This window comes from Acidovorax sp. ST3 (genome assembly GCF_003231145.1).
Taxonomy (GTDB): Bacteria; Pseudomonadota; Gammaproteobacteria; order Burkholderiales; family Burkholderiaceae_C; genus Acidovorax.
The window spans coordinates 222,885-263,309 of the sequence record NZ_QKVP01000007.1 but is presented as its reverse complement, the minus strand read 5'-3'; the positions used below and the strand labels follow the sequence as shown (position 1 = coordinate 263,309).

The window sequence follows — 40,425 nt, the reverse complement described above, 5'->3', positions numbered from 1 at the left end:
CAAACTTTCTTCGCAAACCTTCCGAGCCATCTGCAGCAGCACCGAAGCACCAGCACAACCCACCCACAGAACCTGACCGCTTTTGCAGTCAGGCCTCAGCAGCGAAGCCCTCGACTATAGCACGCCTCGCACCACAGAGCAGGGAAAATCCGCAAATCGCACCAAAAAGTCAGCGTAGCCCACAAACTCATCAACCAGCAACAGACTCCACCGCGTCTTTTTACCAAGGCGGCGTTCTTTCGGCGGGCGATCCCAGGCGCTGCATCAGTCGCCGCCTACCGAACGTCGCGTAAGCTGCTCTAGCTACAACCCATGCGAGCCGCTATTTCATCGACACCCACCATGACGGATTACACAAAGGCGGCACTAGAGCTCGCCCATGAAGCTCTCTACAGGACATCCCCCAACCCGCGCGTGGGTTGCGTACTCGTCGGCGAGGACGGCGCCATCATCGGCCAAGGGTCCACCCAACGCGCCGGGGGGCCTCATGCCGAGGTGATGGCGCTGCGGGACGCAGAGCAACGAGGCCACTCTCCTCAAGGCGCCACAGCTTACGTCACGCTAGAACCTTGCTCACACCACGGGCGCACAGGTCCTTGCTGCGATGCGCTCATTCAGGCGGATGTCGCCAAGGTCGTCGCATCGATTGCCGACCCTAACCCCGCAGTGGCAGGCAACGGGTTCGCCCGCCTGCGTGCTGCGGGGGTAGCTGTAGAGGTGGGTCCAGGAGCGGAAGCATCCCGAGAGCTGAACCTGGGTTTTTTCAGCCGGATGATTCGAAAGACGCCTTGGGTACGCATGAAGGCGGCCGCCTCGCTCGACGGAGTGACCGCCTTGCACAATGGAGCGAGCCAATGGATCACCGGCCCCGCTGCCCGAGCCGATGGACATGCCTGGCGCGCAAGGGCCTGCGCGGTACTGACGGGCATCGGCACCGTACTCGCCGACAACCCGCGACTGGATGTTCGGGATGTTCCTACCGAGCGACAACCTGCCCTTGTGCTGGTCGACAGCGCATTGGCGGTCCCCCTGGACGCCTTGCTTTTTGGGGCAAGCCGGCGGACCTATATCTATACAGCGGTTGCCAACGAAGAGAGGCGCAGCGCGCTGGAAGCCTTGGGCGCGACTGTGATGACCATGCCGAACAAAGCCGGCAAGGTGGATTTGCCCGCGATGCTGAAAGACCTGGGACGCCGGGAGATCAATGAACTGCACGTGGAGGCGGGATACAAGCTCAATGGCTCATTGCTACGCGAAGGGTTGATTGATGAGTTACTGGTCTATCTGGCACCCAAGCTGATGGGGGAAGGCATGGGATTAGCTCAGATGTCTCCTCTGACGTCACTGGCCGAGGCACATGCCCTCAGCTTCCATTCGGTGGAGCGGATCGGGGACGACTTGCGCATCCTTGCTCGCCTGCAGGGGCGCGACCGCTTCTAACGAAAGCTCCACCCAGTTTTTGATTTCAGAACTGGCCTGGTATTGCAGTCCAAACCGTCCAGTGATTAAGCCGTCACAGCCTGGTGTGCCTCCCCGCTGAGGCGCGGCACGGATAATCCGGCCCTATGGCACTTATCACCTTACTGGACGCCCAACTCGCATTTGGGCATGTTGCACTGCTGGATCACGCCGGCTTTTCCCTGGAGACCGCTGAGCGGGTCGGACTGATTGGCCGCAATGGCGCAGGGAAGTCTTCCCTTCTCAAAATACTGGGAGGGCTTGCCAAACCGGACGATGGCTCGCTGCAAGTTCAACAGGGGGTACGCATTGCCTTCGTCGCACAAGAGCCAACGCTGGACCCAAGTGCCACCATTTTCAAAGCAGCCTCTGAAGGGCTGCAGCGCGTGATTGCCATACGCGATCAATATCTATCTGGAGCGGATGGCCTGGATCTGGACGCTTTGCAATCAGAGATCGAGGCCTACGATGCCTGGAACTGGGAGCAGCGCGTAGAAGAGACCCTGCAGAGACTGCACCTAGACCCTGAAGCCGTGGTGGGCACACTATCTGGCGGCACCAAAAAGCGCGTGGCGCTGGCACAGGCGTTGGTGGCACGCCCTGACGTGTTGCTGCTGGACGAGCCCACCAACCACCTGGATCTGGATTCCATCGAGTGGCTGGAAGACCTGTTGCTGGATTTCCCGGGCAGCGTCGTGACCATCACCCACGACCGGTCGTTCCTTGACCGTGTAGCCACCCGCATCGTGGAGCTGGACCGCGGTCAGCTGCGCTCCTACCCGGGTAACTTTGCCCAGTACCAGATCCAGAAAGAGGAGCAATTGGCGCAGGAGGCGGTGATCGCCGCCAAGGCCGACAAGCTGCTGGCACAAGAAGAAGTGTGGATTCGGCGCGGTGTGGAAGCGCGCCGTACCCGCAGCCAGAGCCGCATCAGCCGCCTGGAGCAGTTGCGCGCCCGACGGGAGGCCCGCCGCGAAGTCGTGGGCAGTGTCCGCATGGATGTCGCGACCGGTAGTTCCAACGGGTACCAGGGCAAGATCGTGGCAGAACTGCAAGGGGTGAGCAAAGCCTTTGGGGACAAAACCATCGTCCACAACTTTTCCGGGACGATCCTGCGCGGAGACAAGGTAGGCCTGATCGGCCCAAACGGCGCGGGCAAAACCACACTGCTCAAGATGATCCTGGGCGAGCTGCAGGCCGACAAAGGCACTATCCGGCAAGGAGCCAACCTGCAGGTCGCTTATTTTGACCAGATGCGCCATGCCGTGAACCTCGACGCCACGCTGGAGGACTTCATCAGCCCGGGCAGCGAATGGATCGAGATCGGCAACCAGCGCAAGCACGTCAAGAGCTATCTGAGCGACTTTCTGTTCTCCCCAGCGCGCGCCCACTCGCCGGTGCGATCACTGTCCGGCGGGGAACGCAACCGTCTGCTGCTCGCTCGGCTGTTCGCCCGGCCTGCCAATGTGCTGGTGCTGGATGAACCCACGAACGATCTGGACATCGACACCCTGGACCTGCTGGAAGAACTGCTCGCCAACTACGAAGGCACGGTGTTCTTGGTCAGCCATGACCGCACCTTCCTGGACAACGTGGTGACCAGCACCCTCGCCTTTGAAGGCAACGGCCTGTGGCGCGAGTACGAAGGCGGCGTGCAAGACTGGCTGCTGCAATCCAAGCGCAGCCGGACACTTCAAACCGGTACCGCGGCGCCTGCCAAACCGTCCACTCCGGAAATTTCAGACAAAAACCCACTGGAGTGCACATCGAATAAGCCTGCGCAGCTATCAAAAAAGAAGCTTAGCTACAAGGAGCAGCGCGAACTGGAGCAACTGCCCGACTTGATCAGTGCGCTGGAGGCTGAGCAGAAAACCCTCCATGACGCACTGGCCGACGGGTCACTCTTTGGCACGGATCCGGCGCGTGCAGCCGCCATGACCAGCCGCGCTGCCGCCATCGACGAAGAGCTGATGACGGCGCTGGAGCGCTGGACAGCACTCTCTGAATAGTGACGACTCTGCCCCTCCAACACTAGGTAACAGGGGGCAGACATTGCACAGCCCCCGCCAAAAGCGGGCAATAGTCCTCAGATGCGATGGTGCAAACGGTCCGTTGTTCCGCGCAACCGGGCGATCAAGGCCGGAGCGATCTGCCCCAGCGGCAAAACCTCATCGGCAGCGCCATGGGCAATAGCCTCGCGCGGCATGCCAAACACGATGCAGGTTGCTTCGTCTTGCACGTAGTTGTAGCTGCCCGCATCTTTCATCTCCCGCATGGCCACCGCGCCGTCATTGCCCATGCCCGTGAGCATGATGCCAAACGCGTTGCGTCCCACCACTGCCGCAGCGGACTTGAAGAGCACCTCGACCGAGGGCTTGTGGCGATTGACCGGCGGGCCATCGTCCACCACCGCCACATAGTTGGCGCCACTGCGGGCCACATGGAACTGGGTGCCTCCCGGCGCGATGTAGGCGTGGCCCGGCAGAATGCGCTCGCCATTCACCGCCTCCTTGACGGTGATCTGACACAACCCGTTCAAACGGGCCGCAAAACTGGTGGTGAACCCGGGGGGCATGTGTTGGGTGATGACGATCGCGGGTGAATCCGCAGGCATCTGGACGAGCACCTCCTTGATGGCCTCCGTGCCGCCGGTGGATGCGCCGATGCAGATGAGCTTTTCGGTGGAAAGGCGCCCCAGCAGACCCGCAGCCGGTGCGGCATGAGCGACTGCTGCGCTTCCCGCCGAACCTGCTGCTGGGGCAACATCACGCGCCGGGGCGCGGCGCACCTGCGCCACGGCAGCAACGCGGATCTTGTCCACAATCTGCGCCGCCAAATCATTGAGCCCGCTGGCGAGCCCCACGCGCGGTTTGGCCACAAAGTCCACAGCGCCCAACTCCAGCGCTTTCATGGTGACCTCCGCGCCACGCTCAGTGAGTGTGGAGATCATCACCACCGGCGTGGGCCGCAGGCGCATGAGTCGCCCCAGAAAATCGATGCCATCCATGCGCGGCATCTCGACATCCAGGGTGATGACATCCGGATCCAGTTCGCGAATCATCTCGCGCGCCACCAGGGGGTCATTGGCGGTGCCAATGCACTCCATGTCCCGCTGGCGATTGATGATCTCTGACAGCAGACTACGGACCAGCGCCGAATCGTCCACCACGATCACCCGGATTTTCCTGCTCATTCACTCCAACCTTTATCAAAACAGATCCACAGAACCACCCGATGTGGTCTTGGCCACGGTGGCCGCATTGCCTCGGACTTCCTGGGCCACGAGTGCTTCGGGATGGGCATGTGCCAGCCGCTTCACCATCGCCTTGCCGGTCACCGGAAAGAAAACCACCTTGCGCGGGTAGATGTCCAGCACGTCCTCGGAAACGATGGGAATGCGCTCGGTGTGCAGATAGTTCAACACAAAATTCGTATTGCGCTCACCCACGTTCATGGTGGTGAAGTTGTGCATCACCTGGGCACCGCCAAAGATCTTGGCCTGCATGGTCTCGCGGCGGGCCCCCAGCTTGAGCATTTCGTTGATCAACAACTCCATCGCATAGGAGCCATAACGCCCCGATGCATCCGCCAGGTCGCCGTCTGGCAGCATGAAATGGTTCATCCCTCCCACGCGCGCGCGACTGTCCCAGAGGCAGGCGGCGATGCAGGAACCAAGCACGGTCATGATGACCATGTTCTCATCCGACACGAAGTACTCGCCCGGAAGCACTTTCACAGCGTTGTGCTGGAAGTGGTGATCGAGATAGAAAAACGAGGCCTCTCCCGGCTTGCGGCTGCGGGCCTTGAGTTCCTGTAGCGACGACTCCCTTGCGGGCCCATTGCCTGACGCGTAGATGTCCGCGCTCAGCGGCGCGATGCGCGGAGCGCGGCGCCTTTCAGCCGTACCGGGCACCGCTGGAGCACTGGAAAGGGATGAACCTGTGGGAATGTTGGTCATGGGTGCAATGTGCAGGACAACATGGACAGGTCAGCGGCGCTCGTACACCGTCTTGCCACGCAGGGTGAACAGATCTTTGGACTCGCTGAAGTTCTCCGCGTGCCCCACAAACAGCATGCCACCCGGCTTGAGCACGCGGTGGATTCTTTCGAGCACGCGCCGCTGCGTGGGTGAATCAAAGTAAATCATCACGTTACGGCAGAACACCACGTCAAAAGGCTCCTTGAACGGCCAATCGTCGCGGATGAGGTTCACACTCATGAAGTCGATGGCGCGCCGCAACTCCGGCTTGGCGCGGACCATGCCCGCGTTGCCGCCTTTGCCTTTGAGAAAGAATTTCTGCAGACGCTCCGGACTCAAACCCTTGACGCTGTCGAGCCGGTATACGCCCTGCGCCGCAGTGGCCAGCACACGCGAATCAATATCACTGGCTGTCAACTTGAAAGAGGGGTTGGCACCCAGCGCCTCCAACGCAGTGATCACGATGGAATACGGCTCTTCGCCCGTGGAGGCTGCGTTGCACCAGACCCGCCAGTTGGCGGATGGCTTGGAGCGCAGATGCGACGCAAAAATCTCGAAATGATGCTGCTCGCGAAAGAATGCCGTGAGGTTGGTGGTCAGCGCATTCACGAACTCCTGCCACTCTGGCCCGTCGTGGGTCTCCAGCCAGCTCAGGTAGTCATGAAAGCTGGTGTGCCCCGTATCGCGCAGCCGCCGCGACAGGCGGCTGTAGACCATTGCGTGCTTGCCATCGTGCAAGCTGATGCCAGCGCGCTGATAGATCAGCGCCTGCACACGGGCAAAGTCTGCATTGGTCCAGACAAATTCACGCCCCTGGGCCAAAGGGCCAGAGGGCGCCGCCCCTGCGGCATATGCAGGATCTACCCTGGCTGGGCCTGACCGGACTGACGCCGAAGCACTGGTGGTTTGGGCCATATTGATCGTCCGAGGGGAAGTCCTGTTCGCTCCAAAAGGTCTGCAAGCCTTGCTCACAGCCTAAGGTACGCCTGCGCCACCACTGGCACTGCGGCGCCTTACTCGTTGGCTGTGACCAGACCCATGTCCACGCTGGACATGAGCTTTTCAATATCCAGCAAGATCAGCATGCGCTCGCCCACGGACCCCAGGCCCAGGATGCAGCTATTGTCGATCGCGCTCTCGATATCGGGGGCCGACCGGATGCTCTCTGGCGTCAACTCCATCACATCGCTCACCGAGTCCACCACAATGCCCACCACACGGTTGCGCAGGTTGAGGATGATGACCACAGTGAAACTGTTGTAGTCCGCCTGCGCACAGTTGAACTTGATGCGCATGTCCACGATGGGAACAATCGTGCCGCGCAAATTGACCACGCCCTTGATGAAGTCTGGCGCGTTCGCAATGCGGGTGGGAGGTTCGTAGCCCCGGATTTCCTGCACCTTCAGGATGTCGATGCCGTACTCTTCCTGGTCGAGGCGGAACGTCAGATATTCACGAGCACCCGTTGGTGCAGCGTCTGCAGTTTTACCGATCACACTCATGGTGCATTCTCCTTTCATGGCGGCGCAGCGCCCCCGGGGGCGCCCGCACCTGTATCTAGTGGCGCGCCCGACGCACCAAGCCACCCGTGTCCAAAATCAAGGCCACGGTGCCGTCACCCAAAATGGTGGCGCCCGACACATTGGGCACCTTGCGATAGTTCGACTCCAGGTTCTTGACGACGACCTGGTGCTGGCCCAGCAACTCATCCACCAGCAAGGCCACACGGCTGCCGTCCGCCTCAACCACCACCATGATGTTGCTGGATTTGTTGAGGTCAAAGCGCGGAACCTGGAAGATCTTCTCCAGCGCGATGACAGGCATGTATTCGTCGCGCACCTTGACCAGCTGCGAGCCTTGCGCCACTGTGCTGACATCGTCCGCATTGACCTGGAACGATTCCACCACCGACGACAGGGGAAGGATGTACACCTCTTCGCCCACGCCCACCGACATGCCATCCATGATGGCAAGCGTCAGCGGGAGGCGCACGGACACCTTCATGCCGTAGCCCTCTGCCGAATCAATCTCCACCGAGCCATTGAGCGCTGCAATATTGCGTTTGACCACGTCCATGCCGACACCACGACCGGACACATCCGTCACCTCGTCGGCCGTGGAAAAGCCTGGAGCAAAAATCAGCTGCCAGACGTCGGCGTCGCTCATCTGATCAGACACCTCGATGCCGCGCTCCTGGGCCTTGCTGAGAATCTTCTCGCGCGACAGGCCACGGCCATCGTCACGCACCTCGATCACGATCGACCCTCCTTGGTGTGACGCCGACAAGGTGATGGTGCCGTGCTCGGATTTGCCCTTGGCAAGACGATCGGCCGGCATTTCGATGCCGTGATCACAGCTGTTGCGCACCAGGTGGGTCAGCGGGTCGGTGATCTTTTCGACCAGGCCCTTGTCCAATTCGGTGGCTTCACCCAGGGTCACCAATTCCACCTTCTTGCCCAGCTTGTTCGCCAGATCGCGCAGCATGCGTGGAAAGCGGCTGAAAACGATGGACATTGGAATCATGCGGATCGACATCACCGACTCTTGCAAGTCGCGTGTGTTGCGATCCAGATCGGCCAGCCCGGCCAGTAATTGCTGATAGGCCCCAGCATCGAGGCCCCGGCTGTTCTGCGCCAGCATGGCCTGCGTGATCACCAGTTCACCCACCAGGTTGATCAGTTGATCGACCTTCTTCACATCTACGCGGATGGTGGTGGACTCCATCTGCGCCTGCATCGCCACCTTGGGCTCGGCGCTCGCTTTGGGAGCAGCTTTGGGAGCTTGTGCGACAGGCGCGTGAGCAGCCGCTGCAGCCTCACCGTGGGGTGCGCCGGGCGCGCCATTGAAGAATCCGTAAGGCGCTTCGCCCCCGGAGGTATCTACGGCAACCACCGGCTCGTCGTCTGCCTCTGCGGCGGCAGCCTCGCCAAAGGCGGCTGCGTCACGAATCAGTACCTGCTCTTTGGCAACATGGAACGCAAACAGGTCCAGCAAATCGTCGTTGGTGGACGTAGTTTCGACCGCAAAGACCCGTGTATTCGCTTGGCTGCCGGGAACATCGCGGATTGCGCCCAAACCAGGGATATCTCTGAACAACTCTTTGATCGCATCGGCCTGCTCGGGGCGGTCCAGTGGACCGATCTGGATTTCCAGCTGCCGCGCCTGCCCTGGCACAGCAGGTGCAGAAGCCTTGGGTGCGGGAGCCGGGGCGACCGCGACAGGCGCGGGCGCAGGAGGAGGCGGAGGGGCAGCCACAGGCGCGGCGTCGTCGGGGACCAAACCCGCAGCCAGATCACTGATGCGACGCACCAAGGAGGTGGTGGAAACCGCCTCACCCTGCCCACCCGCCTGATGCCGTGCCAGCAGGCTGCGCGAAGCATCCGCAGATTCCAGCAAAACATCCACCATCTGAGGGATGGGTTGCAATTCATGACGGCGCAGACGATCGAGCAGAGACTCCATCTGATGGGTCAGTTCGGCCACATCCGAGAATCCGAAAGTGGCGGAGCCGCCTTTGATCGAGTGAGCGCAGCGGAAGATGCCGTTGAGCTCTTCGTCGTTGGCACTGCTCAGGTCCAGATTCAGGAGCATCTGCTCCATCTGATCGAGGTTCTCACCCGCTTCCTCGAAAAAGATCTGATAGAACTGGCTGAGGTCGAAGTCAGCGCCTGCACCTGATCCTTCTTGGTAGGTTTCCGCCATGGTGGGCTCCTGTGTACTAAATGATCTGAGTCAACCCGGCTCAGCGGATCACTTTCTGGATGACTTCGATCAGGCGATTCGGATCAAAAGGTTTCACCAGCCATCCGGTGGCGCCCGCCGTGCGGCCCGCCTGCTTCATCTGATCGCTCGACTCTGTCGTCAGGATCAGGATGGGAATGGTCTTGAATTTAGGGTGCTCGCGCAATTTGCGGGTCAACCCGATGCCATCCAGGCGCGGCATGTTCTGGTCAGCCAGCACCAAGTCGATGTTGTGCGTCTCAGCCTTTTCGAGGGCATCTTGCCCATCCACTGCCTCCACGACGTGGTAGCCGGCACCAGTCAGTGTGAACGACACCATTTTGCGCATGGAAGGTGAATCATCAACGGCAAGGATCGATTGCATGTATGGCTCCAACTGACTTGAATATATAAGGTAACCAGTGATGTGAACGTCAGAACAGGTCCACCGAACCTGCATCCATCTCGCTTTGGGTGACAGGGTTCGGCCTGTCGGGCGCCATCTCCGCAAAGGGCGCGGCATCTTCACCTTCTTCGTGCCCCATGGCTTCCGAGGCCAGGCGGAAGGCACAGCCTTGTAACACCTTGGTGGTGTGCCATATCAGCTGGGAGGCCATGTCCTGGAACTGCAGTTCGGTCACCGCACTGCGCAGCGCTGTCCGCGCAGCCACGAGCTCAGGCGAATCGGCCACCACGGCATCTGTCAACATGGCATTTGCCTCACCAAACCGCTCCAGCAGATTGTCGGTGGCATGGTTCAGCAAGCCTTCCAGGCGGTGCAAGTCATGCATCACGACCAGCAAGGAGTCCTGCAGCTCTGCCGCCACCATGACGGGAACCTGGACAGCAGGTCCTCCAGGCGTTGTTAGCGTAGATTGCATCGTTTCTCCATCGCAGCACGTAGCAGCAAAACACGCAAATACACAGGACTACGATAAATGCATCAGTAACCTGCCAAGGCCTCCGTGCAAACCGGAGCATCCGCGACCATTGGACGCTGACGCCCCAACCCTCCCAACCGGACAAACACCCTTGTTTGTTCCAATTTGTATCCTATGATAGCGCTCCTATGGGCCTTGCAGCATCAGACCAGACCCTTGAAATCCTGCATCTTGAAGATTCACCGGCCGATCACGAATTGGCGGCACGTGCTTTGCGTCGGTCCGGGCTTCAATGCCACCTCCAGCGGGTGGACACCCTCTCAGAATTCCAAAGACTGACGGATACCCTTCACTTTGACATCATCCTGGCAGATTACCGTCTGCCCGGCTTCACCGCATTGGATGCGTGGGCCCATGTGGCGCAAAAACCGCAGCATCCGCCTTTTGTACTGCTTTCGGGAGCCATCGGCGAACCTGCTGCGGTGGACGCAATGCGGCTCGGGGTAGCGGACTATGTGCTCAAAGACGATATTCAGCGCCTATCCCACGTCATTGGCCGGACTCTGGAGGTGCACCAAGCTCGCAACGCACGCGAGCAAGCCATTGCCGAACTGGCAAGGTCACAGCGCCGCCTGGCCGAACTGGCCGAGCACTTGCAGACGTCCATCGAACAAGAGCGCGCCGCCATCGCCCGCGAGATCCACGACGACATTGGTGGTGCATTGGCCGCCGTGCGCTTTGACATGGCATGGATTGGGCGCCACAGCACCGACCCGGTCATGCAAGAACATGCCACATCGGCGGCAGACATGTTGCAACACGCCATTGGTGCCAGCCAGCGCATCATGATGAACCTGCGCCCGCCCATCCTGGAACAAGGGCTGGTGGCGGCTGTCCAGTGGCTGGCTTCGGGCTTTGAGCGCAGGACCGGTATCCCTACGCGATTGCAGAGCAGCAGCGACACCATCGACACCCCGCCCGAGATTCAGCTGGTGGCTTATCGCACGGCCCAAGAGGCATTGACCAATGTCACCAAACACGCACAGCCCAGCAAAGTAGACATTGAGCTGTCTGACAAGGAAGGCGTTCTGACCCTGGAAGTCGCGGACAACGGCCGTGGCATGGATGCCACAGTTCGCGACAAACCCAAGGCCTTCGGTCTCAAGGGCCTCCAGGAGCGCGCACGTACCGTCGGGGGTTGGCTGGATATCAGCAGTCGCCCGGGTCAGGGCACGTCGGTCATCCTCTCCGTCCCGCTACCATCTCCAGATACACCCGCATCAGGAGACGCTCAGTGATTCATGTCGTCTTGTGCGACGACCATGCCGTTTTGCGGCGTGGCATTCGCGACACGCTTGCCGAAGCACCGGACATTCAGGTGACCGGCGAAGCAGGCGGGTACTCCGAGCTGCGGGAAGTTCTGCGCACAGCCGCCTGCGATGTTCTGCTGCTGGACCTGAACATGCCTGGCCGCAGTGGGCTGGAAGTATTGGCCAGCCTGCGCGAAACCCATTCCACCATCAAAGTGCTGGTGGTGTCGATGTACCCCGAGGATCAATACGCATTGCGCTGCCTCAAGGCAGGCGCCCAAGGCTACGCCAACAAGGCTGGCGACCCGGTGGAGCTGATTGCGGCTGTACGCACGGTGATGCAAGGGCGCAAGTACCTCACCGCCGAAGTGGCCCAGATGCTGGCCGACAGCCTGGCCCAGCCCACGCCCGAGGCTCCCCACGCGGCACTGTCAGAACGCGAATTGCAGACCCTGGTCAAGATTGCCTCCGGTCGGCGCTTGTCGGACATTGCCGAAGAATTGATGCTGAGCCCCAAAACGGTGAGCGTGTACCGATCACGGGTTCTCGAAAAATTGAAGCTCTCGAACAACGCGGAACTGACGGTCTACGCAATCCGTAACCAGCTGGTGTAGCTGGATTGACTACCTGTCAGCAGAAAACAGATCCACAGCTTGTTGCATCAACGCCAATACCGGTTGCTCAAGCATCGGCAGTGTTGCTGCAATACCCAGCATCCCCACCGTGAGCGTGACGGGGAAGCCCACTGCGTAGATATTCATTTGCGGCGCTACGCGCGAAATGATGCCCATGGTCAGGTTGACGAACAGTAGCAGCGCGATCATGGGCATGGCAATCCAGAGAGCGCTGGAAAACAGAGAAGCGCCCAGTTCATGCAAGCGCATCTGCCCGAGCGCCTGTAAAAAATTGCCATCCACAGGAAAGCGGTCAAAACTCTTGACCACGGCCATGAGGATCAACAGGTGGCCATTGATGACAATAAACAGCAGCATGGACATATGACCAAAAAAACGCGCCACAGCACTGATCTGTCCATTGGAGGTAGGGTCAAAGAATGAAGCGAAGTTGAGCCCCATCTGCAGCCCAATGATTTCCCCAGCCAGTTCGACCGCCGTGAACACGAGGCGGACCGAAAAGCCAATCGCTAGCCCCACGGCCACCTGCTGCGCCACCGTGCCCAGCGCCTCACGACCGTTCACGCTGATGACAGGCTGCTCACCCAGAACACCTTGCGCGCAGAGCGCCACCAAGAACGCCAAGCCAATCTTCACCCGCATGGGGACGACGCGCATGGAGAACACCGGCGCCACAGAGAACAACGCGAGCACGCGTAAAAAGGGCCACAGGATGGGAGACAGCCACGCCATGATCTGCCCTTCGGAGAAGGTAATCACGCTCCTCCTCCCATGATTTGGCTACGGCGCTTTGCAGACCCGGTTGCCTCCGCCCTACACGTCGAACTCAGACCCAAGCCGTCCGCCGTCATCCACAGACAAGCTGGTGCCCCAGTTGCCATGGCGCTATCCGATCATGGACGGGATCGATTCGATCGTCCTGCGAATGAAGTCCACCAGGGTACTGAGCATCCAGGGCCCCGCAATGGCAAACACCACCATCGCCGCAATCAGCTTCGGCACAAAGGCCAGCGTTGCCTCATGGATCTGCGTGACCGCCTGAAAAATACTGACCAGCAAGCCCACCGCCATGACCACGCCCAGCACAGGCATGGAAATCATCAGCAGCAAGGTGAGGGCATCGCGCCCAATCGTCAGCACCATTTGTGAAGTCATGGCGAAATCCCTCAGGTGACAAAGCTGGCGGCCAACGAGCCAATCAGCAGATTCCAGCCATCCGCCAGAACAAACAGCATGAGCTTGAACGGCAATGCCACCAGCACCGGCGACAACATCATCATGCCCAGTGACATAAGGATGCTGGACACCACCATGTCGATGACGAGAAACGGGATGAAGATCATGAAACCGATCTGAAATGCCGACTTGAGCTCACTGGTCACAAAGGCCGGCACCAACACACGAATAGGCGCAGTCTCTGCCGTCACCTTTGGGTCCAGGCGCGCGAGCCTGGAAAACAGCGCAAAGTCCGATTGCCGCGTCTGCTTGAGCATGAAGCTGCGCATGGGCGCCTCCGCCCTGTCCAACGCCTGCTCAAAGCTGATGGTGTTGTTGGTGTAGGGAACGTAGGCGTCCTGGTACACACGATCAAGCGTCGGCCCCATCACAAAAAAGGTGAGGAACAGTGACAAGCCAATGATGACCTGATTGGGCGGTGCCGACTGCGTTCCCAAGGCCTGGCGCAGCAGGGACAACACAATCACGATCCGGGTAAAACCCGTCATCATCAGCAATACGGCCGGCAAAAAAGACAGTGCCGTAAAAAACAGCAGGGTCTGGATGGGCACCGAGTAACTTGTTCCAGAAGGCCCATTACCGACCACCAGCGGCAACGCGCCGGCATTTTGAGCCCACACGGAGCTTTGCGCCATCAAGCCCACCGCAGCGACTGCCCATGGACCTAGCCGCCGAGCTTCGCGCCCTATCTGTATAGTGACCTGCTCAGACATGGGCGGACTTCCCTACGTCAGCAGACGCAACTCGCATCTCCTTAGCAAACGAGGGGCTTTCCGGCAGTGACACTCCCCTCGCGTCCTCGGCCGCCTTGCCAGCCATGGGCAGCACATGAAGGCAGCTGACCTGCTGTGCAGTCACCCCCAGGATCAGCCAGGTTCGCGCGTTTTCAGGCCCCACCTCCACCGTCACGACCCGCTGCTGGGGTCCGACGGCCACCGCGGATACCACGCGTGATGCCCCTCCGGCCGCCAGCGCTCCCGAGGACTGGCGTTGCTGAAGCCGGCGCACCGCCCAGGGAAGCAAAGCCATGGCCCCCACAAACAGCACTACGACCAACAGCGTCTGGGTCATGCTCCCACTATCCACGGCTCACCCGACGCAAACGTTCCGAAGGTGTGACCACATCAGTCAGGCGGATACCGAATTTGTCGTTGACCACCACCACTTCGCCTTGGGCGATGAGGTAGCCATTGACCAGCACGTCCATGGGCTCCCCAGCCAGCGCATCCAGTTCTACCACCGAGCCTTGCGCCAGTTGGAGGATGTACTTGATAGGCACCTTGGTGCGCCCTAGTTCCACAGACAGCTGGACAGGGATGTCCAGCACCATGTTGATGTCGTTGACCGTGTCGCCACCCGTGGCGCCGGAAAACGGCCGTACAGGCTCGCCAGACAGCGGACCACCTTGCTCTGCATCGGCAGGCTTTTCATCCGTGCGCTTCTGCTCTTCCAGCGCCTCGGCCCAACCCGCAAACGGGTCGTCCGCACCAGCATCCTTGTTGTCTTCTTCAGTTGCCATTTTTCTCTCCCAGCCAGCTCATGTCCGACGTACGCAGGCACTCTTCAATGCGGATGGCGTACTTGGAATTGTGGGTTCCATACTGGCATTCAAAAATTGGAACCCCTCCGATGGACGCACGGATGCGGGGCTCACGATCCAGCTCGATGAAGTCACCAGGCTTCATCGCAAGCAATTGCTCTACGGTGGCATCGGCCTTGGCCAGCTCCGCCACCAACGTGACCTCTGCAGACTGGATTTCGCGCTTGAGCACGTTCACCCAGCGACGATCCACCTCGATGGAATCACCCTGTGTGGACGAATACAGCACATCGCGGATCGGCTCCAGCGTGGCATAAGGCATGCAGACATGGATCGCACCAGAGAGATCTCCGATTTCCAGCTGGAACGCCGTGGACACCACAATTTCGCTGGGTGTAGCGATGTTGGCAAACTGGGGCTGCATTTCCGAGCGCTGGTACTCCAGCTCCAGCGGGTAGATGCCCTGCCATGCCTTCTTGTACTCAGCACAAATCACATCAACCAGCCGGTTGATGACCCGTTGTTCCGTGGGGGAAAAATCACGCCCCTCGATCCGGGTCTGGAACTTGCCGACACCCCCATACAGCGTGTCGATGATGCCGAACACCAGCGATGGCTCACACACGATGAGCCCGCTGCCACGCAGGGGGCGGATGGCCACGATGTTGAAATTGGTAGGGACCGCCAGCTCGCGCAGAAACGCGCTGTAGCGCTGAACGGACACGGTGCCCACCGATATTTCCGGGCTGCGCCGGATGAAGTTGAACAGGCCGATGCGGAAGTTGCGCGCAAACCGCTCGTTGACGATTTCCATCGTCGGCATGCGGCCCCGAACGATGCGCTCCTGGCTGGAAATATCGTAGTTGCGGACGGCCCCTGCCTCCGCCACTTCCTCCACGGACTTCTGGCTCTCGCCGGTGACCCCTTCCAGAAGGGCATCGACCTCTTCCTGCGAAAGAAATGAATCACTCATGGCTGGTCCTTAACCCGTGGGCTCATTGGATGATGAAACTCGAAAAGAGCACCCTGCGCACAGGATTGCGCTCGGCACGCTTGCGAGCTGCGGGGCGCTCCTCGGCATCTCCGTCCTGTTCAGCAGCCGCTGCCGCCTTGGCACGCTCGCGCTCCGACGGAACGGAGTAGCCCAAAGGTCGAGAGACCTCACGCAATATATCGTTTGCCAGCTTCTCTTTGCCCTCGCGCTGTAGCAGCTCCGAGGAAGTGCGCTGGGACACCAGCATCAAAATGCCGCTGCGAATCGAAGGCAGGTACTGCTTGACCTGCTCTGCAGTTTTGGCGTCATCCACCTCCAAGGTGATGCCAATCTGCGCAAAACGATCCCCCCCGGGGTCCGCCAGATTGACCACCATGTTTTCCATGGGCAGGAAGGTGGGTGCGACTTTGGGCGACTCCTTGTGCGCTGCAGGTGCTCCACCGCCCTCTTCGTCCTCAGCGGCGTGGGACCGGCTGGAGATGAACCATGCGGCCGCCCCCCCTCCAATCACCAGCACAGCCACCACCACACCGATGATGATCAACAGCATCTTCTTGCTCTTGGCGGGTGCTGCTGCGGGAGTATTGGCTGACACGATGGAATTCCTTGCGGTATGGAGCAGGTGCTACGGGCACTATCAATGTGCGAGCATGACCGGGTAGCCCATTATTGGTCGGGGGTGTAACCAATAATAGCCAGAATAAAAGCCCAAAACCATGGCTTTCACCGAGCTCATCGCCTGTGCGAATGGCGAAGGGGTCTGCTCCCGCAAATCAAACGAAGATGTCCACCGCGCGGTCCAAAGCCCCACCACCACGTGCCAGAGAGGTGGCACCTGCTGGAACAGCAGACACCACCTGCGCCTGACGCCCTCCTTCGCGGGGACGCTGCTGCCCCGTCTCACCACCACCTTCACTGCCATGTGCCGAAGTGCCCACCGACATGCCAGACAGTACCAAACCCTCGCTGCGCAACAGATCACTCAGCTGCGCCATGCTTTGGTCCAGCAGTTCCCGCGTCTGTTGCTGATCGCTGCGGAACGACACATGCGCTTCGTTGCCCGACAGGGACACCGACACCTCCACGGGGTGGCCATCTCGCTGCAGCGTCAACTCGGCGTTTTGCGTCTTCTGGTTAACCCAGTAGGCCACCTGCTCGGCCACCTGCTCCTCCGCCCCCAAAGCATTAAGGTCAGCCAACGCTGTGGCATCGGCGAAGCTACCAGCGTCCGAAGGTGATGGCCCTGACACGCCTTCAGACCAGGCGCTGGCAGTTCCTGCGCCCTCTCCGTTTCCATGAGAACGCGCGCCGGCTGGCGACTCCGCTGCCTGAGCAGATCCAACCATCGCAACCACGCTGTCGGCGAGCGGTGCTGCCACCTCCATGCCGACGACAGAACTTGACTGAGCAACACCCGAACGTTCCATCGTGGCTCCAGCAGGTACACCCATCAAAGCCCGCTCTCCGGTGGAGGCCAAGAGTGCAGAAGACGATCCATGCACCGCATTAGCCCGCCCGATCGCTTCCCTCGATGCGACTGCTCCTGAGGAGACCTCCGCTGCCCCCATACCACTGACTCGTTGAGCGTTAGCAGCCTGCATGCGCGAGAAAGCACGTCCGAACCCACCCAACGAGCCTTGGGAAGGTTGCTCCTTCAGGTCTGCAGACGTATCCAATTTCGCAGTCTCTGCAACCAAACCTTGGGGAATCCCACCCAGCAACAGATCATTGAGCGCATTGCCCGGGGAAACTGCAAGTCCTTGAGTCCCGTTGAGCGCATTGCCCGGAGAAACCGTCAGTCCTTGAGTGCAGGACTGCGATACCGCAGCGATGCTCCCCGAGAACGAGTTAGCAGAGTTAGCAGAGTTAGCAGCTTGAGGCGCCACCAACGCAGACTGTCCATAGACCGCACCAGGTTCGGTCTGGTTTTGCGTGGGATCAAGCAGTCCTTGCCATGCTGCCGCGGCCGCCGCGCCAGCAGCCGCCGATGAGACGACATCCACGCTATTTTCCGAAGAAGACAAGGGAGCGTCACCCGAGCCTTCACCAAGCGTATTGCCATCCACCCCGTCCCCCAACGCCGCCAGCAGCGCCAAAAAGCCACCGACCGCTGCGAGATCGCCAGCCTCCGCGGTTGCGGGATGAGACGACGATTTCGTGCGGGCGGCGTGGGCGGGCTGGGTGCCCTGCGAGGAAGCTACTTTGGTCGGTTCCATGTTCAATTCTCCTGGCCCGCATTGCGATACTGCAACGCGGCGCGCTCGTCGGTTTGTTTCTGATCCCTGCGCTGCTGCTGCAGAGCAAAGTCGTTGCGCCTCTTCTCCACCACCTTGCGCAGGCTGGCCAAGCGAAGCTCGGCATCCAGCAGCGCTCGCTGCGCGGCTTGCACCCGAGCGGATTGGTCACCCACCACGCCGTTCTGAATGCTGGCCGCATGGCCCAGCCTGTTCATGAACTGGTAGTGGTGGTACATCACTTCGGGCTGCATGGCCGTATCGGCCTTCATGCCCCAGCGTGACTCAGTCTCGCGGGCGTAATCTTCCAGCTGATCGAGCTGGGCACGCGCCGCCTGCTCGGCAGCCAGCGTGTCCTGCAAAACCTTGCGGGCATCGTCCCGTTTGCGGGAAGCCACTTCGACCGCGACGGAGAGGGCGTTGAGACTGGACATGGCGGGTTACCCTGTTCGTCGTCAATGCTCCAGCACCGCGGCCATGGCGCCTACGCTCTGGTCCATGGACGCTGCCTCAAACATGTCCTGCTGCAGAAAGCCCGCCATCTGTGGCTGCAGGCGAATGGCCTCGTCCAACGCGGGATCGGAGCCGCTCATGTAAGCGCCCACCTGCACCAGATCCCGGCTTTTCTGGTAGCGCGAATACACCGCACGGAACCGCCGCGCCAGGTCAAAATGCCCGCGAGACACCACGTTGTGCATCACCCGCGACGCCGATTGCTCGATGTCGATCGCCGGGAAATGTCCGGTCTCCGCCAAGGCCCGCGACAGCACAATGTGCCCGTCCAGAATGGCACGCGCCGCATCCGCGATGGGGTCCTGCTGGTCATCACCTTCCGACAGCACCGTATAGAACGCCGTGATGGAGCCGACGCCATGCAGGCCGTTGCCACTGCGCTCGACCAGCTGGGGCAGCTTGGCAAAGCAGGACGGGGGATATCCCTTGGTGGCAGGCGGTTCGCCAATCGCCAGGGCAATTTCTCGCTGCGCCATTGCGTAGCGGGTGAGTGAATCCATCAGCAGCAGCACGTGCTGGCCCTTGTCGCGAAAATGTTCTGCCACTGCCGTGGCGTAAGCGGCGCCCTGCATGCGCAACAAAGGGGGTGCATCGGCAGGGGCCGCCACCACCACCGATCGCGCACGGCCTTCCTCGCCCAGGATGTCTTCCACAAACTCCTTGACCTCGCGGCCCCGCTCCCCGATGAGTCCGACCACGATCACATCGGCCCGGGTGTAGCGGGCCATCATGCCCAGCAACACACTCTTGCCCACCCCAGAGCCTGCAAACAGCCCCAGGCGCTGACCTCGCCCTACGGTCAGCAGGGCATTGATGGCGCGCACACCAGTATCCAGAGGCTCACGCACCGGGTCCCGGTCCATGGCATTGATCTGCCGCCGCCCCATGGGCTCCGACACGACATCCTGCACAGGCCCGCCGTGATCGAGAGGCAGGCCTTGGGCATCCACTACGCGCCCCAGCAATCCATCGCCCATGGGCAGACGCAGCACCCCGGCGCGCTGCACAGGCCGGGGGGGCTCGCCCAAGCGGGGCATGGGGATGTACGGTGCGGCCGGCACCACACTGGCGCCACTGGACAGCCCATGGATGTCGCCCGCAGGCATCAGAAATGCGCGGTCGGCAGAAAACCCGACCACCTCCGCCAAAACCGGCGCATGCCCCGGCATTTGCACCATGCACTGCGAGCCCACGGGCACACGTATGCCCACGGCCTCCAGCACCAGCCCCGTCAACCGCGTGAGTGTGCCGCGCGTCTCCAGCGGCGCACCTTCGGCCACGCGCGCTCGCGCGTCGTCCATGAACCGAGTCCAGGCCGAGGGTGTGTCAATGGTCATCGCCATCCCCACGCGCTTCGTCATCCCAAGGCGACTGCAGCCCCAAGGACGCAATGGCACGCTGCCAACGCTTGTCAATGCTGCCATCGACGACGGTGCCCGCAGACTCCACCAGGCAGCCCCCTGCGGGTACGGCGGCATCCGCCATCCATTGCACACCCGGTGCATTGACCTCTTCGCGCAAGGGCTCGGCCATGGCCTCCATGTCCACCGGATTGAGCCGCACCGTGGCAGGGCGCCCCTCGGTCACGAGCATGCCAACAGCCTCTCGCACCACGGGCAACAAGGCATTGGGGTTAACCGACAGTTCCTGGCGTACCACCTGGCGCGCGATGTCGCACGCAAGCTCCAGCACCTGCTGCGCCATCTGTTGCTGCATGTCGATCAGGCTCGCATCGAGCGTTTGCAGCACGCTCTGCAAACGCTGCGCCGCCTCCTGCCCCTGCTGGGCAATGTATTCATCCATGCGGCGCTGCCATTCGAGCGCCGTCTGCGCTTGTCCCTGGGCGAAGCCCTCTGCATACGCATCGTCACAGGCTTGCTGAACGAGGGCCTGCTGCGCCGCTTCATCCAGTTCTGCGGGCAGCTCCGCAACCGGCTCCGGTTCGGGCTCAGGCTCCACCAGGTCGGAGCCATCGACGGCAGAAAACTTCCATTGCTTGAAGTCGCCGACCTCCTCGCTGGGAATGAACCGCGAATACGACCGCTGGTTAGACGAAGGCATCATCACCACCGCCTCCAATCACGATCTGACCTTCATCGGACAGGCGACGCACCGTCTTGAGGATTTCCTTCTGCTGCGCTTCGACCTCGGACAGCCGCATGGGACCCCGCGATTCGAGGTCTTCGCGCAATGCGTCTGCCGCACGCGAAGACATGTTGGACAGGAATTTCTCGCGCAGTTCGGGCACAGCCCCCTTGAGGGCCACGATGAGGGTTTCGGACGCCACTTCCTTGAGCACCGTCTGGATGGCCTTGTCGTCGAGCTTGAGAACGTCCTCGAACACGAACATCTTGTCCATGATCTTCTGGGCCAGGTCGGGGTCGTAGCCTCGAATGGACTCGAGCACCACAGCATCCATGTTGCCGCCCAGCAGGTTGATGATTTCGGCAGCCGCCTTGACGCCGCCCAGCGAGCTCTTGCGGATCTTGTCACCACCGGCCAGCACCTTGAACAACACCTCGTTCAGGTCCTTGAGAGCTGTGGGCTGAATGCCCTCCAACGTGGCCACGCGCAGCAAAATTTCGCTGCGCTGGCGATCTGTGAGGTGCATCAGGATGCCCGAGGCCTGGTCGCTGTCCAGATGGACCAGGATGGCGGCAACGATCTGTGGATGCTCGTTGCGCAACAGCTCAGCCACCGACAGCGGGTCCATCCACTTGAGGCTCTCGATGCCGGAGACATCGCCGCCCTGCAAGATGCGGTCGATGAGCAATCCGGCCTTGTCTTCGCCCAGCGCGCGCTTGAGCACGGCGCGCACATAATTGCCTGTATCCGACACCAGCAGGCTCTGTGCCGCCGCCGCGTTGGAGAACTTGTTGATGACCTCGTCCACCTTCTCGCGCGACACCGTGCGCATGCGCGCGATGGTCTCGCCGAGTTTCTGCACTTCCTTGGGCGAGAAGTGCTTGAAGACTTCTGCCGCCTCCTCCTCGCCAAGTGACATCAGCATGATGGCGGCGTCGTTGAGTCCTTGCTCGTCCATGGTTGTCGTCCAGAATGGGGGTCAGGCGGGATCGCCGTTCAGCCACGTCTTGAGGATATTCGCCACGGCGACCGGGTTCTCCTTGGCCAGCACGCGGGCGTCTTCCAGGCGCAGCTGTTCCGGGGTCGCAGGCAACACTTCGTCTTTGCGGCTGGGCGCGGCCAAGGCTGGGCGCTCGGGCGTCTCGGCCTCCAGGGCGTCAAGCTGGCCACCCGCCACCGGCTTGGCGGCCGTGGCCTTGGCAGGCGCGGAGCCCTTGAGCGCGGGACGCACCAGCCCCATCAGAACCAGCGCAGCGAACAGAACTGCACCCACCGGCCAGGCAAAGGTCTTGGCCAAGTCCACCACCTCAGGTTGCTTCCACAGCGGGGTGTCCGTCGTTGGCACCGCAGTCACCTGGAACGGTGTATTCATCAGATTCACCGAGTCTCCACGCTCCCGATTGAAGCCAATGGTTTCACGCACCAGAGCGGTCATCTGCTCGATCTGCTCGGGCGTGAGCGCCTTGGTCACGGTCTTGCCCTTGTCCTCGGCCGACTGGTAATTGACCACCACAGCAGCGCTCAGCCGCTTGACGGCACCGGTGCTGCCACGGACCACCTTGACGGTCTTGTCCACTTCGTAGTTAGTGGTGGACTCGCGCTTGTTGGTCTGCTCCTCCGTCCCCTGCTGACCGCCTGCGTTGGGCGCGGGGTTGGCACCGTTGATGGGAGCGGCAGAGGGAGCGGGAGGCTGGTTGGCGACAGCGCCGGGTACGCCCGTGGCTGTCTTTGTCGAGCTGCCGCGACTCTCCAGCACCTGCTGACTGCGCACAGCACTCGAATCCGGCGTCTGGTTGGGGCGGAACTGCTCGGAGGTGGATTCGGTCTGCGAGAAATCCACCTCGGCTGTGACCTGCGCCTTGACGTTGTCGCGGCCGACCACAGGTTCCAGGATGTCCATGATGCGGCGGGAATACTGCTGCTCTAGTTGCTGCACGTACAGCAACTGCTGGGCATTGATTTCAGCGCCGGCCGTGCTGTCGGGCGACTGGGAGAGCAGTTTGCCCGTGTCGTCCAGCACGCTCACGGCGGACGGTGCCAGCTCAGGAACGCTGGAGGCCACCAGATGCACGATGCCCGCGAGCTGCGCGCGATCCAGAATGCGCCCGGGATGCAGACTCACCAACACCGAGGCCGAAGGCTTTTGCTGCTCACGGAAAAAGCCGTTCTGGTTGGGCAAGGCCAGGTGCACACGAGCGCTTTGCACCGACGACAGTGCCTGGATGGACCGGGTGAGTTCCCCTTCCAACCCGCGCTGGAAGTTCAGACGCTCCTGAAACTGCGTCATCCCGAATTTGTTGGACTCCATCAGTTCAAAACCCGCGACGGAGCCCTTGGGCAAACCCTGCGTGGCCAGCCGCAAACGTACATCGTGCACGCGCTCTGCAGGAATCAGGATGGCGCCGCCACCCTCGGAATACTTGTAGGGGACGTTCATCTGAGACAACTGGGCCACCACGGCCCCGCCATCCTTATCGCCCAGGTTGGAAAACAGCACCCGGTAGTCGGGCTGGCGCCCCATCACGACGGCCGCAACGGCAGCAGCCACCAGCAGCGCCACGCCCGCACCCAGCCGCATGCGCTGTGCCCGGTCGAGGGCGGACAGCCGCTGCAGCCAGTTGGGGCTGGCCGGCGTCGGGAGCGGATTGAGAGGGACTTCAGCAACAGCAGACATCTTGCTTTCCATTAAAGCAGGCCCTGCAACAGACCTAGCGTGGGGTCGATTATTCGGTCACGCCCCCACAATGTTCGCTTGATAAGCCGTCCGTTTGGCCATCTATTCAGCGCGATGCATCCTGGGCCGGTAGCTAGGATACGCAGCATACCGCCATTCCCCTACGGATACCGCCATGGACCTTCGCATCTCCAGCTCAACTGCCCCGCTGACGGGCGCTGGCGTCGCGCGCCGTGCCGCAGCGCCGCAAACCACGGGCAATGAAGTCGGCTTCTCTGGCGCGCTCAAGGGCGCGTTGCAGTCGGTGAGTGCCGCTCAGAACAAGTCTTCAGAGATGCAAAGGGAGGTGCAAATGGAAAACCCCTCCGTGAGCCTGGAAGAAACCATGGTGGCCATCCAGAAGGCGCAAATCGGCTTTCAGGCCACCTTGCACGTGCGCAACCGCATGGTGCAGGCGTATACCGACATCATGAACATGCAGGTGTAACAGCGGGCAGATGTTGCCACGCCTCCCGGCTAAACAAGCGTGGCACTACGCTAGCCCCACGCAATTGCTATCTTTTCAATAGCTTTAAAGGCATATCGCGCTGGCGCTTGATGACAATTTGATCCAAATTCCTGAAATTTGGGCTCATTCAGGTTGCCACACCCCACCTGCTGTGTGCAGAACCCCTCAGCAAAGCACCGATCAGCTCCCGAGAGGGCCGGAGCCCCCTCACCCGACTGCTCCCTCTACCAAGCCATCCCTCGTGTCAGGCCATCGCCATCGAAAAGCTCGGGCACGCCCGCAACTGCACTCAATGCATCATCTGAGGCTGACCCTCGAACAGATGTTCGAATTGGGCAAGCCAAGGCTCAGCCAAGCAACGGATTTGCGCATCGTTGCGCAAGATGCGCTGCATGATGCGGGTCTTTTCACGACGGTGCTCAGGCAGCAATTCATGCTCTTGGGACTTGAAGCGCAGTTGCTCAATTAGCACAGCACAAGCGCCTTCATAGCGCACCACACCATCCCAGTCCTTCAGCTTGGCCGCTTCCAGCATCTTGGCGCTGCTGTCTTCAATCGCCTTGTAATAGTCAATCAGCATGTGGGACATGGTCAGGCCTCCACCAGCACCGGCTGGCCCGAGGTTGGCGTTTCGGCTGCACTCACACCCGATTTCTTGATTTCGTTCCAGCCGGTTGCCACGGGTTCGATCAGCCGCATGACCTCCTGCATCAAGGCGTCATCGTTGCGAGCGTTGGCCAGGATCAGGCGGTGGATGCAGTAGTCATAAAGCGCTCCAAGGTTTTGCGCGATCTCGCCACCATCGACTCTGTCAAGCGCAGTATTCAAGCCTTCTTCAAGAATACGAATGGCTTTGGAGATATTTGTTACCTTGCCCAAAACATCGCCACGCGCCAAGGCGCCGCGAGCGGTTGCAATGGAGCTGAGCACCCCTTCATACAACAATGCCACCAGCTGGTGCTGGTCAATCGTATGCATGCTGGTTTCAACATTAATGCGCTGATAAGCGTTGGCTGCACGGGGGCTGTAGGCGCTGAACATGCTTGCATCCTTACTGTGTGATGTTTTATTTATCGGCCAAAGCCAACGGAACTAAAGCCCGATCAACCGGATGACTTATTCCATGTCGTAACCTGTTGAGAAATGTACGCATTGAGAGCATTCAGCTGACTCATCTGCTTATCCAGCGCCGTGTAACGCGCTTTGAGGCTGGTTTCCAAACGATCAGCCTGATCATTTACTCGTTGTATTTCCTGTGCATTCAGCTTGAGAGAGCCTTGTAGAAGCTTATCCTTGCTTGCAAAAAAACCTGTGGCCGAAAGCAGGCCAGACGTCACAGCATTAATTTTTTCTGCAACACCATCGCTCCCCCCTCCGCCTTCAGGCCCGCGAAACATTGCCTTCACGGCTTCCGGGTTCTCGAGGGCTTTGTTCAGTTTTGCAGTGTTAACCTCCAGATCTCCCGTAGGGGATAAGTTGGAGAGCCCCCCGGCAGACACGACCCCGATATCCGATAGACTGCGAAACGGTCCAGTCCCGCCAGCCACCGACTGGATAGCGTTTCTCAGAGCGTTTTGCAAACCAATCGCTGTAGAGTCTCCTTGCAGAAGCCCAGCAGTCTTGGTGTCTTTGTCATACTTCGTAATATTGTTGAGAGCTTGATTAAGGGTGTTGTAGGCCTTCACAAACGCATCAATGTTGCTTTTCACCGCAGTGTCATCTTTTGCTACGGTGATCTCCACAGGAGCAGTTGTGATCTTGACAGCGTTGAATGTGACGCCAGCCACCGTGTTGGCGAATTGGTTTGTTGGGGAAGACACCGGGATGCCATTGACCGTCGCCTGCGCATTCACACCTGACTCCAAAGTCGCTCCATCGACCAAGCGCGACAGCCCTGATGCATCCGTGTCGTCGCCATCCTCGTCGGTCACGGACAACCGAAACGCTGCATCCGCCCCCGTCGTCTTACTACGCAAAAGCAGACGCTCCCCAGAAGCATCGGACAGAATTGTGGCGGTGATCCCCACGTTAGCGCCATTGATTTTGCCAGCCACATCAGAAAGCCTATCGTTCGGACCTATACCAATGTCAACGGCACTCGCCGTACCTGCCGCAATGGCATCTGGGGATCCAAGTTCCAACTTCAACGACCCAACCCCCATGAACCCTCCCACCGGCAGTAAAGGAGCCGACGTCATGGTTTGAGCCTTGGCAAGGCTTTGTACCTCTACACTGAACGATGTCGCAACGGTGCCGCCTGTCGCACTCGCATTAACGTAGTCAGTGTTTGATGAAGTGGTCGTGACCGCATTCCAGCCGGTCACGCTATTCAGCTTGCTTACCGCCGTGGACAAATCCGACACCATGGACTTAAGCTGTCCGAATGTGGAAATTTTCGCACTTACAAACGAGGCTTGATCATTCAAGCCATTTGTCTTGGTGATTGGTATTTTGACCGCATCCACTGAAGCTTTGATGAGGCCGTTGACATCCACGCTGCCCCCAAGCCCCAAACCGATCGATGAAAAACTAGCCATATCCGACCTCCGCGAAAGCGCGTTCAGTTGTCCCACCAAGGATTGTCGAGGAGCGCACCTCAAGCATCCTTCCAATAAGCACCTGAGAACACAGCCAATCTACTGCGTTGGCAACGCTTTTGCAAAGCAACAAGGCGGGGACGACATATCGCCCCCGCCGCGCTCCGCCTAACGGCCTCTAGCGATTAACGCAGGAGGGCCAGAACGCCTTGTGGCAGCTGATTGGCTTGAGCCACCATCGCCGTGCCTGCTTGCTGCAGAATTTGCGAGCGCGACAGGTTGGCGGTTTCTGCGGCGAAGTCAGCGTCCAAGATACGACCACGCGCAGCCGACGTGTTTTCAGACGTGCTTTGCAGGTTATTCACAGTGCTTTCAAAACGCGCTTGCAGAGCACCGTAGCTGGCGCGCTGGCCACTGATGGCCGACAGCGCTGCATCCACGATCGCCAGCGTGCGATTGGCACCATCAACCGTGCTCACATCCATGTTCTGAACCGTCTGGATCTGGCTAGCGGTAGACGTATTCGCCAAGAGGAACCCTCCACCAGCCGCAGCGCCATTTGAATCCACGGCACTGAAAGATTTGGAAGAATCCAGCGTGATCTGCCCCGTAGCCACCAAGTCAGCCGTACCAAATGCGCCGGCACCTGCAGCGCCTACGATACCTGCACCAGCCCCCCCTGCCAAAGCCGTACCGTCCGCATTGGTCACATTAATGGTGTTTGCAGCGACCGAATCATTTACAACTTTGATGTCATTACCTGCCGCGTTGGTCAGGACCAAACCCGTACCCGTGTCATTCACGCGCGCAGTCACACCCGTCTTCGCGGCCGCATCGTTGAATGCTTTGGCGGCGTCGCTCAGACCATCGTTGTTGAGTTGCGCGCCGACCGTGAACGAAATCGTTACCGAATTGGTCGTCGCATTGTCGGAGGCGAGCTTCAGCGTATATGAACTGCCAGCAGTCAAACCGCCAAGACCGATTTCCGTCCGCGCCGTGGCGCTGACACCTGTCTTTTCAGTCTGCGCATTCACCAGTGCTGCTACATCTTTAGCTGAAGCACCTATTGCATACGAGATCTGCTGACTGCCATAAGCGCCGTTGACATCTATAGTTCCTGCTGCGGCAATTGCAGAGGCGCCAACTGCGCCTTGTGCCACCAAAGCACCTGCAGCACTCCCCAGCGTCAAATCACCGGCACCGCCAGTGGTCGTAGCCGCTTTGCCGCCAATCCGATAGTTGCCATAAGCACTTGTGCTGAAATTCGAGGAAGTTGCTGTGATGGTCTGGTTGGCGTTGGCACCGACTTGGAAGGCGGCACTGGTGAACGAACCATCGAGCAGCTTACGTCCATTGAAATCTGTGGTCTTAGCAATACGGTCCAGCTCCGAAGTGAGCTGGTTCACTTCAGCGTTGAGCGCCTGACGATCAGAGGCCGAATTGGTGGCATTGGCCGACTGAACAGCCAACTCGCGCACCCGCTGCAGGATGTTGCCCGAGGATGCCAAAGCACCTTCAGCGGTTTGTGCCAGCGAAATGCCGTCATTGGCATTGCGCACAGCCTGGTTCAAACCGCGAATTTGCGAGGTGAAACGCTCGGAAATGGCCAGGCCTGCGGCGTCGTCCTTGGCGCTGTTGATGCGCAAGCCAGACGAGAGGCGCTGAATGGAAGTATTGAGCGATGCTTGGCTCATGCCCAGGTTACGCTGAGCCGTCAACGAGGCGACGTTGGTATTGATGGTAGCTGCCATTTGCAAATCTCCTGAAAAGAACTCACTGAATATGGCGTTGCCGCCAACCTGGCGCCAGGCAAGGCACCCGGCCATACGGTTCACAGCGCCAACATGGCCATCTGTAGAACGGCGGGTCAATTACGTCCCGTTGCAAATGGTTTCGGCTGTCAAAGCGAAAACTTTAGGGCGGAACGCAAAAGTTACGGGGTTTTTGTGCTCCTTATCCCGCCACTGCGCCTCAGCCCGCACTTTCACAATTCACTCATCGTTCCCGTCTTGTCTGCCGGACGGTGGGGCTTCTACCGGCGCAGATTTGGTTTTCAAAGCCTTTAAGGAGCATATCCATGGCCGCCACTATCAACACCAACGTTAGCTCCCTGACCGCCCAGCGCAACCTGGGCATGAGCCAAGCTTCTCTGAGCACATCCATCCAGCGCCTCTCGTCTGGCTTGCGCATCAACAGCGCCAAGGACGACGCTGCTGGTCTGGCCATTTCAGAACGGTTTACGACCCAAATCCGGGGCATGAACCAAGCCGCACGCAACGCCAATGACGGCATTTCGCTAGCGCAAGTTGCAGAAGGGGCCCTGGGTGGCGCAGGCAACATCCTGCAACGTATTCGCGAACTGGCTGTTCAGTCGGCAAACGCCACCAATTCGGCCTCTGACCGCCAAGCGCTCAATGCTGAAGTGAACCAACTCACTTCAGAATTGGACCGCATCGCAAAAACCACTGAATTCAACGGCCGCAAACTGCTGGACGGTTCGTTCACCAGCGCAGCCTTCCAAGTAGGCGCCAACGCCAACCAGACCATCACGGCAACATCGTCGAATTTCAGTACCAATGCCTACGGGAACTATCGCATTGGCGGCACCGCGGCCACGACCACTGGGGGCGCTGGCGACTTGACACTAGGTAGTACGCCTAACGCTGTAGTCGCGCAAGGCACAATTGGTGCCTCCGGCATCACCGGAAGTACTTTAACTGTCAATGGAGCCTACGGCAGCGTTGCAATTCCTTACCCTGCTGGCGCCTCTGCCAAAGACATGGCCGCCTTGGTGAACGCTCAGACAGAAAAGACCGGCGTGAGTGCCAGTGCGCGCACCGAAATTGGTCTGTCGGGGCTATCCCCAGCCACCTCCTACACCCTCAAGGTTGCATCAGACAATGGAGACGCGCAAGCGGTCACGATCTCATTCACCGTGGGGAATCCCATCAACAACGACGGGCTGAGCGACGCCGCTAAAGCATTCAACGACGCAGCCGCCAAAACGGGCGTTGTTGCCCGGGTAAATGATGGAGGGACAGGCTTGGTACTGACAAATGCCGCCGGAAATGACATCAAAATTGTCAACGACTCTCTGGCCGCCAACACGATTGACGTCACGGATGCTGCAGGGGGCGCGCTGATTGGCGGCGCAGGCGCGGCACTGGGAGGAAACGGGGGCACCGGTGTGGTGCCCACAAATGCGTTGGTAGTAACGGGACAGATCACGCTCGACTCTTCTAAGTCTTTCAGCGCGATTGATGCATCGGGTGCGCCAGGAGGGGGGGGCTTCTTGGACATCAACACAGCTGCTGGCAGCCAGATCCAAACGGTACAGAACATGGATGTGAGCACAGTGGACGGCGCCAACCGAACTTTGGCCATTGTGGATTCAGCTGTTGCCGCCATTAGTGGTCAGCGCGCCAACTACGGAGCACTGCAGGCGCGATTCGAAACCGCCATTGCAAACCTGAATGTGTCGTCCGAGAATATGTCTGCAGCACGGGGACGAATCCAGGACGCCGACTTCGCGGCCGAAACTGCCAACCTGTCGCGTGCGCAGATCTTGCAACAAGCAGGTACCGCCATGGTCGCCCAAGCCAATCAGATACCTCAAGGCGTTTTAGCTCTATTGAAGTAACGAAGAAAGCGGGGAGATATTAGGTAGTCACCTAGAACGTATCTTGCACGCAGTCAACCGAGATTAGAGGCCGTAAAGGCCTCTTTTTTATCCGCGTCTACGCGTCAGTGTTCAACAAACTAAAAATTTCTGCTCTATCGCGACCAGTGAATGGTTGGTCTTGATCACTGCAATCCGATACATTTAAGAACATACAACCCGACAGAGTGCCTTTCGACTTTGGTAACTCCGTTCACCCATCAGCAGCATTCCATAGCGCAAAAGCATGTTTGTCATCATCGGTTACGTCGTCTGCCTGGGCTGCATCTTTGGTGTGTACATCATGCACGGGGGCAACATCAGCGTGATCCTCAAGGCCCTGCCCTTCGAGATCATCACGATCCTGGGGGGCGCGCTGGGTGCTTTTGTGGTGAACAACCAGCCCAAGGTGATCAAGGCCACCATGGCGGCCCTCCCGATGGCGCTCAAGGGGTCCAAATACACCAAAGAGCGCTATATGGAGCTGATGGCGATGCTCTATGACATCCTGCAGAAGGCCCGCAAGGAAGGCCTGATGGCCATTGAGAAGGATGTGGAAGCGCCCCACGAATCCGAGATCTTCAAGAAATACCCCACGGTGGGCAGCGACCACCATGTGATCGAATTCACCACCGATTACCTGCGCATGATGGTGTCGGGCAACCTCAACTCCCACGAGATCGAGGCGCTGATGGACAGCGAGATCGACACCCATCACCAGGAGGCCCACGCCCCCGTGGCGGCACTGGCCCGCCTCGCCGGTGCCCTGCCCGCCTTCGGGATCGTGGCCGCCGTGCTGGGTGTGGTGAACACCATGGGCTCGGTGGGGCAGCCGCCCTCGGTGCTGGGCGGCATGATCGGCTCGGCGCTGGTGGGCACGTTCCTGGGCATTTTGCTGGCCTACGGCGTGGTCGAGCCCTTGGGCGGACTCGTCGAGCAAAAGACCGAGGACGCTGCCAAGGAACTGCAGTGCATCAAGTCCACCCTGCTCGCCAGCATGCAGGGCTACAACCCGGCCACCGCCATTGAGTTTGGCCGCAAGGTGCTGTTCTCCAACGTCCGCCCCAGCTTCTCGGAGCTGGAAGGGCATGTGAAGGGCAAGAAGTAGCCACCGCGAATGCAGTAGCTGCGCCACAACGCCCCTATCGCCATGGCAGAAAAGAAGCTCCAGCCCATCATCATCAAGCGCGTCAAGAAAGGCGGGCACGCGGTGCATGGGGGCGCCTGGAAGATCGCTTACGCCGACTTTGTGACGGCGATGATGGCGTTCTTCCTGCTGATGTGGCTGCTCGGCTCCACGGCCAAAGGGGAGCTTCAGGGCATCGCGGCGTATTTCGCGTCGCCGCTCAAAGTGGCGATGACCGGTGGCGACGGCGCGGGCAACAGCTCCAGCGTCATCCCCGGCGGCGGCAACGATCTCGCCAAGGTGCACGGCCAGGTGCGCCGCTCCGATGTGGAAGAAGCCAAGCAGCGCCGCATGAGCATTGATGCCGCGCGGGCGGAACGCGCCAAGCAGGACCAGGAACGCATCAAGGCTCTGGAGGCCAAGATCGATGCGCTGATCACCGAAAACCCGCGCCTGAACGAGTACAAATCGCAGATCCGCATCGACATCACGCCCGACGGGCTGCAGATCCAGATCATTGACGACCAGAACCGCCCCATGTTCGACAGCGGTAGCGCGTTGGTAAAACCCTACATGCGCGACATCCTGCGCGAAATTGGCGCGGCCCTTGGTGGCGTCGAAAACCGCATCAGTCTGGCAGGCCACACCGACGCCGTGCCCTATGGCAACAGCGAAAAGGGGTATAGCAACTGGGAGCTGTCAGCAGACCGGGCCAACGCCTCGCGCCGAGAGCTGGTCTCTGCCGGCATGCCAGACGCTAAACTGGGCCGCGTGGTGGGCTTGGCCGCCAGCGATCTGCTGGACCCCAAGAACCCACGCTCCCCCTCCAACCGGCGCATCACCATCACGGTGTTGACCCGGGAGGCCGAAGAACGGCTCATGGGCAAAGGGATTCCCGAAATCACGTCCACAGAACTGTTGACTGAAAAGCGGGAAAATCCCCCCCCAAGCAGGTAACAGTTACGACTTGTCACCAAACCTGCCGCCCATGACAATGCTTACAGTAAATCTCGACTGAAAGGGTCCCAAGTGACCACAGCCCTTCGTTTTTTGATCGTTGACGACTTCTCCACCATGCGACGCATCGTTCGCAACCTGCTCAAGGAGAGTGGGTTCTCAGACGCTGACGAGGCCGAGGATGGTGTCGCCGCACTCAACAAACTGCGCAACAGCAAGTTTGATTTTGTGGTGACCGACATCAACATGCCCAACATGAACGGCTTCCAGCTGCTGGCCGAGATCAAGAAGGACGACAAGCTCAAGCACCTGCCCGTCCTGATGGTGACCGCCGAAGCCCGCAAGGAAGACATCGTTGCTGCAGCCCAGGGCGGTGCTGCGGGTTACATCGTCAAACCCTTCACCAAGGCAACTCTGGAAGAGAAAGTGACCTTGATTCTGAAGAAGATGGGGCTATGACACCATGGACGACACACCGGACAACAGCCAGCCGGCCGCCGAAGCCGATGTTCACCACAAGATTGGCCTGCTGACCCGCCAGCTTCACGATTCACTGAATGAACTGGGGTACGCCGACAAGCTGCGCGGCTCCATGGGCGAACTGCCCGACGCCCAGAGCCGCCTGTCATACATCGCCCGGCTGACGGGCGAGGCGGCCGAGAAGGTGCTCAACCGCGTCGAGCAAGCCAAGGCGCAGCACGACTACATTGCGGCGGAAACACGCAGGGTCGTGAATTCGCTGGTCGCCGACCCGGTGGCTGCCGTGGCCAAAGGCGAGATCTTCAACTTCCTGACTGACGTGGAGCGTGTGACCAAAGAGGCCGACACGCACCTCACGGAAATCATGATGGCCCAGGACTTTCACGACCTCACCGGCCAGGTGATTGCGCGCGTGGTGAATCTGGCAGCCACCATTGAAGAGCAACTGGTGCAACTGCTCATCCAGACGGCCCCGCCTAACGCCCAGGTACCCGCCGAGCCCGCCCGCCCGGCCCACCTGCAAGGCCCGGTGGTGGACCCGGACAACACGCCCGACGTGGTCACCGACCAGTCCCAGGTGGACGATCTGCTGGCCAGTCTGGGCTTCTGACACGCTGTTTTCAGCCCAATGTGCCTCAAGCGCCAGTGCAATATGCCCTAGCCGCTATCATTTTTGATAATACTGATGGCCATCGGCCGTAGCGGGCAGACGCCCGCCCGCGACTGAAAACACCCCGGGCCTCACCGAAAAGAGGGGGCGGCAGCCCCCTTATCCACCTTTAGATTTCCAGGTCGCTCACGACAATGGCATGACCCCAGCCGTCATGCCATCATGGAATCCAGCCAAGAAAAAAGCCTCCCCGCGTCAGAGCGCAAGCTGCAAAAAGCGCGCGAAGACGGCCAAGGGGCACGCTCGCGCGACCTGTCGCACTTGGCCATTCTGGGCGCGGGCGCCGCATGCATGCTGCTGCTGGCCCCGCAGCTGATGGACCGCATGCAGTGGGCCATGAGCCAGCAGCTGGCGTTCAATGCGGCCACGGTGATGGCGCCGGGCACCATGCTGTCGCGGCTGCAGGACATGGTCATCGTGGGCGTGATCGCGAGCACAGTGTTCGCCACGCTGACCAGCGCGGCGGCCCTGATCAGCGCCATCGGAGCGGGCGGCTGGATCCTCAGCGCCAAGCCCATCACCCCCCAGTTCAGCCGCCTCAACCCGATCTCGGGGCTGGCCAACCTGTTTTCCAAGCAGCAGATGGCCAACGTGGCCAAGATGGTGCTGATGACGGCCATCCTGACCTATGTGGCCTGGAAGTTCCTGGGCAACAGCATCGAAACCGTTGCCATGCTGGTGCTGCAACCCTCCCCCATGGCGCTTCGCCAGATTGCCGACTGGCTGACTTCGGGCATGAGCCTGTTGTTGCTGGTCGTGTTTCTGGCCGCTTTGGTGGACGTGCCTTTGCAGGCGTTCTTCTTCAAGGAGCGGCTGAAGATGTCGCACGAGGAAGTCAAGCAGGAGCACAAGGAGTCGGACGGCAACCCCCACATCAAGGGCCGCATCCGCCAGAAGCAGCGCGAAATCGCCGACCGCGCCAGCGTGAGCGCCGTGCCCAAGGCCGATTTTGTGGTGATGAACCCGACCCACTATGCGGTGGCCCTCAAGTACGACGAGAAGACCATGAGTGCGCCCCAGGTGATCTCGCGCGGCACCGACCTCATCGCCATGAAGATCCGCGATGTGGCCCGGGAGCACAACGTGCCCGTGCTGCAGTCGCCCATGCTGGCCCGCGCGCTGTATGCCCATGCCGAGCTGGACCAGGCCATCCCCGCCACGCTTTACACCGCCGTGGCGCAGGTGCTGGCGTATGTGTACCGCCTCAAGGCCGCGCTGCGTGGCGAAGGCCGCATGCCCGACAGCCTGGTGGAGCCTTTTGTGCCGCCTGAACTCGATCCACTGAACCGCACCACGGTGCAAGGTGCTGCCGTATGAACACCTCCGTAAAGTCTTTGCAGCAATGGGCGGGCACCAACGCCAGCGCCCTGCAGGGCCTGTCGGCACCCCTGCTGGTAGTGGCGATTCTGGCGTTGATGGTGCTGCCCATCCCGCCGTGGCTGCTGGATGCCTTCTTCACGCTCAACATCGCCGTTGCGCTGATGGTGATGATGGTCGCGGCCTACATGCTGCGCCCCCTGGACTTCGCGGCCTTCCCTTCGGTGCTGCTGCTGACCACCCTGATGCGCCTGTCGCTGAACGTGGCCTCCACGCGCGTGGTGCTGCTCGAAGGCCACCAGGGCCCGGGTGCTGCCGGTGCGGTGATCGAGGCCTTCGGCCACTTCTTGATCGGTGGCAATTTCGCGGTTGGTCTGATCGTGTTTGCGATCCTCGTGGTGATCAACTTCGTGGTGATCACCAAGGGGGCGGAGCGCATTGCCGAAGTGTCGGCCCGCTTCACCCTGGACGCCATGCCCGGCAAACAGATGGCGGTGGATGCCGACCTGAACGCCGGCCTGATCGACGAAAAGGAAGCCAAGCGCCGCCGCGCCGAAGTGGCGGAAGAAGCCAACTTCTTCGGTTCCATGGATGGCGCCTCCAAGTTCGTGCGCGGCGATGCTGTGGCAGGCATTCTGATTCTGCTCATCAACATCATTGGCGGCTTCACGATTGGCGTGTTGCAGCACGACCTGTCGGCCAAGCAGGCGGCCGACAGCTACATCCTGCTGGCCATTGGTGATGCGCTGGTAGCGCAGATTCCCGGCCTGCTGATCTCGGTGGCCGCCGCCATGGTGATCTCCCGCGTGGGCAAGGACCACGACATGGGCCGCCAGATCGTGCAGCAGCTGTTCATGTCGCCCCGCGTGCTGGGTGTCACGGCCGGCATCCTGATCCTGCTCGGCCTGATTCCTGGCATGCCGCATGTGGTGTTCCTGACCATGGGCGGCCTGTTGGGATATGGCGCCTGGATGATGTACGAGCGCCAGAAGGTACCGCCCGTCGTCGAGGCCCCACCGCCACCGGTCGCCGACGGCGAAGCCACCTGGGACGACCTGCAACCCGTGGACCTGTTGGGCCTGGAGCTGGGCTACCGCCTGATCAGCCTGGTGGACAAGAGCCGCCAGGGCGACCTGCTCACCCGCATCAAGGGCGTGCGCCGCAAGTTTGCGCAGGAAGTGGGCTTCCTGCCCCCCGCCGTGCATGTGCGCGACAACCTCGAACTCAAGCCCAGCGGCTACCGCATCACGCTGCGCGGCGTGGTGGTGGGCGAAGGCGAGGCCTTCCCCGGCATGTTCCTGGCGATCAATCCCGGCGGCATCACCACGCCACTGATCGGCACGGCCACCACCGACCCCGCGTTTGGCCTGCCAGCACACTGGATCGACGATCGGCAGAAGGAAGCCGCACAAATGGCGGGTTTTACCGTCGTTGATTCCGAAACCGTGATGGCCACCCATTTGTCACACTTGATGCAAGTGCAAGCCGCCAAGCTCCTCAGCCGCACCGAAACGCAGCAACTGGTGGAGCACGTGGCCAAGCTGGCCCCCAAGCTCATCGAAGAAGTGGTCCCGAAAATGGTCTCCATCGCAACGTTCCAGAAGGTCCTCCAGCTGCTGCTGGAAGAGTCTGTGCACATCCGCGATATCCGCACCATCATCGAGACGCTGGCCGAGCATGCCGGTGCGGTCTCCGACCCCGTCGAGCTGGCCCGCCGCGTGCGCATTGCGCTCTCGCCTGCCATCGTCCAGCAGATCTACGGCCCCACCCGCGAGCTCAACGTCATCGCCATCGAACCCGGCCTGGAGCGCCTTCTGGTGCAGGCCCTGGGCAACACGGCAGGCCCCGCGCTCGACCCCGGTGTGGCCGACATCCTCACACAGAAGGCCGCCGAAGTGGCCCTCAAGCAGGAAGAGATGGGCCTGCCCGCCTGCCTGCTGGTTCCCGACCAGATCCGCAATGCCATCTCCCGTCTGGTGCGCCGCGTGGCGCCCCGCCTGCAGGTGCTGGCACACAGTGAAATTCCAGAGACCCACACCATCCGTATTGGGCCGATCCTTAAAGGTGCATCAGCATGAACATCAAACGCTTTACCGCCCCCACCTCCCGGGAGGCTCTGGCCAAGGCGCGCATGGCCTTTGGCGACGGCACGCTGATCCTGTCCAACCGCCCCACGGCCAACGGCGTGGAAGTGGTGGCCACGGCCGAGGACACGCTGTCGGCTCTGGACGGTGGTGCGCCCACCGCTTCGTCCAATCCGCCCCTGCTGGCGCCCAGCACTGCGCGCAGCACCCCACAGCGCGCCAGCCAATCGGCAGCAGCGTCGGGCCTGGGCCGCAACCCGGTCGAGGAAGACACCGAACAGCTGGCCATGAGCACGCTGTCGTTCCAGGACTATGTGCGCGAACGCATGCTGCGCCGCCGCCACGAGGCACTGAATGGTCCCTCGGAACCCCAGACACTGTCTGAACGCAGCCGCGACCAGGAACCAGAACGTGAACGCATGCCCGCGCCCTCGGTGGCGCGCCACAACCCGCTGCGCACCATCCCGATGGACATCCCGCCCGAGCCACCGCGCCGCCGGCAGGAGGCTCCCAGCGCTCATCTGATCCAGTCGAACAACCAGAGCGTGATGAATGAACTGCATGCGATGAAGGAGCTGATCGAGGACCGCTTCAACACGCTGGCCTGGCTGGGTCAGGCGCGCCAGAACCCGATCCAGTCCAACCTGATGCTCAAGATGATCCGTGCTGGCTACTCCCCGTCGCTGGCCCGGGCTGTGCTCGAACGCATGCCCGAGGACCTGTCGGCGGGCGAATCGGTACGCTGGCTGATGGAGGTGCTGGAGCGCAACCTCAAGACCGACCAGACCGATCCACCCCTGTATGAACAGGGCGGCATCTTCGCCATGGTGGGCTCGACCGGCGTGGGCAAAACCACCACCACGGCCAAGCTGGCAGCGATGTGTGCACGCATCCACGGCCCCGGCAGCGTGGGCCTGATCACACTCGACACCTACCGTGTGGGTGCCCACGAGCAGCTGCGCACCTATGGCCGCATGCTGGGCATCGTGGCGCATCTGGCACACGACCGTGCCGCGCTGCAAGACCTGCTGGGCCTGCTCAGCGGCAAGAAGATGGTGCTCATCGACACCACCGGCGTGGCCCCGCGCGACCCGCGCAAGCGCGACATGCTGGACGTGCTGGACCTGCCCCATGTCAACCGCCTGCTGGTGCTCAACGCCGGCTGCCATGGCGACACGCTGGATGATGTGCTCACCGCTTTCAAGACCGACGGCTCGCAGCAAGCCATCCTGTCCAAGGTGGACGAAGCGGTGAAGCTGGGCCCCGCGATTGACGCGCTGATCCGCCACCAGATGGTGCTGCGCGGCGTGACCAACGGCCAGCGCGTGCCCGAGGACTGGGAGCGTGCCAACGCCCACCAGCTCATCAGCGCCTCCATGCGGTCGCCGGCGAAGTCGGCTTTCGACCCCAAGGCCACGGACCTGAACTTCTTTTTCTCGCACTCTCCTGACACCGTGACGGAGGGGGGGCTGGTCGATGCTTGATCTGGGTTTTCACCAGGCGGCCAGCCTGCACAGCCTCACCCCGCAGGCAGAGCTGCGGCTGCTGGCAGTCGCCAGCCAGGGCAACACGGCGAGCGGCCTGGAAACGCTATGGCAGATCTGCGCCAGCCTGCAGCGGCTGGGCTATCCGGTGGTGGTGCTCGACGGCACGGCGCAGGAGTCCGACGACAGCCCCGGGCTGCTGCACCTGCTGCAACATGCCACGTGGAATGACGGCGCCAGCCTGAACCTGGGCGCCACCGCATCCTCGCTCGCCGTGATTCCAGCGGCCAAGGGGCTGCAGCACCTGAGCCGCAAGGCCAGCGACAGCACACGCTCGCCCATGGAGAGCTTGCTGCCCTGCTTCAGGACTTACGGCCTCATGGTGATTCACGCACCAGCCTCCACCCTGGGGCCCCTGCTCACCCACACGGCTACGGTGCCGCTGGTGGTCATGGGCAGTGGCGCAGCGGGCGTGATGACCAGTTACAAGAGCCTCAAGCAGATTGCGCTACACACTGGCTTGCCCTGCATGGTGGCCGCTTTGCTGCACGGCAACACCGCCGCCGAACGCCGCAAGGCCCAGTCCCAGCTGATGACCTTGCAGGCATGTGCCGAGCGCCATCTGGGCGGCCCGATACGAACCACCACTATTGCCACGCAGAACCCCCAGGAGCTTCAGCGCCTGGCCTTGCAACTGCTGGAAAATGCGGGCACTATGAACGGAGCGCTGGCTGCGCTGACACCCAGCAACTTGACAGGCATGCCTGCGCATTTTGTCCGGAGCCACTGACCAGAGCCTGTGATGCACCTCTACGTACGCACGTTGACCCGCACTGCCCCCAACGGTCTGGCCAGTCGCCAGCCCCGCGAGGCGGATGAAGTTCGGGCGATGGCACCCCCAAGCGGCTCCAGAACAAGATCGCATACCCGCCCTACCAGTGCATAACACCCTCTCTATGTACACCGCCAAAGGCCAGCTTGATCGCGATGCCATGATCCGCCAGCATGTACCGCTGGTACGGAGGATTGCGCACCACATGATCGCCAAGCTGCCTCCCAATGTCGAACTGGATGACTTGATCCAGGTCGGCATGATGGGGCTGGCCGAAGCTCTGTCGCGCTATGAGGTCGCGCAGGGCGTGCAGTTTGAAACCTTCGCCACCCAGCGCATCCGGGGCGCCATGCTCGACGAGTTGCGCGAGGGTGACTGGATGAGCCGCAGCTCGCGCAAGAGCCAGAAAGACATCGAGCACGCCGTGCACCGGCTGGAACAAAAGCTGGGCCGCAGCCCGCTGGAGTCTGAAATAGCCGGCGAAATGGGCATGAGCCTGGCGGACTACCAGAACCTGCTGGGCAAGGTACGAGGCACCCAGCTGGTGTACCTGGAAGACATGACACATGGCAACGACGACGAGGACGGGTTTCTGGACCGTCACGTTGCCGACAGCGCGGCCGACCCGGTGGAGTTGCTGCGCGATCAGCGGCTCAAGACGTCACTGGTCAACGCCATCAAGACCCTGCCGGAACGGGAACAGCACATCATGGGCATGTACTACGAACATGACATGAACCTCAAGGAAATTGCAGCCGTGCTGGGTGTGACCGAGTCTCGGGTGTGCCAGTTGCACAGCCAGTCGATTGCCCGCCTGCGTGCCAAGATGCGCTCACACTGAGCCCGCGCGTCGGGCCACGAGCCGGGCAACACAAGGCATTGCGGGGCCAACAGTTTGGATGGCTGCGCGGGCGGGCACCTCTTGCGCCCCGGCCCGACCCTCCCTCAGAAAAGTCTTTGGTGCTCAGCCCGCAGAGCGGTAAATGCGCGCCACTCCTGGCGCAGCTCCCCGCGCGCCCAGGCCGTCCCCGTAGGTAGAAGCTGCATTGGACGGAGGCAACAAGCCTGCGGCCTGGCGGTCGGTGACGGCGGCCAACCGGGCCAGGCTGTCACGGTGCAAAGTCAGCATGGTGCGGATGGCATCCGCACGCTTCTGCAGCGAAGCCGGTAGCGGCATGCCACGCGCGGCGGCTTGTTCGAGCGCACGCGAGAAATCGGCCGCCGCATCGCGCAAGGCCGTACTGTGTTTTTCCAGAGAGAGGGGATCTGCCGCGAGAAGTGCGGCGGAGACTTGTTCGATCCGCTGTTCAACAGCTGAGAGAGATTCTTCCAGAGTCATGGCGCATTGTGCGATGAATTGCGCCCTCTAACAAAACGCAGATCAGCCCCGGGAGCGGGACAGGATCTCCTGGGCGTTGGACAGCAGTTTGTCGGCAATGGCTTCCGCGTCGACCGAAAACTCGCCCTTCTCGATAGCAGCGCGCACGGCCTTGACCTTGCCCGCATCAAAATC

The 40,425-nt window shown here is 60.9% G+C and carries 41 protein-coding genes (1 of these 41 cut by a window edge); 15 read left to right on the top strand and 26 right to left on the bottom strand.

Annotated features, from left to right (window positions below; translation table 11 throughout):
• Positions 1-342 precede the first annotated feature (342 nt).
• Complete coding sequence (gene ribD, locus DNK89_RS22485) at positions 343-1,440, top strand: bifunctional diaminohydroxyphosphoribosylaminopyrimidine deaminase/5-amino-6-(5-phosphoribosylamino)uracil reductase RibD (protein ID WP_110961887.1); 1,098 nt, start codon at positions 343-345, stop codon at positions 1,438-1,440.
• Positions 1,441-1,565: 125 nt separating this feature from the next.
• Positions 1,566-3,467, top strand: a complete 1,902-nt coding sequence (locus tag DNK89_RS22480) for an ATP-binding cassette domain-containing protein (protein ID WP_110961886.1) — start codon at positions 1,566-1,568, stop codon at positions 3,465-3,467.
• Between the two features lie 77 nt (positions 3,468-3,544).
• On the opposite strand, the gene DNK89_RS22475 is transcribed toward DNK89_RS22480, so the two are convergent.
• The 7 genes from DNK89_RS22475 to DNK89_RS22445 all read right to left on the bottom strand — a co-directional run bounded on the left by DNK89_RS22475 (position 3,545) and on the right by DNK89_RS22445 (position 10,038).
• A complete protein-coding gene (locus DNK89_RS22475; RefSeq protein ID WP_110961885.1) occupies positions 3,545-4,651 on the bottom strand; it encodes a chemotaxis response regulator protein-glutamate methylesterase in 1,107 nt (368 codons plus the stop codon).
• A gap of 15 nt (positions 4,652-4,666) precedes the next feature.
• On the bottom strand, positions 4,667-5,416 hold the full coding sequence (gene cheD / locus DNK89_RS22470; RefSeq protein ID WP_015015792.1) for a chemoreceptor glutamine deamidase CheD: 750 nt from the start codon (positions 5,414-5,416) through the stop codon (positions 4,667-4,669).
• Between the two features lie 30 nt (positions 5,417-5,446).
• Positions 5,447-6,352: a CheR family methyltransferase gene (locus tag DNK89_RS22465; RefSeq protein ID WP_110961884.1), complete on the bottom strand. Its 906-nt coding sequence runs from the start codon at positions 6,350-6,352 to the stop codon at positions 5,447-5,449.
• Between the two features lie 98 nt (positions 6,353-6,450).
• Positions 6,451-6,939, bottom strand: a complete 489-nt coding sequence (locus DNK89_RS22460) for a chemotaxis protein CheW (RefSeq protein ID WP_015015794.1) — start codon at positions 6,937-6,939, stop codon at positions 6,451-6,453.
• A 55-nt stretch (positions 6,940-6,994) separates the two neighbouring features.
• The gene (locus tag DNK89_RS22455; protein ID WP_110961883.1) at positions 6,995-9,139 is read right to left on the bottom strand and encodes a chemotaxis protein CheA; all 2,145 of its coding nucleotides are present in this window, start codon (positions 9,137-9,139) and stop codon (positions 6,995-6,997) included.
• 40 nt (positions 9,140-9,179) lie between these two features.
• On the bottom strand, positions 9,180-9,542 hold the full coding sequence (locus DNK89_RS22450) for a response regulator (RefSeq protein WP_015015796.1): 363 nt from the start codon (positions 9,540-9,542) through the stop codon (positions 9,180-9,182).
• Between the two features lie 49 nt (positions 9,543-9,591).
• On the bottom strand, positions 9,592-10,038 hold the full coding sequence (locus DNK89_RS22445) for a hypothetical protein (RefSeq protein WP_056065760.1): 447 nt from the start codon (positions 10,036-10,038) through the stop codon (positions 9,592-9,594).
• 188 nt (positions 10,039-10,226) lie between these two features.
• Between DNK89_RS22445 and DNK89_RS22440 the strand changes: the two genes are divergently transcribed.
• Together DNK89_RS22440 and DNK89_RS22435 are read left to right on the top strand one after the other, a co-directional pair.
• The gene (locus tag DNK89_RS22440) at positions 10,227-11,336 is read left to right on the top strand and encodes an ATP-binding protein (protein WP_110961882.1); all 1,110 of its coding nucleotides are present in this window, start codon (positions 10,227-10,229) and stop codon (positions 11,334-11,336) included.
• Complete coding sequence (locus DNK89_RS22435; RefSeq protein ID WP_015015799.1) at positions 11,333-11,962, top strand: response regulator transcription factor; 630 nt, start codon at positions 11,333-11,335, stop codon at positions 11,960-11,962. The genes DNK89_RS22440 and DNK89_RS22435 overlap by 4 nt, the downstream gene beginning before the upstream one ends.
• A gap of 9 nt (positions 11,963-11,971) precedes the next feature.
• Here the strand turns inward: DNK89_RS22435 and fliR are convergent, their stop codons facing one another.
• From fliR to fliF, 13 genes are all read right to left on the bottom strand, one after another.
• Positions 11,972-12,742, bottom strand: a complete 771-nt coding sequence (gene fliR / locus DNK89_RS22430; RefSeq protein ID WP_110961881.1) for a flagellar biosynthetic protein FliR — start codon at positions 12,740-12,742, stop codon at positions 11,972-11,974.
• A 126-nt stretch (positions 12,743-12,868) separates the two neighbouring features.
• The gene (gene fliQ / locus DNK89_RS22425; protein ID WP_015015801.1) at positions 12,869-13,138 is read right to left on the bottom strand and encodes a flagellar biosynthesis protein FliQ; all 270 of its coding nucleotides are present in this window, start codon (positions 13,136-13,138) and stop codon (positions 12,869-12,871) included.
• Positions 13,139-13,149: 11 nt separating this feature from the next.
• A complete protein-coding gene (gene fliP, locus DNK89_RS22420; protein ID WP_110961880.1) occupies positions 13,150-13,854 on the bottom strand; it encodes a flagellar type III secretion system pore protein FliP in 705 nt (234 codons plus the stop codon).
• Between the two features lie 70 nt (positions 13,855-13,924).
• Complete coding sequence (locus DNK89_RS22415; RefSeq protein ID WP_110961879.1) at positions 13,925-14,290, bottom strand: flagellar biosynthetic protein FliO; 366 nt, start codon at positions 14,288-14,290, stop codon at positions 13,925-13,927.
• Positions 14,291-14,297: 7 nt separating this feature from the next.
• Positions 14,298-14,738, bottom strand: a complete 441-nt coding sequence (gene fliN, locus DNK89_RS22410) for a flagellar motor switch protein FliN (protein WP_110961878.1) — start codon at positions 14,736-14,738, stop codon at positions 14,298-14,300.
• Complete coding sequence (gene fliM, locus DNK89_RS22405; protein WP_015015805.1) at positions 14,728-15,732, bottom strand: flagellar motor switch protein FliM; 1,005 nt, start codon at positions 15,730-15,732, stop codon at positions 14,728-14,730. The genes fliN and fliM overlap by 11 nt, the downstream gene beginning before the upstream one ends.
• 22 nt (positions 15,733-15,754) lie before the next feature.
• Positions 15,755-16,348 (bottom strand): flagellar basal body-associated protein FliL, encoded by a 594-nt coding sequence (gene fliL / locus DNK89_RS22400; RefSeq protein ID WP_110961877.1) that lies wholly within the window; start codon positions 16,346-16,348, stop codon positions 15,755-15,757.
• A 178-nt stretch (positions 16,349-16,526) separates the two neighbouring features.
• On the bottom strand, positions 16,527-17,969 hold the full coding sequence (locus DNK89_RS24845) for a flagellar hook-length control protein FliK (protein ID WP_238990900.1): 1,443 nt from the start codon (positions 17,967-17,969) through the stop codon (positions 16,527-16,529).
• A gap of 2 nt (positions 17,970-17,971) precedes the next feature.
• A complete protein-coding gene (locus DNK89_RS22390; RefSeq protein ID WP_110961876.1) occupies positions 17,972-18,421 on the bottom strand; it encodes a flagellar export protein FliJ in 450 nt (149 codons plus the stop codon).
• 21 nt (positions 18,422-18,442) lie between these two features.
• The gene (fliI, locus tag DNK89_RS22385; protein ID WP_110961875.1) at positions 18,443-19,837 is read right to left on the bottom strand and encodes a flagellar protein export ATPase FliI; all 1,395 of its coding nucleotides are present in this window, start codon (positions 19,835-19,837) and stop codon (positions 18,443-18,445) included.
• Positions 19,827-20,561: a flagellar assembly protein FliH gene (locus tag DNK89_RS22380; RefSeq protein ID WP_110961911.1), complete on the bottom strand. Its 735-nt coding sequence runs from the start codon at positions 20,559-20,561 to the stop codon at positions 19,827-19,829. The genes fliI and DNK89_RS22380 overlap by 11 nt, the downstream gene beginning before the upstream one ends.
• The gene (fliG, locus tag DNK89_RS22375) at positions 20,548-21,543 is read right to left on the bottom strand and encodes a flagellar motor switch protein FliG (protein WP_060984674.1); all 996 of its coding nucleotides are present in this window, start codon (positions 21,541-21,543) and stop codon (positions 20,548-20,550) included. The genes DNK89_RS22380 and fliG overlap by 14 nt, the downstream gene beginning before the upstream one ends.
• A 21-nt stretch (positions 21,544-21,564) precedes the next feature.
• A complete protein-coding gene (fliF, locus tag DNK89_RS22370) occupies positions 21,565-23,259 on the bottom strand; it encodes a flagellar basal-body MS-ring/collar protein FliF (protein ID WP_110961910.1) in 1,695 nt (564 codons plus the stop codon).
• A 175-nt stretch (positions 23,260-23,434) separates the two neighbouring features.
• Here fliF and fliE point away from each other — a divergent pair, with 175 nt between their 5' ends.
• Entirely contained in the window at positions 23,435-23,746 is a 312-nt protein-coding gene (gene fliE, locus DNK89_RS22365) for a flagellar hook-basal body complex protein FliE (protein ID WP_015015813.1), read from the top strand.
• Positions 23,747-24,056: 310 nt separating this feature from the next.
• Here fliE and DNK89_RS22360 read toward each other — a convergent pair whose 3' ends face one another.
• The 4 genes from DNK89_RS22360 to DNK89_RS22345 form a co-directional block, all read right to left on the bottom strand.
• Positions 24,057-24,356, bottom strand: a complete 300-nt coding sequence (locus DNK89_RS22360; RefSeq protein ID WP_007860919.1) for a flagellar protein FliT — start codon at positions 24,354-24,356, stop codon at positions 24,057-24,059.
• Between the two features lie 2 nt (positions 24,357-24,358).
• Positions 24,359-24,808 carry a flagellar export chaperone FliS gene (gene fliS, locus DNK89_RS22355; RefSeq protein WP_110961874.1) on the bottom strand — a complete coding sequence of 150 codons (450 nt, stop codon included), beginning with the start codon at positions 24,806-24,808 and terminating at the stop codon, positions 24,359-24,361.
• A 62-nt stretch (positions 24,809-24,870) separates the two neighbouring features.
• Positions 24,871-26,304 (bottom strand): flagellar filament capping protein FliD, encoded by a 1,434-nt coding sequence (gene fliD / locus DNK89_RS22350; RefSeq protein ID WP_110961873.1) that lies wholly within the window; start codon positions 26,302-26,304, stop codon positions 24,871-24,873.
• Between the two features lie 185 nt (positions 26,305-26,489).
• Positions 26,490-28,055: a flagellin gene (locus tag DNK89_RS22345; protein WP_110961872.1), complete on the bottom strand. Its 1,566-nt coding sequence runs from the start codon at positions 28,053-28,055 to the stop codon at positions 26,490-26,492.
• 326 nt (positions 28,056-28,381) lie between these two features.
• On the opposite strand from DNK89_RS22345, the gene DNK89_RS22340 reads away from it, so the two are divergent.
• From DNK89_RS22340 to DNK89_RS22295, 10 genes are all read left to right on the top strand, one after another.
• On the top strand, positions 28,382-29,944 hold the full coding sequence (locus DNK89_RS22340; protein ID WP_110961871.1) for a flagellin: 1,563 nt from the start codon (positions 28,382-28,384) through the stop codon (positions 29,942-29,944).
• A 265-nt stretch (positions 29,945-30,209) separates the two neighbouring features.
• Positions 30,210-31,070, top strand: coding sequence for a flagellar motor stator protein MotA (motA, locus tag DNK89_RS22335; RefSeq protein WP_110961870.1), 861 nt, complete (start codon positions 30,210-30,212; stop codon positions 31,068-31,070).
• 42 nt (positions 31,071-31,112) lie between these two features.
• The gene (motB, locus tag DNK89_RS22330) at positions 31,113-32,045 is read left to right on the top strand and encodes a flagellar motor protein MotB (protein ID WP_056065694.1); all 933 of its coding nucleotides are present in this window, start codon (positions 31,113-31,115) and stop codon (positions 32,043-32,045) included.
• Between the two features lie 72 nt (positions 32,046-32,117).
• The gene (cheY, locus tag DNK89_RS22325) at positions 32,118-32,504 is read left to right on the top strand and encodes a chemotaxis response regulator CheY (protein ID WP_015015821.1); all 387 of its coding nucleotides are present in this window, start codon (positions 32,118-32,120) and stop codon (positions 32,502-32,504) included.
• Between the two features lie 4 nt (positions 32,505-32,508).
• Entirely contained in the window at positions 32,509-33,135 is a 627-nt protein-coding gene (locus tag DNK89_RS22320) for a protein phosphatase CheZ (protein WP_110961869.1), read from the top strand.
• Between the two features lie 222 nt (positions 33,136-33,357).
• Entirely contained in the window at positions 33,358-34,512 is a 1,155-nt protein-coding gene (locus DNK89_RS22315) for a flagellar biosynthesis protein FlhB (protein WP_110961868.1), read from the top strand.
• On the top strand, positions 34,509-36,590 hold the full coding sequence (flhA, locus tag DNK89_RS22310; protein ID WP_110961867.1) for a flagellar biosynthesis protein FlhA: 2,082 nt from the start codon (positions 34,509-34,511) through the stop codon (positions 36,588-36,590). Before DNK89_RS22315 ends, flhA begins: the two co-directional genes overlap by 4 nt.
• Complete coding sequence (flhF, locus tag DNK89_RS22305) at positions 36,587-38,080, top strand: flagellar biosynthesis protein FlhF (protein ID WP_110961866.1); 1,494 nt, start codon at positions 36,587-36,589, stop codon at positions 38,078-38,080. Before flhA ends, flhF begins: the two co-directional genes overlap by 4 nt.
• Positions 38,073-38,870 (top strand): hypothetical protein, encoded by a 798-nt coding sequence (locus tag DNK89_RS22300; RefSeq protein WP_056748013.1) that lies wholly within the window; start codon positions 38,073-38,075, stop codon positions 38,868-38,870. The genes flhF and DNK89_RS22300 overlap by 8 nt, the downstream gene beginning before the upstream one ends.
• A 166-nt stretch (positions 38,871-39,036) precedes the next feature.
• The gene (locus DNK89_RS22295) at positions 39,037-39,753 is read left to right on the top strand and encodes an RNA polymerase sigma factor FliA (protein ID WP_110961865.1); all 717 of its coding nucleotides are present in this window, start codon (positions 39,037-39,039) and stop codon (positions 39,751-39,753) included.
• Between the two features lie 123 nt (positions 39,754-39,876).
• Here DNK89_RS22295 and DNK89_RS22290 read toward each other — a convergent pair whose 3' ends face one another.
• Positions 39,877-40,251 (bottom strand): hypothetical protein, encoded by a 375-nt coding sequence (locus DNK89_RS22290; RefSeq protein ID WP_110961864.1) that lies wholly within the window; start codon positions 40,249-40,251, stop codon positions 39,877-39,879.
• Between the two features lie 42 nt (positions 40,252-40,293).
• On the bottom strand, positions 40,294-40,425 hold the 3' portion of the coding sequence (gene flgM / locus DNK89_RS22285; RefSeq protein ID WP_110961863.1) for a flagellar biosynthesis anti-sigma factor FlgM. It continues 189 nt past the right edge of the window; only the last 132 of its 321 coding nucleotides appear in the window; the start codon falls outside the window, past its right edge; it ends in the stop codon at positions 40,294-40,296.

Excerpts from the sequence above, each read along its gene's own strand:
- fliP (WP_110961880.1), bottom strand. The coding sequence starts at position 13,854 with ATGGCGCAAAGCTCCGTGTGGGCTCAAAATGCCGGCGCGTTGCCGCTG.
- DNK89_RS22460 (WP_015015794.1), bottom strand. The coding sequence starts at position 6,939 with ATGAGTGTGATCGGTAAAACTGCAGACGCTGCACCAACGGGTGCTCGT.
- DNK89_RS22390 (WP_110961876.1), bottom strand. The coding sequence starts at position 18,421 with ATGTCCAGTCTCAACGCCCTCTCCGTCGCGGTCGAAGTGGCTTCCCGC.
- DNK89_RS22450 (WP_015015796.1), bottom strand. The coding sequence starts at position 9,542 with ATGCAATCGATCCTTGCCGTTGATGATTCACCTTCCATGCGCAAAATG.
- DNK89_RS22360 (WP_007860919.1), bottom strand. The coding sequence starts at position 24,356 with ATGTCCCACATGCTGATTGACTATTACAAGGCGATTGAAGACAGCAGC.
- motA (WP_110961870.1), top strand. The coding sequence starts at position 30,210 with ATGTTTGTCATCATCGGTTACGTCGTCTGCCTGGGCTGCATCTTTGGT.
- fliM (WP_015015805.1), bottom strand. The coding sequence starts at position 15,732 with ATGAGTGATTCATTTCTTTCGCAGGAAGAGGTCGATGCCCTTCTGGAA.
- fliE (WP_015015813.1), top strand. The coding sequence starts at position 23,435 with ATGGACCTTCGCATCTCCAGCTCAACTGCCCCGCTGACGGGCGCTGGC.
- flhA (WP_110961867.1), top strand. The coding sequence starts at position 34,509 with ATGAACACCTCCGTAAAGTCTTTGCAGCAATGGGCGGGCACCAACGCC.
- DNK89_RS22300 (WP_056748013.1), top strand. The coding sequence starts at position 38,073 with ATGCTTGATCTGGGTTTTCACCAGGCGGCCAGCCTGCACAGCCTCACC.
- ribD (WP_110961887.1), top strand. The coding sequence starts at position 343 with ATGACGGATTACACAAAGGCGGCACTAGAGCTCGCCCATGAAGCTCTC.
- fliS (WP_110961874.1), bottom strand. The coding sequence starts at position 24,808 with ATGTTCAGCGCCTACAGCCCCCGTGCAGCCAACGCTTATCAGCGCATT.
- fliQ (WP_015015801.1), bottom strand. The coding sequence starts at position 13,138 with ATGACTTCACAAATGGTGCTGACGATTGGGCGCGATGCCCTCACCTTG.
- fliF (WP_110961910.1), bottom strand. The coding sequence starts at position 23,259 with ATGTCTGCTGTTGCTGAAGTCCCTCTCAATCCGCTCCCGACGCCGGCC.
- DNK89_RS22475 (WP_110961885.1), bottom strand. The coding sequence starts at position 4,651 with ATGAGCAGGAAAATCCGGGTGATCGTGGTGGACGATTCGGCGCTGGTC.
- motB (WP_056065694.1), top strand. The coding sequence starts at position 31,113 with ATGGCAGAAAAGAAGCTCCAGCCCATCATCATCAAGCGCGTCAAGAAA.
- DNK89_RS22345 (WP_110961872.1), bottom strand. The coding sequence starts at position 28,055 with ATGGCAGCTACCATCAATACCAACGTCGCCTCGTTGACGGCTCAGCGT.
- DNK89_RS22440 (WP_110961882.1), top strand. The coding sequence starts at position 10,227 with ATGGGCCTTGCAGCATCAGACCAGACCCTTGAAATCCTGCATCTTGAA.
- fliN (WP_110961878.1), bottom strand. The coding sequence starts at position 14,738 with ATGGCAACTGAAGAAGACAACAAGGATGCTGGTGCGGACGACCCGTTT.
- DNK89_RS22480 (WP_110961886.1), top strand. The coding sequence starts at position 1,566 with ATGGCACTTATCACCTTACTGGACGCCCAACTCGCATTTGGGCATGTT.
- cheD (WP_015015792.1), bottom strand. The coding sequence starts at position 5,416 with ATGACCAACATTCCCACAGGTTCATCCCTTTCCAGTGCTCCAGCGGTG.
- DNK89_RS22340 (WP_110961871.1), top strand. The coding sequence starts at position 28,382 with ATGGCCGCCACTATCAACACCAACGTTAGCTCCCTGACCGCCCAGCGC.
- DNK89_RS22315 (WP_110961868.1), top strand. The coding sequence starts at position 33,358 with ATGGAATCCAGCCAAGAAAAAAGCCTCCCCGCGTCAGAGCGCAAGCTG.
- fliG (WP_060984674.1), bottom strand. The coding sequence starts at position 21,543 with ATGGACGAGCAAGGACTCAACGACGCCGCCATCATGCTGATGTCACTT.
- fliI (WP_110961875.1), bottom strand. The coding sequence starts at position 19,837 with ATGACCATTGACACACCCTCGGCCTGGACTCGGTTCATGGACGACGCG.
- DNK89_RS24845 (WP_238990900.1), bottom strand. The coding sequence starts at position 17,969 with ATGGAACCGACCAAAGTAGCTTCCTCGCAGGGCACCCAGCCCGCCCAC.
- DNK89_RS22380 (WP_110961911.1), bottom strand. The coding sequence starts at position 20,561 with ATGCCTTCGTCTAACCAGCGGTCGTATTCGCGGTTCATTCCCAGCGAG.
- DNK89_RS22295 (WP_110961865.1), top strand. The coding sequence starts at position 39,037 with ATGTACACCGCCAAAGGCCAGCTTGATCGCGATGCCATGATCCGCCAG.
- DNK89_RS22290 (WP_110961864.1), bottom strand. The coding sequence starts at position 40,251 with ATGACTCTGGAAGAATCTCTCTCAGCTGTTGAACAGCGGATCGAACAA.
- fliD (WP_110961873.1), bottom strand. The coding sequence starts at position 26,304 with ATGGCTAGTTTTTCATCGATCGGTTTGGGGCTTGGGGGCAGCGTGGAT.
- DNK89_RS22445 (WP_056065760.1), bottom strand. The coding sequence starts at position 10,038 with ATGCAATCTACGCTAACAACGCCTGGAGGACCTGCTGTCCAGGTTCCC.
- DNK89_RS22465 (WP_110961884.1), bottom strand. The coding sequence starts at position 6,352 with ATGGCCCAAACCACCAGTGCTTCGGCGTCAGTCCGGTCAGGCCCAGCC.
- DNK89_RS22415 (WP_110961879.1), bottom strand. The coding sequence starts at position 14,290 with ATGACCCAGACGCTGTTGGTCGTAGTGCTGTTTGTGGGGGCCATGGCT.
- DNK89_RS22320 (WP_110961869.1), top strand. The coding sequence starts at position 32,509 with ATGGACGACACACCGGACAACAGCCAGCCGGCCGCCGAAGCCGATGTT.
- flhF (WP_110961866.1), top strand. The coding sequence starts at position 36,587 with ATGAACATCAAACGCTTTACCGCCCCCACCTCCCGGGAGGCTCTGGCC.
- DNK89_RS22455 (WP_110961883.1), bottom strand. The coding sequence starts at position 9,139 with ATGGCGGAAACCTACCAAGAAGGATCAGGTGCAGGCGCTGACTTCGAC.